We start from the raw sequence: 57,671 nt of genomic DNA, 5'->3' as shown, positions 1-57,671 counted from the left end.
ATGGTGCGCCGGGGCTATGCCTGGCATTTTAAAAAATATTCTTCAGATATGAGTTATGATACGTTGGAAAGGGAAGCAAGAGGAGAAAAAAGAGGCCTATGGCAGGATCCTAATCCAATTGCTCCATGGGATTTTAGATAAGATGAATTAATTTATTCGGTTATTAACCCTATTTCTTAGCTGAATATCTAAATATTTATTATTGAAATTTTTATTAGGAGTAAGTGCTGCTATGCTTTTTTTATCAGTTTTTCCTTTTCCGATAGGATATTATACTTGGTTAAGACTGGTAATTACGTTCTCTTCAGGGATGCTTTGTTTTTATCATTATAAAAATGATGATTACACAATGATGAGCATTTTGGGGATTGTCGCTTTATTGTTTAATCCAGTATATCCTGTTTATTTAGGTAAGAAAGGCATCTGGTTACCAATAGATCTTATTGTTGGCTGCATTTTTATTTATGAAGCTGTCAAATTTCCTATGGAAAAGAAATAAAATCAAAATTGAAATAAATCAATTTCTATGGCAGATTATTACAAAATTCTAGGTGTCTCCCGAAGCGCTTCAAAAAGTGAGATTGAAAGAGCATTCTATAAGATCAAGTCAAAATTTTCATCGGAAGATGTAGAAGATCCTTTTTTCAAAAATTATTATAGAAGAATTTTAGAAGCCTACAATATCTTATCTAATGAAAAACTAAGGTCTCAGTATGATAAAAATTTACCGGTAGAGAGATCAGAAAATTCCATTTCTGAGCGCAAACCAATTATCGAATATTTTAAAACAAATAATGAAAAAGTAGAGCCGGGAGGAAAAATTATTTTAAGCTGGCATACTTCTTTTGCAGATAAAATATCATTAAGACCTTTTGGCCAAGTAGGTTCTACTGGTTCTAAAATTATTTACTTCAAAGATTTGGATAATGAAAATCTACTTTTCACCCTTCAGGCAGTGAACACAAAATCGGGCCAAGAAGTGGTTAAGAATCTTCACGTAAAAAAGCATCTTGAAGAGGAAAAAAAGAAAGTAGATGATACCATAAAAAAACCTCCAACTGTTGAAAAATCAAAGGAGAATATTGAAATTCCCACTCCTGAGGTAAACGATAGGAGAACTTCCACACCATCCAAGCTTAAAAAGTACGGGATTCCAGGCGGTATTGGAATTTTATGCCTGGCAATATTTTTATTTTTCATAGGGAAATCAGGTTTTTGGAGATCTGATAATAATAAAATTTTAGAAGAAAGTATATCAAATTATCGGGAAAAGAAGGCGCAAAGAGAGTCAAATGATGTTGTAATTGAAAAGGAGGAAAAACTTTTTGTTGAAAAATCTGATAATCTTAATGGAAAGGTAATCAAGTATTATGATCCGGTGGAGGTCATGACAAAGCTTTTAGCGGAAATGGAAAGTAATTCCGTTCCCGGTTCAGTTGGATTTGAAGCAGATATGCGTCAGTTTTTTAATGGTTCATCAAATCCTTTGAATTGGAAAAGTTCAAAATCGGGAAAAAGTCAGGTGCTAAACTCTCAAATTAAGGTAGGAATTACGCAAAATGCTTTTAGTGAAGACCGTGATCCGGTTTTAGAAGTTCTATCATTAAAGAAAACGAGTGACAACGACTCACGTAAATTAAATAGTATATCGTTCCAGATAGGCGACTCAGGACCTCCATTTTGGGAACCTGATAATAAATGGAATGCTTTTGATAAAATATGGAGATCTAATGTAGACAAAATTTTAGTGACCGATGAATTAAATCGCAAGTATGAACTTTATTCCTTAAACCAGATACCCCCCGGTTTTTCGGCGGGATATCTCCAAACCAGTAATCATTTTGAAATCCCAGTAAGTTTTTTAAAAGAAATCTCTGAGGAAAACCCAACATCTATTCAGATTAAATTTTATTCCTCAATGAATGATTTAATGCGAGAAGGCTATTTGAGCCGGAATGAAAAAGAAGAACGAATATGGAATCTTTTAGAATTAGAAAACAATAGAGATTTTAATTTAATAAGCCAATTTTACGCCGATAACATAAAAAGATATTGGGATAATTATGAAGTAGGCGTTCAAAAGTTAAATGAATTATATCAATCAGCCTGGTCTAATACTTCATTTTCTGAAAATGAAATTCAGGATGTTGTCATGTTGGATGAAATAAATTTTGAGGTTATTACCAATTTTAAATATGTAAATAAAGAAGGCGATACCATTTCACAGTTAGGTTCAACCCACTATTCTTTTAATGAAGACGGATTAATTGATGAGGTATATGGTTTCGACTCAGATTATACTTATAAAAGTTTTAGAGATAGTGACTTTGATTCTATGACTGAGGAAATTAAAATAAGACGGCTATTAAAAACAGAAGATTTAAGAAACTTCAATAAAATCGCTTCTTACTATTCTGCAGATATGAAGCGGTACTGGTATGTCGAAGATCCCAGCTTCAAAAGAATTCATGATATCTATAAGGATGCCTGGGATGCCACTTCCTATTCTAAGAATATCATTCTTAATATTGAAAAATCAGGTTACAAAACATACGATGTTCATGTAAGATTTGAATTCTACAATGATAAAGAAAATCGAGCAGAAGCTAAAGAGAGTTTTACCCGATATGTCTTTAATAACAAGGGCTTTATTGAAGAAGTGTATGGATTGGATAAAATTTAGACTTTATTATTCAATTTTTTTTAATTACATATTATTATGACCAACCATTATGAAACCTTAGGTTTAAAAGCCACAGCATCCCAAGAAGATATTGAAGATGCTTACCAAAAACTTTCTAAAAAATTTCATCCAGATAATAATGATGGAGATGAATATTTGTCTGATTTGTTTAGGAATATAAAAGAAGCTTATGAAATTCTTTCTGATGAAAATAAAAAGAAAGAATACGATAATCGCAAGCATATTAAAAAAACAGAGCCGGTTGGAGAAAAGCCGAAAAGCGAAGCCCCGGAAATTTTATTGTTTAAATCAGATAAGGAAACCTTTATCGAGGGAGATACTATAGAACTCAAGTGGGAAACACAAAATGCAGATAAGGTTTTCATAAAGCCTTTTGGTGAGCTTAAAGCGAATGGCAGCAAAATATTTAAACTGAAAAATTTTAATAAACCAGAATTGAAAATAAGGCTTGATGCTTTTAATTCTATTTCTGATAAAAAAATATCCAGAACAGTTATACTTAAAAATGAGGTAGCCGAGGTAGATTTTTCCGAATTTGAAGAGGAAGATCAAGTAGAAGAATACAGGACTGAAGAAAATGAGCAATTACAGATTGAGAGGGAGCCTATTTATTCCAATTCTTTTACAGGGACTGCAGCTGTTGAAAATGATAATGCTATGGTTGCTAAATCGGAGGAAAGCTTTTTCTCTACCAGTGGGAGACTAAGAAGGAGTTCTTATTTGGGCAGAGCTATCCTACTTGGAATTCCAGCAGGTATTTCTGCGGTAATTATTCAGGAAACTTATGATGATACCGCTATCGGATTGAGCGCGATGGTGATGATTCTTTGTTCAATATTGATCTTTATCCAGTTTATAAAAAGACTTCATGATATTAATTTAAGCGGATGGTTTAGCCTGATCAATTTCATTCCGTATATAGGCGCATTATTTGGTTTAATAGTACTTTTTATTGATAGTTCAAGGGGTTCCAATAAGTACGGATCCGATCCTAAAAATAGAATTTAAAGCATCTTATTTTTTTGGTTTACGGGAAACCACATGTAAAGCTAGTCCAATGAGATTATTTTAGTATACCAATAAATTTTTAACCAATACTTTATATTGAATCATTAAAGAAATTTTTGAACGAATCACAGGATCCCAAAGCCTTTGAGAAAACAATGACAAAAGTTACTGAACTGCTTACACGAGAGGAAAAAATTGAATATATCGCGGTACAGAAAAAGCCGGCGGTCAATCTATCTCCAGATTCGATTGCTCTTACGAATAAACACATCATTTTTTGCAGGTCCAGGAGTTTTGGTTTCTCTATGGATTTCCAGGATTTTTTATGAAAAGAGGTAGCCGATTGCCATATGAACGAGGGAATTCTTGGAACAACTTTTACGGTGAAAACAACGAAAGGAGGACACATAGCGCATGATTACTTACCAAAGGCTCAGGTAAGAATGCTGTACAGATATGGCCAGGAAAAAGAAGAAGAAATGGCTGAGTATAGAAGACAGAGGGAACTGGATAATTCCAGGGCCAGTGCGGCGGAGGTATAGTGGTAAACACAAATAGCGAAAATAAAAGTTCAATGCCTAAAGAAGCACAGGACGATCCCATGGCAATTTGAAAAAATTAAAAATGATGCTGGCTGAAGACCTGATAAGCGAAGAGGAATTTAATAATAAGAAAGCTGAGATTTTAGCTAAACTATAATCATTTATGATAATCTCAAACTTAATTGCGCGAGGGTTATTAAGCTTTTCAAAAAGAAATTTGTTATGAAATCAAATTTAAAAGATGTAATGGTTAATCATTCTAATAAAACTTTATGTGAAATTTTAAGAACCAGAAATAAGTACACTCCTGAAGCTATCGATCTGGCTATAGAAGAATCCCTAAAGCGAGGATTATTAGCCGGTGTTGGCGAACTTGATGCAAAGTTTCCTATTGCAGAAGAAGTCAGTCCTCTCAAAAAGCCGAAAACTGAAGAGGAAAAGGGAATTTTAAAAAAGGCTTCTAAGGATTTCAACAGTAAGGAGGGGTATTTATATTTGATTGGATTAACTACAGGTAGTTATATTTTTTTTACAATGGGTTCTATACCTATTGTTCCTGTTGTTTTTATAGTTCTTGTTTTCTACTGCTCCTTTTATTACAATAAGTTGCTTGCCAATATTCTTATTTGGTTGGGGGCATTTCAAGTGGTAGCAATTTTTTTCGCTTTATGTACTTTAATTTTTAATTACTTATGATCATGAAAAAACTATTGACTATTTTAATTTTTTCAAGCATTTCATTCTTGAATGTCCAAGCCCAAATATTTCAAAAAAAAGAAGAAATTATTAAAGATCTAGAATCATATGAGTCAGGCGTAGCTGATGACGGATCAGAGTATATTTATTTCGATAAAGAGTTCAATACGAAATCCAGTGGTGAATATACGAGAAGAAAAGTTATCTATTTTGTGGAATTGGATGATGGAACAAAAATATGCAATATGTGGAAAATTCTAGAACCATCTTCCGAGACCAATTCTTTTGTTTCCTATTTCAAAGATAATTTTGTGGAAGTTGACTATATGCAGTGGAAGGATTATGAAACGGAAATTCTTTATGCTGTTAAAGTTGATGAAAAAGTATGCATAGTAACGGCGGTTTATAATAACACTAAATAATATCTTTATGAAATTCAACTTTAGTATTCTCATCTTATCTATGATGCTTTTTTCCACAGGCTCAATATCAATGCTTGGGGTAGAACTTTTTGATAGCAGGGAATCAGTAGAAGATTTGAACCTGCCAGTGGTTGCTAAGGAACCTGGAATAATAAAATATAGAACAAACAATGGAAATGACCTTTCCTTGACGTTTGAAAATGACAAGGTTGTTTATATGGAGAATGACTGGTTACATCAACCTGAAGGATCAAAACCGTTATTTTCTGATTTTACTTTTGGAAAAACATCCATTGGTGATATAAGAAAAAAATTTGGAAGCAACGGATTCTTATATTCAAATCGTAGTTTTTCCAGTACAGATACTCATTTAGTTACGTTTAATTGTTTTGAATTCGATACTGATAAGAATGAAGTTCTAGTTACCATAACCGGAGTTCCAATTGCTGAAAAAGATCAGGTAAATAAAAATAACATCTCGGAAAAATTGAAACTCCTAGCTATTATTATTGCCGACAAAAAGTACCTTGATAAAATTTGGGGCGAAGAGAAGGTCTTCGACGAAAACTATAAAAAGATAAATCCTAATTAAAATTTAGAAGTAAGATGATGAAAAATCTATTGGTTTTATTTATTCTATTCCTTTTCTTCAATAATAATTATGCGCAGACTTCCTACCAAACTTTTGAAAGAGCAGGATTCAAGGTGAAGTCTAATTGCACCTTCCGTAAAAACACCACATTTATCCAAATGGCCAGAGAAAAGGGTATGAACAATGTATTAGCGGCATATATCTGTGGGGAGAATACTGAAGATCCTCAAATAGGGGTGATCAAAAATATTAATATTTATGATGAATCATTTAACTATAAAGATCTCAGACCTTCAGAATATTCTGATTTTGAAGAAAGGTATTTAAAACAATACAGTAGCAATCTCAGTGCTGCCGGTATAACCTATTATAATATAACCTACCTGGGTGTCTCTGCAATAGAGTATTCTTTTTCTCAACAAGGATTACCCACAAAAGCTATTGTTTTTCTAAAGAATAAAAAGTCGTATTTACTTCAGTTAGGAACCAGGGCGGACCTTGATTCCAAATTTACTTTTTTTAAATCCGGCTTTGGAATACTGTAGAAAAGAATGAAAAAAGGTTGTAGCTTTTACTTGCCTGGAATGCCTTTAATTTTATTTTTTTTACTTACCGTTTCCTATACCGGTTATTCCCAGTCTATTTATTCACAAAACAAATACGGTGATAAACTCTTCTTTGTAAAGGACTATACTCTTCAAAAAGAGAATCGTTACGGAGAAAAATTGCTTTTCTGGGATGGCCGGGCCATTCATGAAGGAAACAGGTACGGAGATCAAATTTATTTTATAGAAGGTAATACAGTAAAAAGAAAGGATCGTTATGGTGAGAAAATTTACTTTTTCGATGAATATACAATTCGGGCTAAAGATCGCTACGGAGATAAATTATACTTTCTTGATGGAAAAGTTTTAAGATTAAAAAATCGCTATGGAGATCCTATCTACTTTTTTGAAGGTATTCCTGATAGATGGGTGTTAATTGCTGCGATACATTTTTTGTGAAATAGGAAATTAGCGACACATTACGTCGCGCTCCAGTTTTAAATTTGTTCTGTAAATAATTAAATATGAGAAAACTTGAAATTATTCTTACAGAGGAACAATACCGGCATATACAGGAAGAGATTAAATACTCTAACCGGGTGCATTTATCCGAAGGTGTTTTTGGCGGTTATGAACTGCGATTGAATGTTTCAATTCCCGATGTCTTTCCGGCTACTTTGAATTTGCACACGGAAAAGTTATTTGAATTGGGAGAGGTGAACTGGAAAATTTTTTAAATTGGGTTATGAAAAATCAACTAATCTGCCTTCCCGAAAACGACCAGCATAAGCGATTTATACTTGCTAAAAAAGGAAAGAAAAACCTTCTTGTTATTGGTCTCAATCCCAGTACTGCCAATGAAAAAGCGCTGGATTCCACTTCTAAAAATATAAATCAGATAGCTTTGAATAATGGTTTTGACGGCTGGCTGCTGGTCAATCTTTATCCTCAAAGAAGTTCAAAGCCTGTTGATTTAGATATAACCGAAGACAAAACATTATTCTGGCAAAATATTCATTGGATCAAACATATTCTGGACAGAGATCAATTCCAGATTCATGAAGCCTGGCTTTGCTGGGGTGATGGAGTGGATACTATGGGACGATACTACCTTAAGCAGGCTGCAGGATATCTATACCGGGAATTAAAAGATTTTAAATTCTCATATAACGTCATAGGCACTACCCGCAGCGGGAATCCCTGCCATCCATCCCCACAATCTGTAAACTGTCATATTGGGCCGGTTGATAAAGTGAAATTTGAGAAGTTTGATTTTCAGAATTATGTGAAGTCGGTAAAACTGGAGCCGGAAATTAAATTGAATGGGCTTGAATTTAAGTAATAGTTTTAACTCTTTTATTCGTTTCTTCTTTCACTTCTTTAAGAAAATTTTTAGATTTACTACCGCTGACGCCAAATCCTGAACCACCCTACCTTTCAGATTGAACGTGAGCATCCAAATTACTACAAACCTATCTACATAAATGACCCAACAAACCCACAATAAATTAGTTTCTTTCATCTGGTCTATTGCCGATGACTGCCTGCGCGATGTTTACGTCCGCGGGAAATACCGCGACGTGATCCTGCCAATGGTGGTACTACGCCGACTTGATGCCCTGCTCGAACCTACCAAAGACGCCGTGATGGAAGAGCTGGCTTTTCAACGTGACGAAGCCGGCTTTACCGAGTGGGATGAAAGCGGACTCCGCGATGCATCCGGCTATGTTTTCTATAACATTAGTAAATGGACGCTTCAGAAGTTACACGACACTGCGACCAATTCGCAGCAGATCCTACAGGCGAATTTTGAAGATTATCTCAATGGCTTCAGCCCCAACGTAAAGGAGATCATTGATAAGTTTAAGCTGAAGAGCCAGATCCGTCACATGGCCGGCAAAGATGTTTTGCTGGATGTTCTGGAGAAATTTACCTCTCCTTACATCAATCTCACGCCTTTTGAAAAGGAAGATCCCGAAGGCCGAAAAATGCCTGCACTCTCAAACCTGGGAATGGGCTATGTCTTTGAGGAGCTTATCAGGAAATTTAACGAAGAGAACAACGAAGAAGCCGGGGAGCATTTTACTCCGCGGGAGGTAATCGATTTGATGACGCACCTGGTATTTGATCCCATAAAAGATCAGCTGCCGCCGGTGATGACCATTTACGATCCTGCCTGCGGGAGCGGCGGCATGCTTACCGAAGCTCAGAATTTCATCAAAGATGAGGAAGGCCTCATCAGGGCGACCGGCGATGTCTATCTCTACGGCAAGGAGATCAACGACGAGACCTACGCCATCTGTAAGAGTGATATGATGATCAAGGGCAACGACCCCGGGAACATCCGCGTGGGTTCTACCTTGTCTACAGATGAATTCGCGGGCATCAGCTTCGATTTTATGCTCTCCAATCCGCCTTACGGGAAATCCTGGAGCAGCGAACAAAAATATATTAAGGACGGCAAGGATGTGATCGATCCGCGCTTTAAGATCACGTTAAAGAATTACTGGGGCGTGGAGGAAGATGCCGATGCCATTCCGCGGTCTTCAGACGGTCAGTTGCTGTTCCTTATGGAGATGGTCAACAAGATGAAGCCCGCGCACCAAAGCCCTTCCGGTTCCAGGATCGCTTCGGTTCACAACGGTTCCAGTTTGTTTACGGGCGATGCCGGCGGCGGCGAGAGCAACATTAGGCGCTACATCATTGAAAATGACCTTTTGGAGGCCATCATCCAGCTGCCCAACAACCTGTTCTACAACACCGGGATCACCACCTATATCTGGCTGCTGAGCAATCATAAAGCCGAAAACCGTAAAGGCAAGGTGCAGCTTATCGATGGCGGACAATTATTTAGAAAGCTGCGGAAAAACCTCGGAAACAAGAACTGTGAATTCGCGCCCGAGCATATTGACGAGATCGTAAAGGTGTATGCTGAAATGCAGGCGGTAAGCCGAAGCATAGATAAGGAAACCAAGGCCGAAGTTCCCGGAATAGCCGCCCAGGTTTTCGATAATGAGGATTTTGGATATTACAAGGTGACCATAGAACGCCCGAAGCGCCTTAAAGCTCAGTTTACTGCGGAAAAAATTGCGGAACTGAGATATGACAAACAGCTGAAGGAACCAATGCAGTGGGCTTGGGAAACTTTTGGAGAAGAAGTTTATACCAGGCTGAAGGAACACGAAAAGGAGATTTTGGCTTATGCTGAAGAAAACGACCTGAACCTGAGCAGCAAGAACCGGAAGAAACTGCTTAGCCCCAAAACCTGGAAAAAACAGAAGGAAATATTTGAAATGGCTGAAAAACTGCACCAGGCGATTGGTGAAAAAGAGTATTTAGATTTCAACATTTTTAAGAAGGAAGTTGAAGGGAAGCTGAAGGAATGGAAGCTGAAACCCGGCGCTTCCGAAAAGAATGCCATTTACAATGCTGTAAGCTGGTATGATGCCGAAGCCGAAAAGGTGATCAAAAAGAAGGAAAAACTGAGTGGTGAAAAACTCAGCAGCCTCCTCGCCCATCTGAGTTGTACTGAAGAACAGCTGCCCGACTTTGGCTACTTCCCAACCGGAAAGGCCGGCGAACCTGCCAGCCGCGGCTGGTATGTCATTTTTGAAACCGAAACCGACCTGCGCGATTACGAGAATGTGCCTCTAAAAGAGCAAATTCACAGCTACTTTTTGGAAGAAGTAAAACCGCACGTGCCCGAAGCCTGGCTCAACCTCGATGCCACCAAGATTGGTTATGAAATAAGCTTCAATAAATACTTTTACCGCCACACGCCTCTGCGTTCCTTGGATACCGTTGCCAAAGAGATCCTGGAGCTGGAAGAGAAGAATGAAGGCCTAATAATGGATATTTTAAACCTGGCCTAGATGGAAGCAGTTAAAGAAAAAGTACGGCTACAAAGATATCCTGCCTATAAAGATTCCGGAGTGGAATGGCTGGGAGAGATTCCGGAGCATTGGAAACTGTTGAGAGGAAATTACGTCTTCGACATAATCAATGATCGATCTCCCAAAGGTGAAGAAGATTTGTTATCTGTTTCTGAACACGACGGGGTTAAACTTCGTTCAGAGTCTAATGTCAATATGTTTATGGCCGAATCTTATGTTGGCTATAAAATGTGTCAAAAAGGTGACTTAGTCATTAATAGTCTTTGGGCTTGGAGCAGAGGATTGGGAATTTCAAAATACAATGGAATCGTCAGTACCGCTTACAGTGTGTACAGGCCAGACCATAGTAATTATGATAAAGATTATCTAAATTACCTTTTACGTATTGAAAAATATGTTGCTCAATATGTAATTGCTTCTAAAGGAATTTGGATTTCAAGACTTCAACTTTCCGATTGGTCTTTTTTACGTCTGCCGATTCTTTCGCCACCAAAACAAGAACAAACCGCCATTGCCACTTTCCTGAATGAAAAATGCTGCAAGATCGACACCGCCATCGCGCAAAAGGAAAAATTGATCCAGCTGCTCAAAGAGCGCAAGCAGATCATCATCCAGAATGCCGTGACCAAAGGTTTAGATCCTGACGTCAAGATGAAAGACTCCGGTGTGGAATGGATCGGGGAGATCCCGGAGCATTGGGAGGTGAATAAGCTAAAAAAGTTTATTACAGGACTGGAATCTGGGGTAAGCGTTAATGCTTCTGAATCAGAAACAGCCAGTCTTGATGAAATTGGAGTATTAAAGACAAGTTGTGTCTATGGATATGCTTTTAAAGCTTCGGAAAATAAAAAAGTATTTCAATCAGATCTAAGTCGTGTAAAATGTCCTGTTAGAAAAGGTGCCATAATTATTAGCCGAATGAATGCACCTGATTTAGTTGGAGCTTCCGGTTTAGTTAAAGATGATTTCCCTAATCTGTTTTTACCTGATAGACTTTGGCAAACGGTTTATAGTAAAACCATTGATTTTGATGCAAAATGGTTAAGTCAAAATTTAATAAGTATAGGTTTTAGAGGCTGCGTTACTGCCATAGCTACAGGTTCAAGTCCAAGTATGAAAAATATTTCAAAAGGAGATCTCCTAAACTTGTCAATAGCCACACCACCAATAGAAGAACAACGAGCAATTACTAAGCACATTGAAGAAAAATCTAAAAGAATTAAACATTCAATAAGCCTTAACCTACAGCAAATTGAAAGATTAAAAGAATATAAGAGCAGTTTAATAGACGCGGCGGTGACGGGGAAGATAAAAGTCCCGAACTATGATTTAAAATGATGACTTGGAAAACTATGATTAAAAGGGTGGCATAAATGATTAAGAATGAATATAAATATTCTGAATTAACAGGCAAAATCATAGGTGCCGCAATGGAAGTACATAAGCATTTGGGCAATGGTTTTCAGGAGGTGATCTATCAACGTGCCCTAAGTATTGAACTCAATATGCAGGACCTGGCACACGAGCGGGAAAAAGAAATGGATCTCTCTTATAAAGGCTTCCCTATAGGTCAGCGACGAGTTGACTTTTTTGTAGATGAAAAAATAATGGTAGAAATAAAGGCGGTAAAAGAATTGGAAGATGTTCACCTGGCACAAGCCATCAATTATTTGGAAGCCTACGGAATGGAAATCGGCCTATTAATAAATTTCGGAAACACCTCGCTGCAATTCAAACGAGTTATGAAACCAAAGAATCACAGTCGCTCACAAAATCAAAATAAATCATAGTTCCAGAATATGCAGCAAATCGAAAATTTAAAGGAATATAAGAGCAGTTTAATAGACGCGGCGGTGACGGGGAAGATAAAAGTCCCGAACTATGATTTAAAATGATGACTTGGAAAACTATGATTAAAAGGGTGGCATAAATGATTAAGAATGAATATAAATATTCTGAATTAACAGGCAAAATAATAGGTGCCGCAATGGAAGTGCATAAGCATTTGGGTAATGGTTTTCAGGAGGTGATCTATCAACGTGCCCTAAGTATTGAACTCAATATGCAGGACCTGGCACACGAGCGGGAAAAAGAAATGGATCTCTCTTATAAAGGCTTCCCTATAGGTCAGCGACGAGTTGACTTCTTTGTAGATGAAAAAATAATGGTAGAAATAAAGGCGGTAAAAGAATTGGAAGATGTTCACCTGGCACAAGCCATCAATTATTTGGAAGCCTACGGAATGGAAATCGGCCTATTAATAAATTTTGGAAATACATCGCTGCAATTCAAACGAGTTATGAAACCAAAGAATCAAAGTCAATCCCAAAATCAAAAAAAATCATAGTTCCAGAATATGCAGCAAATCGAAAAATTAAAGGAATATAAGAGCAGTTTAATAGACGCGGCGGTGACGGGGAAGGTAAAGGTGAGTTAAAAAATAGACATTAAAAAATGAGTCAATTATTATATACAGTTAAAGAAGTTTTCTCGGATGAAGAGTATCTTAAGGATCATGGAAAAGAATACTACAACATTCCATTGTATCAAAGAGGTTACAAGTGGGAAGAGAAACATGTCACGAAACTTTTGGACGACATAGACAATTTCCAAATAGGAGACAAAAAATTTTATTGCCTTCAAAATATTACGATTGTACCTCAAGACAACTTTTTTAATATTGTTGATGGTCAGCAACGCTTGACCACATTAACAATATTATTAGCTTACCTACAGGAAAAAAAATTAGTAAATGATAAGATTAGATTTCCCAACAATTCTATCCGAAAAGAAACCAATAGGTTTTTGAATGAAGTAATTACTAAGGAAGGAAAAACCTTTCCTGAAGCAGATTGGGAGGAATTTATAAAGAATTCAGGAAGTTTTGATCACCAAGACATATATCATATTTTTCATATTCACAAGGCTATAGAGGACTGGTTTGAAACCAAAGAAAATCACCTTTCCTTCTCTCAAAGTAAATTCAAATCAAAGCTTCTTGAAAGTGTAAAACTAATCATCAACCAGATCGATGACTCAACAAAAAGTGAGGAAAAGATCTTTGGTAACTTAAACTCAAAACGAGTGCCTCTTGATGGTGCAGATCTCGTACGGGCTATGCTTATCACAAGAGTTGCTCATGAAGAAGGAAAACGGGAAGCCGACATTAAAAACATTGTGAGAGTTAATGAAAGAAGAGTTAAAATAGGTTGGGAACTTGATCAGATTAATAATTGGTGGTCTCAGGATAAAATAAAAAACTATTTTACCCGATTCTTTGGTATAACTTCAGAAAATATTGGTGTAGGGAAAAAGCTATTTGACGAAGAAAAATATCCTATAAATATTCTCTACTTGCTGTTTGCAGAAAAGAGAAAGGAGGAAAAACTTTCGTTAGAACTAGTAGAAAAGCATAATAATGATGCCTTAGGGTTATATAAAGAATTAATAAAACTTCATAGTACTTTACAAGACTGGTATCAGGACCGACAGATTTATCATCTCCTAGGATTTTTATTTGCTCATAAAACAAAAAAAGATTTCAATTTTGGAAAATTATGGGCTCTTTGGTCTTCGAGCGTCACACGACGTGACTTCATAAAAAAATTAAAAGAAAAAATTAAGGATAATTTTCTTGTTGATGGAGAAATTATAGACTTTAATGATCAAGACACTAACTGGTATGAAGAAGAACCAACCAAACTAGTCCAGGCTTTAGTACTAATGGATATTATTCATTCCATTAAGGAAAATCAATCATTCTTGCCCGCATCAGCCTTTACAAAAGCATCTAATGACATTGAACACATTTTTCCTCAGAATCCACAAAAGGTCGAGGATAAGAAAGCTTATATCACTTTTTTAAATCAACATGGAGGGTGTAAAATAAACTCTGTCTGAAGGAAATTTTAAATTAATTTTATTCAGACAGACTTATGACAACAGAAGAACAACAACAATTAGAGAAGAAGGCCCTGGAGCAGTTTATGTCGGGCAAGAGTCTTTTCGGTAAGGGCGGTGCTTTTGCGCCTATGCTTAAGAGTTTTATTGAAAAAGCTCTTGAAGCAGAAATGGATTCACATCTTAATGAACAAGAGCGCTCTAATGGCAATAAGCGCAATGGCAAAGGAAAAAAGAGGATAAAGAGTGGCTATGGATCCTTTGAAATTGATACCCCGCAGGATCGTCAAAGCAGTTTTGAACCCGATCTGGTAAAGAAACGCCAGACTATTTTAGCAGATAATCTCTCTGAGAAGATAATAGGCCTCTACGGCCTTGGAATGAGCTATCGTGACATCTCTTCTCACATTAAGGAAATGTATGACACAGACATCTCCCATACGGTTTTAAGCCAGATTACTGACAGGATCATTCCTGATGTAAAAGCATGGCAGAGCCGTCCCCTGGATTCCCTTTATTGCATTGTATGGCTCGATGCCATGCATTACAAAGTGAAGGTAGATGGAAAGATAGAACACAAGGCCCTCTACAACATTCTAGGCATCAACAAAGAGGGATATAAAGAAGTTCTGGGAATGTATATTTCTGAGAGCGAAGGTGCCAACTTCTGGCTTCAGGTGTTGACAGATTTACAAAACCGTGGGCTGGAAGACATCTTGATTGCCTGTACTGATAATCTCAAAGGTTTTACCAATGCTATTCTCAGTGTGTTTCCAAAGACGCAGGTACAACTTTGTATCGTTCATCAAATAAGAAACTCTCTTAAATATATCGCTTCTAAAGACCAGAAGGAATTTATGAAGGACCTTAAAAAGGTCTATCGCGCTGTAAATAAAGAAGTAGCTGAAGATGAACTGCTGGGCCTGGAAGAAAAATGGGGACAGAAGTATCCCGTAGTAATTGAGAGCTGGCAACGCAACTGGGAAGAACTCTCACAGTATTTTCAGTTCACTGAGCCTATCAGAAAGATCATTTATACCACTAATGCCGTTGAGGGCTTCCATCGCCAGATTCGTAAGGTTACAAAGACCAAGGGAGCCTTCACTAATGATATGTCCCTTCTAAAGCTGGTTTATCTGGCTACCAGGAATATCGAAAAGAAATGGACAGCTCCTCTCCATAATTGGAGTCTTACCATTCAGCAATTTTATATTAAATTTGGTAATAGGATACCATTGACCATAAATATCAGTGCCTCTGGAATTAGTAAAAGAGAAATTGAAAGATCAGACAGAGTTTAATTTACAGACCCTCAACATGTAGTTAAAGGTGATAAAAGTTTTGACTTGAGCACTTTTCACGAAAATTATACCAGGGAAGAATATATTCAAAAGATGGATTCTTTTATCGAAACACAAATTTCAGAATTTAAAATAAATTCCATAGGAAATCTTGTCTTACTATATGCCTCCCTCAATAGGAGCATTAGCAATAATACCTACTCAATAAAAAGAGCTAGAATTATTCAATACTTTAATAAAGGCCATTTTATACAACCTCACACATTTCAAGTTTTTGTAAGGTACTTTAATAATACCGAAAACGAAAATAGGGATCTTGAACATTGGACAAAAAATGATATTGAAGCTAATGCATTACGAATCTCACTTGAAATTAAAAAATTCCTAACTCCTAAAACAACATGAGTAGAAAGAGATCAATGCAGGAAAATTCAATTGAAGAAATTATTGAAAAATACAATCTTATTGTACCAGAGATTCAGCGAGAATATGTATGGGGATCTAATCCAAATAATATACTCGAAACATTTGTTAAGGACATAAAAGAAGGATACTCCGGAGATGTGAAATCAAAAAAGTCTTCAGATGAAGAGTTGAAAATTTTGAACCGGTTATTGGAGAACGCCCCTGACCATACTAAGGATTCGGTAAAACAAATGATAAACGAATTGGGAAGTTCCTCCCGGCCTATGAACATTGGATTTCTTTATTCTTATCGACCAGACTACTATGTTTATAATGATAATAATGAAGATCTTTATCTAATTGACGGTCAGCAGAGATTTACTTCTCTATTTCTCATCTTATTTTATTTATCCTTAAAAGAAGATAGGAAAAATGACTTTAAGGAAATGTTTCGATTTGATGCAGCCTCTGAACAAATGTCTTTTGATTACCGGGTAAGATCACTAACACATAACTTTTTTATTGACTTAATCTCAAAAACGGAGACAACAGATGACTTAATTAACCTTTCTCAAAAAAATTGGTTCTTATCAAACTATAGAAATGATACTACAGTAAAGTCTATAGTAGGTAATGACGAGGAGACAAGTGAATCACTAATGACGGGAACTTTTCCTATCCTTCACAAGTACTTTAAGGATGAAAAGGAAAAATACTATGATTATGTCAAAAACAAAATCAAATTTTGGCATTTTAAAACGGAGGAAACAACTCAAGGTGAAGAGCTCTACATCACAATGAATTCAAGAGGTCAGCAATTAGCTGACAATGAAAATATTAGAGCTAAGCTTTTTGAGCTTGAAAAAGTCAAGAGAAAGCAATTAGACTGGAGTGAAAAGTGGGAACAATGGCAGGATTTCTTTTGGATAAATAGAGATAAAAAATTTAATAGAACATCAGCCGATAAGGGTTTCAACGAGTTCCTTAGGTGGATTTCAATTATTGAAATGATAATTGATGAGAAAGGTCTGGATGATAAATTGGCAGAAAAAACCTCCCTCAAAGAGTTATTAAAAGTAGATGGAAATATACAGTTGTCAATTCAATATCTGGAAATAGAAAAAATTGAAAGTTATTTTCATACAATTAAATTCCTTTTCGAAGAATTTTCCTCTGAATTAGATTCTATAAAAAATAAGTATAATTCTTATAACAACTTTACTTTACTTGATAAGAAATGGCTTTCCCCAAGGGAAATTAGTCTTAATCAAAATCAATTATTCCGGTTGCTGCCCGTAATTCACTATGTCCACCTCCGAATAGTGCAGGAAAAGACAATCGATAAACTGTCACTTTTTAGACTCATTCGCTTTTTCTATAATTTGAGACTGAACGAAACAGTATCTAAAACACCTGATATTCAAATAATAAACGCTATTAATCTAGTCACTCTCTTAGGCAATAACAACGACATCACTTCCTTACTGACAACAGAAGGCATTTCTAAATCCCTTCTGAATGATGAGGAGAAAAACAAGTTGACCTATTATAAAGAGATAAGTGATAGAGAAGATCTGGAAAACCTTTTTTGGGAAGCAGAAGATATGCAGATAAATAAAGGTGAAATTTCTCATTTGATAATGTTGAGCGAAAAAATTGCTAGTTCAATTGAAAAAGATTTTTCCTCTCTCCTTTTTGGATTAGTGCTAAAATCATATAAAGAACTAATCAATAATGAAGAAAAAATTTGGGGAAATTTCCTCAATACCACGATTTATACAGCTTCTAATGATCGGATTCAATTTCAAGGCCGTTGGCATGTGAATATTTCTTTTTTAACTCACGTGCTTGAGCGATTCTTAAACCCTAAAGTAAGTCTCGATAAATTTTACGCAATAAAACAAAAAGAATTTCTTAGTAATTATCGAACTGTTGATGAGTTGCTTGAGGAGACAGATTCAAAAAAGCAGTTGTACATTTATTTCATATTAGAAACTAGAATAGTGAACAAGTGGTTCTGGAATGGGAACTTTAACTTTGGAAACTATCAAAATGCTGAGGAGAAAACTGTAAGGAGTATTTTTAAAACCAACAAAATTTATCAAAAATACAACCATCAATGGCGATACAGCTTTGGATATAATAGAGATAATGGAATATGGTCACAGCATAGTCAAGAATTCAAAACTACCCACTTAGAGAAACTTTTACAATGGGGAAAATCTAAACCTACTATGGTAAAACTGGAAGAACAAAATTAAAGGATCTCAGCTAGTTTTTAGTCCTCAAATAAAATTCTAATTCATATGCCAACCCAAACCAACGAACAAGCACTAGAAGCCGCAATTCAGGAAAAACTTTCGGGGTTCACCCTGGAAGAGATCAAAGAGAAAGATCCTGCCGCCAATGTAGCGGAGGAGTCGGAGCAGTATCGCTCCGGCAACGGTTACTATATTGGAGATCCCTCTGATTTTAATGCTCGTTACGCGGTTGACACCCGCAGGTTCTGGACCTTTTTACAGGAGACCCAAAACGAGGAACTGGAAAAGCTGCAAAGGCATGGCGACTGGAAATTAAAGATCCTGGAGCGGCTGGACAGGCTCATTAAAAAGTACGGGGTTCTTCGCCTGTTAAAGAAAGGTTTGGATGTAGATGACGCGCATTTCACGTTGTTCTATCAGCCACCCCTGGCCAGCAGCAGTCCGCGGGTAAAGAAGCTTTTCGAAAGCAACGAATTCAGCGCCACCAGGCAGCTTAGGTATTCCTTAGAGAATCCGCGGGAAGAGATCGATATGGTGCTCTTCATTAACGGACTTCCCATTGCCACCCTGGAATTAAAAAACCATTGGACAGGACAGAATGCGAAGGTTCATGGGCAGAACCAGTACAAGTTCAAAAGAGATCCAAAGCAGCCGTTGTTAAACTTCGGGCGTTGCCTGGTGCACTTCACAGCAGATACCGATGAAGTGTATATGACCACCAAGCTCAGCGGAGGAAGCACATATTTCTTACCCTTCAATAAAGGCAATAATCACGGCAAAGGAAATCCGCCAAACCCCTTCGGTCATAAGACCGCTTATCTATGGGAAGAGGTGCTAACCCGGCACAGTCTGGCCAACATCATTCAGCATTTTGTAAGGCTGGATGGAAAAGCAAAAGATCCGCTTAACAAGCGAACTTTGTTCTTTCCGCGTTACCACCAGATGGACGTGGTGCGAAAAATCGTCAGCCATGCCTCTCAAAATGGCGTCGGCCATAAATATTTGATCCAGCATTCCGCAGGCTCGGGGAAATCCAATTCCATCACATGGGCTGCATTTCAGCTGATAGAAACTTATCCGGAGAAAGAAGGGCTTCCGGGAAGCAAAAGCGTGGAGCAACCTTTGTTTGATTCCGTCATTGTGGTAACAGACCGGCGCCTGCTGGATAAGCAGATCCGGGAGAACATCAAAGAGTTTTCCGAAGTAAAAAATATCGTTGCCCCCGCCTATTCTTCTAAGGAATTAAGAGACAGCCTGGAAAGCGGGAAGAAAGTGATCATTACCACCATTCAGAAATTTCCGTTCATCGTGGATGGCATTGCAGACCTGGCAGATAAACGCTTTGCGGTAATTATTGATGAGGCACACAGTTCCCAGAGCGGCTCGGCTCACGACAATATGAACCGGGCGATGGGACAGCAACAGGAAGAGGAGGAAGAAGATGCGCAGGACAAGATCCTGAAGGCAATGCAGTCCCGTAAGATGCGAGGCAATGCTTCTTATATGGCATTTACCGCTACGCCCAAGAACACTACCCTGGAGAAGTTTGGGGTAAAACAGGAAGATGGTTCTTTTAAGCCTTTCCATCTGTATTCGATGAAACAGGCTATAGAAGAAGGCTTTATCCTGGATGTGCTGGCGAATTACACCACCTACAAAAGCTATTACGAGCTGGAAAAATCCATCGAGGAAAATCCCCTTTTTGACACCGCAAAAGCGCAGAAGAAATTAAAAGCCTATGTAGAAAAGGACCAGCGCACGATCAATACCAAGGCCGAGATCATGATCGATCATTTCATCCCGAATATCTATAACACCAAAAAGTTGAAGGGGAAGGCCAAGGGAATGGTGGTGACGCAGAGTATTGAGTCGGCCATCCGCTACTATAAAGCCATAAAGAGAATCTTGAAAGATAAGGGAGATCCTTTTGGAGTACTGGTATCCTTTTCAGGAAAGAAGACAGTAGACGGGATAGAATATACTGAGGAGACCATTAATGATCTGCCGGCACATTTGGACACTGCAAAAAGTTCAGATCCGGGCTACATCAGCGACAAACTCGCCCGCTACTTTGATATGCCGGAATATAAGCTCCTGGTGGTGGCCAATAAATACCTCACCGGATTCGATCAGCCAAAGTTGACAGCTATGTATGTCGACAAAAAGCTGCAGGGCGTATTGGCGGTTCAGGCATTGAGCAGATTGAACAGAAGCACCAATTCTTTAGGCAAGAAAACCGAGGATCTTTTTATCCTGGACTTCTTCAACAGCACCGATGACATCAAAAATTCTTTTGATCCTTTCTACACCGCCACCTCTTTGAGCCAGGCAACCGACATCAACGTGCTGCACGAATTAAAAGATTCCTTGGGAGACACCGGAGTGTATGAATGGAGCGAGGCGCTTGATTTCACCACAAAATATTTGAATAAAGTAGATGCTCAGGAACTAAGTTACATCATTGATGTTCCGGCAGAACGTTTTAATGAAGGTCTGGGCCTGGAAGATGAGGACAAAGCCGATTTCAAGATCAAGGCAAAACAATTTGTAAAGATCTATGGACAGGTCGCTTCCATTATGCCTTATGAGGTAATGGACTGGGAGATCCTGTTCTGGTTCCTCAAATTCCTGATCCCTAAACTGGTCGTAAAAGATCCCGAAGCAGATAAACTTGACGAACTTTTAGAATCGGTGGATCTCTCCACCTACGGCCTGGAGCGGGTGAAACTGAATGAGAGGATAGGACTGGACGATTCAGAAACCGAGGTCGATCCCCAGAACCCAAATCCACGTGGAGCACATGGTCCGGAAAAAGAAGAAGATCCGCTGGAGCTGATCATCAAGAGTTTCAACGAAAGATGGTTTCAGGGCTGGGAAGCCACTCCCGATGAACAACGGGTGAAATTCGTGCAGTTAAGCAAACACATCCAACAACATCCGGATTTTCAAACCAAAGTCGCCGATAACCAGGATCAGCAAAACAGCGACCTCGCACTGCGAAAGATTCTCGAAGAGGTAATGAGGAAACAGCGCAAGAACGAACTCGATCTATACCGCCTCTTCGCCAAAGACGAAGCTTTTAATCAGGCATTTTTCGATACGATGAAGCGGATGGTGAGTGGAAATCAGCAACAAAACCTCTAAGAATGAAAATTTCCGATGATGAAATAAAAAAGGCTTTAAAAATCAGGAATGCGGTTCAGCATTACCTGGAAATGGCCAAGAAGGTAAATATTAGGTCTACGGATGTTTTTCCTTATTTAGTAAGAAAAGGCATTTTTGAAGCAGATAAAAACAATGGGCTCTTTTTTAGAAGGTTTTTAAAAAAGCTATATAAAGCCAACATGTTACACTCTTTGATTCCTCAATGCACGTATGTGCCGGGAATTAACGGAGAAATCTTTGGCGAATGGTATTTTAATTCTCACATCCCGAAGATAAAAGAGGATATCGAAGAAGGCGATGTTCAGAAAAATTTAAATGCAGGTGAACTTAAAGATATAAGTTTCGAAGATGCAAAAGAAAATTTATTTAAACTGATAGAGGGAAAAAACCCGATAACAGGAAAGTTAATAGATCAAACCGAAGATCCCATTCTTTTTGAAATTAGTCAATCCTTAAAGGTTTTCATTGAAAATGAACCGGATGAGGATAGAGCTTTTTCTAATGCAGAAGTTAGAATTGCAAGTACTGAAGATGAAGAAATTAATAAATCTCCTAATTCTAAGATTTCTGACCTAAAACAAAAGAAAAGTAAACCGGCATATTCTATCGATAAAATTAGAAAATCCTATGAAAACGCTTATAAACCTTGGAGTTCAGAGGAAGAAAATCTTTTAATTCAATTGTATAATCAAGATTTCACAATAAAGGAAATAGCTCAAAAATTGAAGAGACAGAATGGGGCTATAAAATCCAGATTGAGAAAATTAGGTTTGATTAAATGAAGCCTGTATTATCTTTATTATGCTAAAAAATTATTTACTTTCCTTAGAAACCTCTCTAAAATACTCATAGATCATAACCATAGCGAGAGTATCCAATTCGCAATACCTTAAGAGGCTATCTTTTATCGCATTTCTTTCTATTTCAGGCACATCGTTAAACTGTAATTTTTGATACGCGAAGAGGGCGGCTCCTCCATCCTTGATTTCAGTAAGATTTTCGGAAACTTTTTCCAGCTGTTCATTATCCCAGCCATCAAAGACCGAGGGCAAAGCCTTATAAGGACTTACGGGTTTTCCGTTTTGGAATTTCAGAAATACATGATCATCCAAAAAATTCCTTCTGGTGAGATTCAAATTGGCTATTGGCTGCTGGTATTTTTCCTGCAGGTATTCGCTTGAATGCAGGACCGCGGGGAGAATTGCTTTGATGGAGTTGGAGCCACCGGTTATAGGATCGTAATAATAGTTTACCACTGTCTTCTGAAGATCGATCATATCCCTTTTTCCACGCCAAGTCTTCGCATTTTTACCGGTATTGTGACTTATGCTTTCTATAAATTCAAGCAACTCCTGTTTATCAGGTTCCTCGAAATTAAGTAACTGATTATAGATCACATTTACAATAGTATTCTCATGATTATGATACCTGAAAATACTGCCGTCATTCCGTGATAGAGAATCCTTTAAAGCCCTGATGAAATCAAAATTTGGAAAAGCTCCAATTTCGGTATTCAGATATTCGCTGAAGTGTTTTACTGTTCCATCTTCATAAACGATGTGATGGCTAAATTGAAATGCCAGCTGCTCATACGGATGCATTCCTTTTACAAAAGGGATAGCTACCGCGGTGGTTTCAAAATCGATAAAATTAAGCGGGAATTTCCAGGATGCAAGTTCTTTCTTTAAGTTATCGACATCAAAGTATGGAGATTCATCCTGCTGTTGATGTTTTTCAATCTGTAGCCACTGTCGCTCAGTGCGGTGGAGTTTTCCCGCTTCCGGCCGAATGTTGATGTCATTTTGAGTAAGTTCATCCATGAAATAACGCCCCTCTTCAATGGTTTTCTTCGCCGGATTATACCAGACATCATATACTTTGGGCTGATCAATTCTTTCTTTTGTTACATGGAGCTGTTCCTGCCAGCATTCATGGAATCCGCTTTTGAGTCCGTTGGAATGATCTTCAGTAATAAACTCACAGCCTTTACAATGCGGGCCAATTTCAGTAATGAGTTTAATGTCATTCCGGTAATGTTTTCGAAAATGATCAACGGTTTCCTCAAAGCTACGGTTTTCATCCAGCGGATTAGTATTCAGAATTAAGTCTATTTCTTCGCGTACATTGATATCGCATAAAATGGGATCGCCCAGATCTGCTTTGGTAAAGCCTTCTTTTTTCTCAATGCCTGTTCTGAGATCAGAATCAGAAACAACTTTAAAGCATTGATGCAATCCATCTACCGTGGTGACCGCATCTTTATCGGCTAATCTCAGGTAAGAAGTGATATTCCATTCCGCATAGGATTGCTGAATCACATATTTTTGAAAAGCGAGGTCATACAGGTAAATATCCCAGCCACTGCCAAGTTTACCATTCGACTTTATGAAGGATTGATGACCTGTACTGCTAATAGATTTAGCTTTAACCTCTATTAATTTTACTTGATTTCCACGTTTTACCAGAATATCGACCCGAATGAATAGGCCATTGACCAAAAAGGCCGATTCAAAAATGGTTACATTTTCCTTCTTGAGCAGTTCTTTTGTTTTTTCAACTAATAAATCATAATTATAATCATCTCCAAGGATGGCAATTCCTTCCGGATGCTCCATTCGCGCTAATTCTTCAACCTGAAATCCACCCTGAGCCAGAGCTTCAAGAAAGGAGTCCGATTCACTCTTGTTCTCGTATTCAGATTTCCTGGTGTAGTAAAGCTTGGTAGGACAATCGAGTGCAAGCTTAAAACGGGATTTAGTTAAATATCTGGGTTTCAAAGGTTGGTCAATTAGTAAAACTTGTGTTTGAAAAAAGCTCTATATAGTAGGGAAGATAGAACATGAATAAATATAGAAAATGCTAATTTAAATGTAACGTTTAATTCTACTAAATTCTCCCCTTGATTGTAATTACTTAAATCCTACCGCTTTTCTGGATGACTGCTTCATTTGTTGTTCCTCTTTAAAATTATAGATATCAGCCAGAGTTAGGGGAGAAGAGGTTTGTTCCTCAATCCCTTCCTTTTCTAGGAGCCGATTTGCTTTTTCAGGTTCCAAAGCTTTGAATTCGTAACTGCTTTTTAGTCGTCCTTTTCGTTTTAAGGCAGGATCTATATTCCTGAGATCGGTATTAAAGGTTGCGATGATCTGGATGCCTAAAGATTCACCAAGAATACCATCGGTAATGTTCAGGATCATGGCCAGATTAGAATTTCGTTGATGATCCCTGGAGACTATGAGTTCTTCTGCGTCTTCAATTACAAGTATCGAATTAGAGTTCGCAATCAGGTACCTGGTCATGTAAACGTTATCCAGGTTTTGAGCTAACTGTCCGGGTAGAAAGATTATTTCCTTTTTTAATTTACCGCACAAATACCGGATGTAGGTGCTTTTACCCGTGCCGGGAATCCCATAAAGAAGGTGGAGGCCGCTTTGGTTTTCTTCTTTCAGAATAGAATACATCTTTTTGTGAAAAGCTTCGAAATCTTCATTATATAATTGGTCTAATTTCAACGAAAGCCTTTTAAAGTCGATCTTTCGGTTTTGAAAGTCACCATTACTCATCGTAATAAGGTTGATCTGGGCCACATCTGGTTTTTCCTTTTTGAACTTTTTCCCAAAGTCTTCAATTCTTTTCGTGGAATTAGATTCTGAATAACAGAAAATCCTCATGTATGAAAATTCAATTTGTATAAGAATTTCATTCCGGAGGATGAAAATGTGTTCTCCAACCTCTTCCTTGCTCAATTTGTTAATTTCATAATGATGAGCGATTATTTCATCCTTAAATTCTTCAGGAAATTTTTGTATCAATTCTTTAAAATTAAGTCCGGAATAATAAATAGAACTTGGGATTTTTTCAAAGTAGCTTAGGTAAATTTGAATCGGCCAAATATTGCCGCTCAAAAGCGAATAGTCTTTTAATTTTAGTTGTGGCATATTTTGTTTCTTTTTTAAACCGCCGAGTTCAGACAAAGATCCCTTGCCCTACCTAGGGAGCTATCTTCCCTCAGCGGTTATATTTGTTTTCAAATGTATTTTGATAAAGCGCCAGGGGCTGTCGCTTAATACTGGTCTATGGAATTTTCCAGTTGTTTTTTTATCTCTTGCTGAAGTGTTTTTGGTTGCAGAACCTTCACCTGGTCTCCGTAAGAAAGAATTTCCATCCTGAAATCATACGTGGGCCGAATAAAATAACTGAACCGTATCTCCTTTTCATTCTTCTCCACCAGCTTCTGACTCGAATGCAGCGGCAGTGATTCTACATAGCGACCTTCACGGGGCGTGAAACTCAACACAACTTCAACGGGCTCTTCTTCGGTACCATTGATGATCCCAAAGCTATCTTTGAATTCCGCTTGTACGTCATAGGAAATCGGTGTAAAGTGTACCTGAGTGAGGGCAAGATTTTCGATCCTGTCCAATGAAAAATTCTTTATGATCTCGTCTTTTTCGTCCTTGGCAATAAGGTACCAGCGGTTTCTGGCCTCTTTTAGTGAAATAGGATGCACCCTTCTTTTACTAAGCGAGCCGTCCCAGAATTTCAGATATTCAAATTCCACCACCCAGGAATTCTGGACCGCGAAGAGAAGTCCGGACATATGTTTGGTCCCTAAAGCCTTGCGTTGCTCAAAGATCAGGCTGTTACCCATACCTTTAGAAAGGCGGATGGCATTCAGCAGATCGTAATTTTCGCGTAATCGCTGGGTGCTTTCGTCTTCTACATCGTCCCTGATGAAATATACGTTCCGGCTTTTATCAGAAGCGATCTCAATTCCATAGATAGAAGCGATATCAAGAATATCCCTTTGGAAAGTACGTTGGGAGGTAAGCAGTTTTTCTTCCACCGAATCGGGATCGATGGCGATCTCATCCTGAAGTTCTTCAAAGCTCATGGCTTTTTTCTGAAGAATGGAAATGATCTTAAAATGACGTTTGATGGTTTGGCGTACAGACATAATGCTTAATTACAAATGGATGAAAAAAATGAAGAAACCTGATTGCTGAAAATATCTACAGGAATTCGGTGACCACAATTTGAGTCGATATCGATATGAAGGTCGCTCTGCTGAATATGATCTGCTAAAAATTTCAATGTTTCTGAAGGATCAACCACCTCATCCCGGCCACCGATAAAAATATTCTTAGAAGCTAAACCTTTGGTATAAAAACTCTCACATTTAACCGCTTCATATTTCTGTAAAGGCGGATTAAACAGAAGCGCAGGGCGACCAATATTTTCTGAAATGATATACGCATTCAAGGCTCCCATACTGCTTCCAATCACCACATTGAATTCAGTATCGGTAAAATCCTTTAAAATTTCTGCTGCCTGGATATGCTTATTTTCATACTGTATATCCGGAGCAAAGACACTGCCGTAGTCTTCAAGGATCTTTCTTTTATTGCTACTCAGTTTGCTTTGGAGCCCGTGCAGGTATAAAATATTCATACTGTTAATTTAAATGTTCAGGACAAATAAACAAAGTAAAGGCGCCAAAATATGTCGTTGTTTAAAAATCAGCTTAATAGAATTTCCTATATAGTCTTTTACGTACTTCCTTAATTCTTTGTAATTTTAACCTAAGCCTCTCACTATCAATTTATTTAATTCTATTTTAGCTATGGCGAGATTCTCTAAAAGCCAGCGATATGCCAATGCTTCAGAATAAAAAAAGACTGCTGCCTTTTGTTAGCTTTTTCATCATTCTGGTGATAAGCATTACCGCTTATTTCCTGTTTCAGGATCCCTCTTCAAAAGAAGATTATATTCAGCCGGAGGTAACAATTACTATGCCCGTGGATCCGCGTTATGACACCTCGGGCCTTGATGATTCCGAAGAAAATCGCATGATCAAATACGGTTATGAACTTTTTACCCATACGCCGCGGTATATAGGTCCCGAAAATGGTGATCGGCAAATGGTCTATTCGGGCAATAATCTCGCCTGCAACAACTGTCATTTAAAAGCCGGAACCAAAGCCTATTCGGGAATGCTCATTGGCGTGATCAACCGATTTCCGCAGTATCGCGGGCGGGAAGATAAAATGGGGACTATAGAAGAGCGAATTAACGGCTGTATGGAACGCAGTATGAATGGCCGGGTTCTTCCTGTTAACGGGAAAGAGATGCAGGCTTTTGTGAGTTATCTAAAATGGCTTAACCGTTTTGCGCCCGAAGACGGAAAGGTAGAAGGCACCGGTTATACTGAAATTGAGATCCCGGAGCGGCCGGTGGACCTTGAAAAAGGAAAGAAATTATTTGCCGCTAACTGCGTGGTCTGTCATGGTGAAGATGGCCAGGGGCAAAGGCTGAAGGGAACTCCCGGTTACCTGTATCCTCCGCTTTGGGGCGACGATTCTTACAATATTGGCGCGGGTATGGCGCGGGTGATCACCGCGGCTCAATTCATCAAAACAAATATGCCTTTTGGAGTGACCTATGAAAATCCGCTGCTTAGCGATGAGGAGTGTTATGATCTTGCCGGATATATCAACCAGCATTCGCGACCGCAGAAGCCTCATTCCGAAGATGATTTTCCCGATCTTCGGAAAAAACCTGTCTCCACACCTTACCCGCCTTATGCCGATAATTTTTCGGTACATCAGCACCAGGTGGGACCTTTCCAGCCTATCATGGAGTATTACGAAAAAAAGTACGGAATCAAGAAAAATAAATAGTTTAAATAATTGGTTTTAAACGACTTAAGTTGTTTAAATTGTTTAAATTTAAGGTCGTCCCAGGTAATTTATACGGAAATAATTGTTTCACTTAACTAATAGAGTAACATGAAGACCAAACAACTGAATTCCAGAAGGGACTTTTTAGGAACCCTCGCCCTCGGTGCAGCAATGGGAAGTATCAGCCCCATTATGGCCGGACCAATCGCTCAACAGCTAAATTTTTCAGGATCAACCAATTTAAGCGATCCGGAAAAATGGATGGATAAGATCAAAGGAACACATCGTGCGGTATTTGACGGTTCAACTGCCTATCACAGTTTTCCGGTGATCTGGAACTGGGCCTTTTATCTCACCAACAACCAAACAGGAGTACCAGATGATGATATTACCGCCATGACGGTGCTCAGGCATGATGCCATTCCCCTGGCCCTTGAAGACCGGATCTGGGAAAAATACAAGCTTGGTGAGTTCTTTAAGGTTGATGACAATATCACCAAAAAACCTTCTTTGAGAAATACGGTTTATGAACCTCAGGATGGCGATTTCCCGCTTCCCGGTATCGACGGAATTAAGAAATTACAGGATCGCGGAGCGATGTTCTGTGCCTGTGATCTTGCACTGAAGGTAAATAGCTCTTTCGCGGCTAAAAAAATGAATATGGATCCTAAGGAAGCCTATAATGATTGGGTGAGCGGGGTTTTACCCGGGATCCAGGTCGTTCCCTCGGGAGTATGGGCATTAGGAAGGGCTCAGCAGCATGACTGCGCCTATATCTATGCCGGAGGTTAATAGTATAAAATTTAAAAATTTAAAGAATGAAAAAGTATCTTATTTTGATACTGGTTTGTTTGCTGTCGCTCGGAAGTTTCGCGCAGGAAAAACCGGTAAAGATCGTCTTTGATGTGACCAGCAACGATGCGAAGGTCCACCAGTCGGCGGTAAGACATGTGAAATCGATGGCTGAGGCTTATCCCAATTCGCAATTTGAACTGGTAGTCTACAGCAGCGGACTCGATATGCTTCTAAATGACAAATCCTCGGTGGCGAGTGATATACGCAATATGGCCGAAAAGGATAATATTTCGGTGGTCGTGTGCCAACAAAGCCTGAAAAAGCATGATCTTACTGAAGCAGCTTTGATTCCCGGGGTTAAAACAGTCCCCGACGGAATTCTCGAAATCGCGAATAAGCAACAGCAGGGGTGGAGTTATATTAAAGAAAATTGACAATTGAAAATGGACAATGGATAATTGATTCGATAATTTGAAAATTTGGAAATTTGAAGATGGGATTCAGGGAACAATGAGCAATTATCAATAACCAGGCTTTGAGGTAAAGAAGTGAAAGAGGGAAAGAGATAAAGAGGTAAAGGTCCCTGTATCATGGCTCCCGTTTCCTATTTCAATATTGAAGATTAAAAATTCATTGTTCATTATTCGTCCTTCGTAACTCGTACTTCTAATTTCCATCCAGGCTTTTCTTCATCTTAGCATTTCCCAGGCGGAATTTAGTTTTTAATTTCTGCCGGCTACTTTTTTCGCTGTTCTTGTCCTGGATGATCTGGATATAGAATTTTGAACCGGCCTCATCGAAAGAGGTCTTTTCGGGTAATTCAAGTCCGCTGATGCTTTTCAGGTTATGCCAGGGCAGGGAGAGCCAGATATTCACATATTCGCCAATTCGTAACTCACCCTGCACAAAAACCTGCAGGGCACTGGACTGGATCTGGGTTCTGGGAATGATGATCTTGCCGTCTTTTACTTTAAAAGTCTGTTTTATGGGCCTGAATTCAAGATGTTCAAAGCGTTCATTTTTCATAAGCGGCGTATTTTCAGTAACGGGTTTGAAGTTGTAGAGCGCAAGCTCCTCCAGGTCCAGTTGCAGCGTTCCATTCAGGGAATTCATGTCCAGACTTCCGTCGTTGTTCATAACTCCGCTGGCATCGAGAACAAAATTCAGAGTACCATCAATTTTATCGGCTTTGCGTAACTCCTCACTGCCAAAATAATTAAGATCTTTTACCAGTTTTTGGAGGTCAATATCTTCCGCATTCATATTTACAGTTACCGGCAGATCATTGGTCGTTTGTACCCCCGCTTCCAGCGAGAGGTCTATGCGACCACCAAGATACTGCAGTTGGGTATCTTCGATCTTAAACTCCCCGTTGTTCTTATAACCTATTTGCGATCCGAAATTGGAAACAGCGATATTGCCAAATATCAGCGAATCGATCTCCACGTTCACCGAAGGGTAATAAGAGGTGTGGATATTATCAAGGACCTCTTTCAGGTTCTCTAATTTGAAATCTTTAGTGGTCGTGGTATCCCTCTTCTTATTCGAAGATTTCAGGAATGTTTTAATGTCTTTATTATTAAGGTACGCCGATTTTATCGTAAAGTATGAAATATGGGAATCGGCTGCCTGGTCGTTATTGATGAAACTTGAAAAATTATTGATCGCGCCTGTAATATCCAGCGAACTCTTTCCCGGCAGATCAATATCCAGGCGGTCGAGATTGGCGAGGTCATTTTTGATCTTTAAGTGAAGGCTGTCCACCGGCACCAGCAGGTCTGCCGCTTTGATATCGACGATCGAGCGCCCAAGCATGAGTTCGCCCTCGAAATCGGAATTTAATATGTTCAGGTCTTTAGCTTCCCCCTGGTAACTAGCGGTAAATTCGAAATCACCCGATTGGAAGACGAAGTTCACCGTTCTTAAAAAGTCATTCAAATCTCTGTTCTTTCCCTTCATTTCTGCGGAAAAATCAAAATCAAAAGGATTTTCTCCTATAGTCTCGTCGGTGTTTATTGCAGTAAGCGTCCCGTTGATCCTGGCTTTGGAATCGCCATATTCAAAATCGAGATCATCCAGTTTCAGTACATTATCGTTTTCGAAATAAACGCTGCCACCGATGTTTTTGGTGATAAGATCCCGAAATTTCAGCGAATCTACGGCAAGACTGAATTTGGGATGGAATTTATAAATGTCGTTGAAAACCGAGTTTAGATCGGCTTCTTTTTCTTCTTTTACTTTCTGTTGAGGCTTATCGTTATCAATGGCATCGATGGTTTCCATCCATTCATCCATATCAACATAAGCCGCATCTAATTTTATACTTAGGCTACCGTTGCTTTTTATGTCATCAACCAGAAATCCCGGAAAGTCCTTGATCTCGCCGGTCAGGGAAAACGGATGATGGCCACCGACTTCAATCTCGAACCTGTCAATATTGACGTTTGAATGATTCACGGCAACCTTCAGTGAATCAAATTCTATCAATGATTGCGCATTCGAATAATAAAACTGGGCATCGGTAAGCCGTAGATCCCCTTCAATATTGTTCAGAACCTCTTCCAGCTTTTGAATATTCCCGGCTATTTTTCCGCTGAATACATATTCGCCGGCATTGATATTCATCAAAGAGATCTTAAAGAGATCCTGAAAGATGCTAATGGGCCCAGATGACCTCGTTTCGAAATAAAGATAAACAGGCTCCTTATTTTCCCGGTCCTGTTCCGGAACACGAAGCGTACCATCCAGCTGAGTAACCGCTTCCTTATACCTGAAATTGAAATGATCAAAAAGCAAAGTTTCCGGATTGCTTAACCGCATCTCAGCAGCAATATCCTTAAAAGTAAGTCCGTTATATTCCAGGCTATTCAAATCCAGTTTGATCTGCGGTCGGAATTTGGTATAGACCGCCTTAAAAATCTCATGTAAGGTTGTGAGATTGCTGGTTTTCTTTTCGTTTTTCGGAACAGAGGCAGTTGCGGCAGCGATAAGCTCGTTGAGGTTCAGGTCTTGCGAATCCAGTTTCAACGAAGCCTGGGCCGGATCTTCAGGATCATTTGAGAGCAGGGAAGCGACATTGGTAAGCGTTCCGGAAAGTTCCAGGTCGTGGCCATCCGGAAGGTTCACCTTTAAGCTATTCAGAATGGATATCTCTTTGTTGAGGCTGAGATCGGCTATTTCCAGAGGAAGCTGAAGCTGATTTCTTTTCAGGATCACCCTGGTATTCCTTAAAGTGAACCTTCCCGTTGCCGAATTTAAAAGGTTTTCCGATTCAGAAATATCGCCGTTTATATTGGCCGCAAAATTGAAATTACCACCCTCAAAACTGAAATTATTGTTCTGCATCACTTCGGCCAGCGTCTCATTGGGGCCGTACATTTTTAGGTGGGCATTCACAAAATTTGAGGCGGTATCTGACGACTGAAAATAAGATTCCCGGGCCGAAATTTTAATGTCTTTCAAATCGGCAGCAAAATCATCGAACATGATTTTAATATCCTTTTTTGAAGCTTGGTGCCTGGGCTTATTTTCTCCTTTGTTGAGGTCATTGGTCAGGTATCCATCAAATTTTACGTGGTCTAACCAGGTGCTGTCATTTATGGCCATTCTGTTGGCCTGGGTTGAAAAGGTACCATGAATAAAGGGAACAGCGCCATACAGGAATTTTCCTTTTAGCCTCAGGCTGGTAGTAATTGGTTCGGAAATTTGGTAGGTTGAAATCTTTTCAGAGAGCTGTTGTGGCAGGATCTTTTTGATCGCGCGGAAATCGGTTTCGGGATTCTCAAAAGAAAGCTGGTAGGTAGTATGGCCGCTGAAGTCGAAATCGGCATTTGCCTTAAATTTCTGGTCGTCGACCTTCAGGATAAACTCTGAAAGAACCAGGCTGTTGTTTTTTTTGTCCAGGACAAATTTAGGATCTCCACTAACCACAGCCCCGTTGATATAAGCTCCTTTTTTGGTATTGAAACCGAGATCATTCACCAGAACTTTAAAATTTAACCTTCCGTAAGATCTGTTTTCGTTAGAGAAGATAGTGCCTTCCACTTCCTGAGCTTCCAGGTTAAAATACTTATTGAGAACTGTATCTTTTGAAATGAATTTTATATCGTGCAAGCTGAATTCGGTTTTTTCAGGATGCAGCCAGGGAGGCAGTTGTATTCCAACCTGCGGATCTTCCTGCGATTTCTTTTTAAGCTGAATATATTGTTCCGGTGTTTTGGTGGTTTTTACTTCGGAAAATATTTCGGCTTTCTGAATTAGGATTTTCTTAAACTGAATATCGCCTTTCAGCAAATCCTGCGCACCAATGCTTACCCAGGCCCTGTCGATAGAAATCGAAGAACTTTTATCAAGGATGGTATCGAAATCTATTTGTCGAACATCGTTGATGGTAAAGCCAATATTTGGAAATCCGCTTAAGAAATTTGCATCCACTCTTCCTATTTCCAGGCTGCCGTTATGGTTGGTTTTATACCATTCCTGGAGTCCGTCGATAATCAGGTTCCTGTTAGCCCAGCCAATTACAAAAAGAGCCAATGGCACCAGGAAAAGTATGCCCACCGCAATGCTTATGCGCTTCAGCCATTTATGAGTAGTTTTTTTATTTTTGGGAGCAGCTGATTTCACGCGGTAATATATTTAAATAATGTGGAAATTTATCAATTTGAAAATGTACTAATGTATCAATTTGAGAATTTGGAAATTTGAAAATTTGGGGATGGCTTTGGCTTAATCAATTCAAGCTTCAAAAATTCGTACTTTATTTTTCGTAATTCGTACTTCCGGAGCGTCATTGCGATGCGCTTTAGGCGCAGAAGCAATCTCTTGTTGGATAGTTGTATTGTTTGATTGTTGGAGATTAGATGATGAGAAAATGAGAAAATGCACCAATGTGTAAATTAATCATTTTGAAGATTTGTCAATTTGGAAATTTGGGAATGGTTTTTTGTTTTAGGCTCTAAGCTCTTCCATGTTCCAAACTCTCAAAAATTTACTTAATTCGTATTTATAACTTCATAATTCGAGTGAGGTTAAAAAAGTCATAAATTAGAAATCAGATTCTTTTTTTTGCGTAAATTCATATTGTCATTCAGGGTGCTACATTAAGTTGGGCTGAGAATAAACCTGTTGATTATCTGGATAATCCCAGATTTAGAGTATGACATCAAAGGGAACGGTTAATGTGAAATATTCATTTTTGTTCCCTTTGTTTTTATATAGCTTTAAGTCTTAAGCAATAAGCCTTTGATCATTCAATGTACAGGATTCAGGATTCTAAATTCTTACTTCCCACTACCTACTGCGAAAACCAACTTTCAAATTCGATGCCCCGTTCTTATCAGAAATACAAATTAGGTTAGATAAGAAGTAATGGGCGGAGTTATTTACAATGCCAATAATCTAAAGCCGACTGCCGTATGGACAGACTTAAAGATCTTCCGGGAATCAAAACAGAGTAATACCTATAAAAAAATCCCCGCGGAAAACTGCGGGGATTTCTCTTTCGTTCAGTCCTTAATTATCTGGCTTTTCGGTTCATCCGGTCTTTGGCCAGATTATTCAGTTTTTCATCGGCTATTTTTTCTTCATTCAAAGTTTCCGCCAGTTTATCGGCGATATCATCGTAGCCTAATTCTTCAGCGAATTGCACCAGGGTACCGTAACCGGCAATTTCGTAATGCTCAACACGCTGCGCCTCGGCGATAAGTCCGGCATCCTTAACATCGGGATCGGTATCCTTTTCAATAAATTCTTCCCCCTCGCGAATGATACCACTCATGGCCTTACATTCTTCGCCTTTGGGATCGATATCCAGCTCTTTGCACACTTCACGCAAGCGTTCAATATGATTACGGGTTTCCTTAAGGTGATCTTCAAAGGCTTTTCTAAGGTCGCCATTATGCGCCGAAGAAGCCATTTTAGGGATTGCGTTGACTAACTGGCCTTCCGCATTGTATAGATCTTTTAACTGATGTTCGAATAAATCTTCTAAATTTCTCATCACGACATTTTTTAAATTCAACTTCAATTTCCTTTTCAATATAAGATACAGGAAGGGGAATCGCCGTTAAATGAAAAATAAACTAATTATAAGATTGTTTAAAAAAAGCGGAATTTATGGCCACCAATGTTAAAGGAAAATTTTCATGGTACTTTGGCAGGAAAGGTCAAATTCCTGTAAAGCAGCTATTAAAAATAGATTTTTAAATCTTTCAGGGACAGCTCTTCTACTGAAACTCTTTTAGAACCAAAACGGGAAGTTTCGGATCAAAATCTATATCGTCAAGCCTTGTTTTATGAAAAAGCCTGGAAAAGAAACCCTGTTTTCGCTGATAAAGGGCGAGAATTTCGCTTTCGCGGCTTTGGAGAAATAGATGAACCCCTACGGTCGGGGAGGTTTGAGTTAAGGTGTGAAAGCTGAAATTGATATCTTCTAAAAGTCTGGCCAGATCGGCTTTATTCTCTTCCTGTTCGGAAGTCAGAGGTTTATCCTCACTGTTTATATAAAGAACCCTAACTGAAGCCTTTAGATTATTAGCCAGTTCCAGAAGTGCTTCCAGTTCTTTTTGCTTAAAAGGTATTCTGAAATTTGAAGGAAACACGATCTCGGTCCCTGAAGAGGCGTTTAGGTCTTTTTCTTCGGGAATAATAAAAACAGGGCATTGCTCGACCTCTTCGGTGATACTGGAGATCTTGCTGTCATAAGACGCACTGATGCGAGACGATTCGCCGGCAGCGCCTAGAATTACGAGATCGATACCCAATTTTTCTATTTGTTCCTGTATGCCTTCTATTAAATTTCCCTGGTAAGAAATGGTTTCAAAGCTATGCCTCGCATTTTCCTGTCTGAAACTTAAGCCCTTCATGATCCTGTCAAGACCCTTTTCAGAAATTTCCCTGGCCGAATCCTGAGATTCCTCATTTCGGTTCAGCGGAAGACTTTCTCCCAGAAATCCAGGTGAAGAATATACGTTCAGCAGGTAAAAAGTGCAGGGATGTTTATGGTAAAGCTGCATGGCAACGATCAAAGCGTGCCATACGTGTTTTGAAAAATTCGTGGGAATCAGGATCTTTTTTTCCATAATTTTAGGAGATTTTCGACCTAAAGATACTAAAGACAGACTTTAATTTGGGTATAAGATTTTCCTGTTTTTTTATTGCTTATTTTTTATAAAAAAGAATCTCATTTTTTCACCTTTTAATGAAAAACATTTTGTATCTTTAATCATGTCATTACAGGGTGCTATATTAAGTTGAGCTGAGAACAAACCTGCAGATCATTTGGATAATACCAGATGAGATAATGACAATCAAAGGGAACAGAAGATGTGAAATATTCATTTTTGGTTCCCTTTGTCCTTTTATAGTCTGACCTGAAAATTTGAGGGCTCCCTGATCCCCCCCCAAACCCGCCTGTTTTAAATAATTTTGTTTGATGTATATTTTAGCTGGGAAGCATATAAATCTACAAATGAGTCAATTAGATTTTTTATTGCGTTAAACACTTCTTAATTCTTCCTTTATATTTGGAATATATAAGTGTAGGGATTGGCAGATTATTGCCAATGTTTAGGTTAAACCTAACCAGTAAAAAGGAGGAAATCAGGTAGGCTTTCCTCCTTTTTTAACCAAAAAACTATGGATCTATTAATTATATATTCTGTTATAGGCTTGCTGCTATGGGCTGCTTTTCTCTTTTTGGGAATAAAAATGTGCCTCAGTAACCGCACTATTTCAGAAATTCTCTTTTTCATCTTCAAGGGAGAGAAAAGATCCGGTAATCGCTATCTTTAATAAGCCCAGCTTTCTTAAATTTTTTAACATCTGTTTTTGATTCGTTAAAGTGCTTATAACTATCAATTATGGAGTTTATTATGGTTACCTTAAAGAAAAAGTAACCTATGAGCGATTTGCAGCTGACTATACTTGCCATTGCCTGCCTTATCACAGCTGCCGCCGTAATAATCTTCTTCTACAGGTTTACCCAAAAGTGAGTTATTCCTGCTCGGATCTTCAACATTATATAAAAGGTTAATACCATCAAATTGAACATCGCAGCCCTGAAATTACTAACAAGTAACATGAATTACGAGCTGCCACCCCAGGATCTCAGGATAAGAAAAAGCAGAATTCCCGCTATTCCTAAAAGCAGAATTAAGATCACCCAGGTACAGCAAAATGTTCTAAGTCCGGTTTAATTCAGGAACCTGCTTCTGCCAGTGCTTCCAGCTTTTCTATGGCCATGCGAACCTCATTTTTTTGGGAGAGCAGCATTTCCCTGATTTCACCCCTGTTAATATGGCTTAGCAGCTCCTCATAGAATAAAAGGGCCTTTCCTTCCCGGTGCTGGCTCCATTCCAGCAAGGATTTTCCCGAAATATCTTTGGCTAAAGGCCAGCTGCCGTGCCTGCTTTCATCCTTCAACGGATCATCGGTATTTGATTCGTGAAGATCCAGCTTCTCCATTTCGGCATTTATAGTTTGATTAAAACGGCCCTTCAGCACTTCCTGATCAAGAAAAAAATCCTTTAGATCACCTTCCGAAAGGTTTTCGGAAACACGGGCGTAATCCCGCTGATCTACCGCGTTGGCGAATTTTAACCTGGAAAGAAGTGTCTCAACATCGTCTAAATTCATGAGCTTTTTTTTCAATTTTTTAAAGGTAAGCACTTAAAGATCCTTCCTCAGTTAATTGGATTCTAAAAAATGTTGGGCTTATGCTAAAAAACAAAGCATCCTTTTTTCCGGCCTTTTCCCTGTTTTTTCTGAGATAATGATTTTATCATAATGATCCTCAGTATTTTAATAAAATTTCAACAAAGCTTTACTAGTGATTTAACTAATAAGAATCCTGATCATTTTTACTTTTAAAAAACCCAAAAAATCAACTGTTATGAAAAATTTGAAAGATTTATTCGAAACCCAATTAAAAGATCTTTACAGCGTAGAATCCCAGTTAGTGGAAGCGCTGCCAAAAATGGTCAAAAAATCACACCATCCGGGACTGCAAAAAGCTTTTGAAGAGCATTTGCAGGAAACCCAGAAACATAAGGAAAAGCTGGAGAAGATCTGTAGTGAACTTGGAATAAAACCCGAAGGAAAAGAATCCCTGGCAATGAAAGCCATGATTGCAGAAGCCGAACAATTTGTTGAAAAAGCGGCTAATGATAATGTTCGGGATGCCGGGATCATTGCTCATGCCCAGCATGTGGAACATTATGAGATCTCAGGTTATGGTGCGCTTATTGAATATGCCAAAGATCTGGGCCATGATGCCATAGCCGACAGATTGTTACGAACCCTTGACCAGGAACGCTCGGCAGACGATGAACTGAAGCAACTGGCGAAAAGCAGGATCAATCAGGAAGCTCAATAAAAGTTTTCCCTATTTCAGAATCTTTATTTTTATACTGAAATTATTGAAAAAGCCTGTCTGATATTTTTGGGCAGGCTTTTTTATTGCTGGATTTTTTATTTTCATGAAAAAAATTTAGGAAAATTCTCAATTTAATGGTGATTAAGTTTCGTTAAATACCTGTTTCCCTAATCTATTTCAAAAATAAATTTTCTCAAAGACCTGTACTTCCTTCAAAAAAAGCCTTAAAAAAGACTTGAAAATAGATTCTTTGAAATTTTACAGGGCTTCTTTTGAAGATACTGTAATTGCGTAAAATTTCCTATAAATGGCTGTTTTTAAATGCTTCAAAAAGGCTTAGTTTTATCAATTAATTTTAAAAAAGGCATCTGTTTTAGTATGGAAAACAAACGGCATTTTGTAATAGATTTCGACAGCACATTTACCCAGGTGGAAGCTCTGGATGTTCTGGGAGAAATTTCTCTGGCCAACAATCCGAAAAAAGAACAAAAACTACAGCAACTAAAAGATCTTACCGATCGCGGGATGACCGGAACACTGCCGTTTCGCGATTCGCTTCAGCAAAGGCTGGATATTTTGGAAGCCCACAAAAATGATCTTCCAGAACTTGTGGAAAGACTGAAAAAAAGAGTTTCAGTTTCCTTTGTGCGCAACGAGGTATTTTTTGAGGAATATAAAGACAGGATCTATATTATTTCCAATGGGTTTAAAGAATTTATTGTTCCCATCGTTAGTGAATTCGGAGTAAAAAAGGAAAATGTCTTTGCCAATACCTTTGAATTTGATGAAGACGGAAATATTGTGGGTTTCGATCATGATAATGTGTTGTCTTCAAATAATGGCAAAGTAGAACAGCTTAAAAGCCTGGAACTTAAAGGCGATGTTTACGTGATTGGGGACGGATATACCGATTATGAGATAAAAGCAGCCGGACTTGCCAATAAATTTTATGCCTTTACCGAGAATGTGGAACGCGACAACATCCTCGAAAAGGCCGATCATATCACACCCAGTTTAGACGAATTCCTATATCTTCATAAAATGAACAAAGCGATTTCTTATCCTAAAAACCGAATTAAAGTATTACTGCTCGAAAATGTACATTCTGATGCAGTTAACATCATGAAAAATGAAGGTTACAATGTGACCACCATTTCCGGCGCCCTTGATGAAGACGAGTTGTGTGAGAAAATAAAAGATGTTTCGGTGATTGGGATCCGTTCCAAAACCCAACTTACCGCAAAGGTTTTGGAAAATGCCAACCGCCTTATCGCGGTGGGCGCTTTTTGTATTGGTACCAACCAGATCGACCTGGAAGCCTGTTTGAAAAAAGGAGTCGCCGTATTTAACGCGCCATTCAGCAACACACGTTCGGTAGTGGAACTCGCTATTGGAGAAATTATTCTGCTGATGAGAAACCTGCCCGATCGCATCGCTGAAATGCATAAGGGGGAGTGGAACAAATCATCTAAAGGAAGTTATGAGGTGAGGGGCAAGAAACTGGGGATTGTGGGCTATGGAAATATTGGCGCACAACTTTCCGTAGTTGCCGAAGCCATCGGATTTGATGTCTATTATTATGATCTTGTGGAAAAACTTGCTTTAGGGAATGCGACCAAATGCAATAGCTTACAGGAACTTTTTGAAACTGTTGATATCGTTACCCTGCATGTGGATGGACGTCCTTCCAATAAAAATATGATTGGGGACAGGGAATTCAGCTGGATGAAAAAAGGCTCCATTTTTCTCAATCTCGCCCGTGGACAGGTAGTTGACGTGGAAGCGCTTAAAAAACATATGGAAGCCGGTAGGATCACCGGGGCAGGAGTAGATGTTTTTCCGAAGGAACCAAAAACGAACCAGGAAGAGTTTGAATCTCCCCTGCGAGGCTTGCCAAATTTAATTCTAACGCCGCATATTGGCGGAAGCACCGAGGAAGCCCAGGAAAATATTGGAAATTTCGTACCCGGAAAGATCATCAATTATATCAATACCGGGGGAACCACAAACAGTGTGAATTTCCCTAATTTACAGCTGCCAACGCTGGAGAACGCGCACAGGCTGATCCATATTCACCTTAACAAGCCCGGCATTATCGCCCATATCAACAGGATACTTGCGGCACATGATATCAATATCGTGGGGCAGTATCTTAAAACCAATGAAACTATTGGATATGTGATCACCGATATCGACAAAGCCTACGACAATGAGGTGATCAGTGACCTGAAAGGGATTGAAGGAACGATAAAATTCAGGGTGCTATATTAGTCATTAGTCTTTTGACTTTAGACTCTGAAAAAATTATAAACCGGCCAAAAACTTAAATTATGAAAATACCAGCCGAATTCCAGATAAAGGAGTTATTGCATCAGCAAACCTATCTTTCTAATGGTGAGCTTATCAAATGGGAAGGAAAAACCGATGAGGTTTTTTCCACGATCTCTTCTTCTGAAGATTATAAACCTACCAAACTGGGAACGGTTCCGCACATGGATAAGGAAACCGCGCTGGAAGTCCTGAAGTCCGCCTGTGATGCCTATGCCAAAGGTCAGGGCGACTGGCCAACCATGAAAGTAGCCGACAGGATTGCGTGTATGGAAGCTTTTGTTTCTAAAATGAAGGAACAACGGGAGCTGGTCGTGAAATATATCATGTGGGAAATTGGCAAATCTTTACCCGATTCCCGCAAGGAATTTGACCGAACGGTTGAATATATAATCGATACCATTGAAGATTACAAGCAATTGGATCACGACAGCGCGAAATTTCATAAAAAGGAAGGGGTTTATGCCCATATTCGCCGTGGACCACTTGGAGTGGTGTTGTGTCTTGGCCCATACAACTATCCGCTGAATGAAACTTTTGCTTTGCTGATACCGGCGCTGATGATGGGAAATACCGTGGTTTTTAAACCCGCCAAACACGGGGTTCTTTTACTGTCTCCCTTGCTGGAGGCTTTCCGAAGTTCTTTTCCAAAAGGAGTGGTGAATGTGATCTACGGAAGAGGTAGAGAGGTGGCCGCACCAATTATGCAAACCGGCAGGATAGATGTGCTGGCACTTATTGGAAACAGTAAATCGGCGATAGCATTACAGGATCAGCATCCCTATAAAAACAGATTGCGTCTTGTTCTCGGCCTGGAGGCTAAGAATCCGGGGATCATTTTACCCGATGCCGACCTTGATCTCACTGTAGAGGAATGTATCTCGGGAACCCTTTCTTTCAATGGCCAGCGATGTACGGCGCTAAAAATGCTATATGTACATGATGATATCAGGGAAGAATTTTTGAAGCGTTTTGCCAAACGCGTAGATGAATTAAAATTCGGAAATCCCTGGGAAGACGGAGTAATGCTTACTCCGCTTCCCGAACCCGGAAAACCTGCCTATATCCAAGAACTTATAGATGACGCTAAATTTAAAGGTGCCCAGATCATTAATGAACGGGGAGGAGAAACTACCGATAATTATATTTTTCCCGCTGTTCTGTTCCCGGTTACCGATGATATGCGGGTTTATGAGGAAGAACAGTTTGGTCCGGTAATTCCTGTAAAGCCTTTTAATTCTATTGAAGACCTGCTCGATGAAATTGCCGATTCAAATTATGGTCAGCAGGTAAGCCTTTTCGGAAACGATATCAAAGAACTTGCTCCACTTATCGATACGCTGGTGAACCTGGTTTGTAGGGTAAACCTTAACAGCTCCTGTCAGCGGGGTCCCGATGTTTTTCCTTTTACCGGAAGGAAAGATTCTGCCGTGGGAACTTTAAGCGTACATGACGCGCTTCGTTCTTTCTCGATTCGGACTTTTGTGGCAAGCAAGGATAAAGCCTATAATAATGAGATCCTTCGGAAACTTCTCGATAGCAAAAGCTCCAATTTTGTGAGTACTGATTATATTCTTTAGGAGTGAAGGAGTGAAGCAGTGAACGAGTTAAAGAGGTAAGGGGATTATTTTTTCGCCGTCATTGCGATCCTTCGCCTAAGGCGGAAGAGAAGCAATCTTTGGTTGGTTAAAGAGTGACGCAGTAAAGGAGTGACGCAGGGAAGAAGTGAACGAGTTAAGGAGGCAAAGAAAAAGAAAGAGAATGCTTTGGTCGTTTTATTTCCCTGCATTGCGGCACACTGGCTTTAAGGGACGGAAAACCATAAAAAAAAACCCGCGCAGCCTGCACGGGGTTTTGTAATAAAAAATAAGAATAATCAATAATTAGATCTTGATCAATCCCCTGTTTGTAAGCATTGGAGTGATATCAGGTTCATGACCCCTGAAATTGAGGAACATTTCGGCGTAATCTTCGGTGTTTCCTTTTGAAAGGATCATTTTTCTGAAGCGGTCCCCGTTTTCGCGAGTAAGTCCGCCGTGTTCCTCGAACCAGGTATAGGCATCATCATTCAGCATTTCTGTCCATAAATAAGCGTAATATCCCGCGGCATAACCATTTCCCCATATATGAAGGAAATAGCTGGAGCGGTAACGTGGTGGAACAACTTCCAGTGCTAAATTGGTTCTTTTCAGCGCTTCTTTTTCAAATTCATCTACATTTTTAATAGAATCTGAAGCGGCAATGGTATGCCATTGCATATCAAGTGAAGCTGCAGCCAATAGTTCGGTTAGGGAATATCCCTGGTTAAAAGTGGAAGATTTCTTAATCTTATCAACTAGTTCCTGCGGCATGAGCTCGCCGGTTTTGTAATGTTTCGCGTAATTCTTGAAAACCTTCGGATATGTGGCCCAATGCTCATTGAACTGTGAAGGGAACTCTACAAAATCTCGTGCAGTGTTGGTCCCGGAAAGAGAAGGATATTGCTGACTGGCAAAAAGGCCGTGTAAAGCATGTCCAAATTCATGGAACAAAGTGGAAACGTCATCAAAACTGATCAATGCGGGCTGCCCCGGTGCGGGCTTGGTAAAATTGGTAACATTGTAAACCACCGGTTTGGTATCGAGTAATTTTGACTGACCAACGATATTGTCCATCCAGGCACCACCCGATTTATTATCTCTTTTAAAATAATCGGTGTAAAAAAGTCCGATGGAAGAACTGTCGGCATCAAAAACCTCATAGACTTTTACATCTTCCTGATATACCGGAAGGTCGGTACGTTCTTTAAAACTAATTCCGTATAGTTCATGAGCAGCATAGAAAACGCCATTTTTAACCACATTATCCAGTTCGAAATAAGGTTTTACCTGGCTTTCGTCGAGATCATATTTTGCTTTGCGCACTTTTTCAGAATAATAGTTCCAGTCCCAGGGTTGCAATTCAAAATTTTCCCCTTCCTTACTGATCATCTTACGAATTTCTTCGGCTTCGGCTTTCACTTTTTTTCTTGCGGCAGGAACGAGTTTACTCAAAAATTCCTTTACATTTTCAGGATTTTTGGCCATTTGATTCTGAAGTTTCCATTCCGCAAAGTTTTTGAAACCTAATAATTTTGCCTGGTCGGCCCTAATTTCTGCAAGTCTGGCAACAATTTTACGCGTGTCTGTGCTGTCACCATGTTCGGCACGATTCCATGAATTTTCAAAAAGAGCCTTTCGGGTTTCCCTGTTTTTAAGGGATTGAAGGGCGGGTTGCTGGGTGGTATTTTGTAGCGTTAATAGAAATTTCTGCTTATAGCCATTGTCTTCAGCATTTTCTCTTGCGGCCTGTACTTCATTTTCAGGAAGTCCTGCGAGTTTTGTCAGGTCATCTACCAGAAAAGCACTTTCTTTAGTCGCTGCCAGTAAGCGGTTGGTGAATTGCGCACTTAATTTCGCTTCTTCCTCATTCAACTTTTTAAGCGCTGTTTTATCGTCTTCGTTGAGATTTGCCCCTGCAAGCTGAAAACGCTGATAATAATATTCAACCAGGCGCTTGGATTCTTTATCCAGTTGAAGGCTGTCAAGTTTCTCATAAAGACTTTTTACCCTTTGAAATAATTTGTCATTCAAAAAGATCTTATCCTGGTGGGCAGCGAGTTTTGGAGCTTCTTCTTCCTGTATTTCCTGAAGAGTTGGATTGGTATTGGCACTGGCCAGTAAATTGAAGATTCCGGAAACCCGATTAAGGGTCTGGCCACTTTTTTCCATTGCCACCAGGGTATTTTCAAAAGTCGCCGGTTCCGGATTATTAGCGATTTTTTCAATTTCTTCCATTTGTTCTTCCATTCCTTTTTCCATGGCAGGCTGGAAATCGCTGTCTTCAATTGCGTCAAAATTGGCGGTGCCATAAGGAAGTTCACTGGCTTGCAAAAGCGGATTGTTTTCATTGGAAGCAGTCTTTTTTGCCTCCTGTTTCTCCCCATCATTGCAGGCACCAACGATAAGTGCCAGCGCAATGGCCGGAGCTAAAATTATTCGTTTCATAAAAAATTATATTGATTTCTGAAAAGATTTTTTCTTTTTCTGTGTTGTGTAAGACCACAGAAAAACAGCTATAAATTTAAGTGGAATTTCTGACTTTTCCTTTTTCGGATTTAATTCAGCTTTTATTCAAAGGAAAACGAGGGCTAAGTTATTTAAAATGAATTCGATAATTAACGATTTCTTAGTGCTATAGTTAAATAGAATTAATGATCTGAAGGAAAAACTTTTATAGTTTTATCATAAATAAGCTAAGAAAGAGGAAAGGGTCAATTCTGAAATGATAGTCACGGCCCTTTTTTTATGCTTTTATCTCAACTGAAATGGTCTTTATTTTTTCCCTGATCCTTGAATTTTTGCAGTCGCTTTTTTGAAATATTTTTTCCTTAACCAGAAGGAAACACGCACCAGTAGGATCAATGCGGGAACTTCTACCAGCGGACCAATGACACCGGTGAAAGCCTGCCCCGAATTGAGTCCGAATACCGCGATGGCAACGGCGATTGCCAGTTCAAAATTATTTCCGGCAGCGGTAAATGCCACCGAAGCGGTTTTATCGTATTCGGCTCCCATGGCCCTGGAAAAGAAAAATCCGATTAAAAACATCAGGCTGAAATAGATAAGCAGGGGTACGGCGATTAACAAAATATCCATAGGAATTTCAACGATCAATTCTCCTTTTAGAGAGAACATCATTACAATGGTGAAAAGGAGTGCAATGAGGGTAATGGGCGATATCTTCGGAATAAAATTTTGCTTATACCAGTCTTCTCCTTTCAGATTTACCAGGATCCATCGGCTCCCTATTCCCATTAAAAAAGGTATTCCTAAATAAATCGCTACGCTTTCGGCAATGGTTCCGATTGAAATATTTACGATCGCGCCCTCAAAACCAAAATACGGAGGCAGGATGGTAATGAAAATCCACGCCTAAAAGCTATAGGCGAAAACCTGGAAAATACTGTTCAAAGCCACCAGGCCGGCTCCATATTCGCTGCTGCCTTCCGCCAGGTCATTCCACCAGGACCATGGCAATACAACGGGCAAGGCCTATAAGGATTAATCCGACCATATATTCAGGATGATCTCTTAAAAAGATAACAGCCAGCAGAAACATTAAGATCGGGCCAATGATCCAGTTGAGCAGGAGTGAGGTGAACAGGATCTTTTTATTTCTAAAAACTTTAGGCAGAAGAGAATAATTGACCTTTGCCAGTGGTGGATACATCATCAGGATAAGGCCGATAGCGATAGGAATATTAGTGGTTCCGCGGTTAAATGAGTTTATCGCATCAGGGAATGAAGGGAAAAAATAGCCAATTCCAACCCCTGCTGCCATAGCGATAAAGATCCAGAACGTAAGATTTCGATCCAGGAAGTTTAATCTTCTAGTTTTCACCAGAGCCGATTTTGGAAAATACATAATATAATTCAGTGGCTATCTGCAGATTCGTTTCCTGGTATTTTTCGGCCTGCCGTGAAGTATGATCAAAAGCTTTGGGGTCTTCGAAAGACATGGGTATTCTTTCCTGAGCACCCCGAATAAAAGGGCATTCGCTTTCTGCCCCAGAGCAGGTCATCACCGCGGCAAATCCAGATTGCGGATTAAAAGGATCGTCGAATTTCTTGGAAAATCCTATGACGGGATGCTCATTTTCGGCATATTTCACCGCGTAAACAGGATTCTTTGCTTCTGATATCTTGTACACTATAAACCCTGAATTTCTTAAAATTTCGGCAACCGTCGGAAAAAGAGCGGTGCTTTCAGTGCCTCCCGAATAACAAACAACGCTTTTTATTCCGAAATAAAAAGCAAGGCTTTGCGCCCATACCTGAGAAAAATGACTTCTTCTCGAATTGTGAGTGCAAATGAAATTAAGACGCACTTCTTGCTTATTTTCAACTTTTAAGCTGATAAAATCTATAAGTGGTCGTAAAATTTCTTTGCGTTCAGCAGGAATGTTTGCCGGTTGCAGATTCTTAATAATATTTTCCAACTGCGGAAAAAGAGATTGGCTGGTACTCATCGAATGCATTTAAATTTATTAGCAACAGTTTCCATTAGGTATACAACAGGTAGTTGCGCCTAATTGAGACAATTTTACCCGTGGTTTTTCAGTGGGAATACCACATTTGTCCTTTGCCAGGCAGTCGGTTTGGGTATGGACCAGCAGAAACCGGCGGCCGTCAAAATGCAGTTGATACTTCAGGATACTTTCACCCTGATATTCTACTTCGATCTCGGCATCGGGTAACTGCAGCTTTTCCTGAGCAAGTTCAATGATGTGAGTAAGTTTTTTTGGGCGCAGGCGGTGATGATGATCTCCGGCTGAAAACAGCTGAAAGGAGATCTTATTTTCATGGCGAAGGCTGCCTCCACAGTCAATAAAATCCTTCTGAATTTTTCCTATTTCTGTTATATGAAAATGTTTCGGTACCAGGCTGCCATCGGGCAACTGAAAGAGAATTTCATCAAGTTTCTGAAGGTAAGAGCTAAATTCTGATAATTTCATGATGACTTTTTTATTGCATTATTGCGATTGATGTAAGTAAAAATTTTTAGCAGCAATCGCTCTTCGGAATTTCCTTATACTGCTCAAAGAGTCCGACAAATAACTTCCCGGCCTTTTTCCAGTTTTCGGGATGAATACAATAATTTACCGAGACCCCTTCGATCGTGCCCTGTACCAGGCCGGCGTCCTTTAATTCTTTCAGGTGCTGACTGATCGTCGCCTGTGCCAGGCCGAGTTTGTCAACAAGATGCCCATTGATGCACTGGCTGGCTTTGAGAAGATGCTGAATGATGGCTACTCTTGCGGGGTGGGCCAGGGCTTTCGCCATTCGGGCGAATTCGTTCTGTTGATCGGTAAATAAGTCTGTTTTAGTAACTCCCATTGCTTAATAAATATATTGCAATATTACGATTAAAATTGATAAATTTTGAAACTACAGGTGGTTTTTTACTTTATAAAAGCATTCTTTTTCCTCCTTTCGCGGCTGATTCATTTATTTTTTCAACGATGATCACATCTTTAAGACCTTCTTCACTGGGAACCATTACTGGTTTGCCATTGAGGATCGCCAGGGCATCATCATCCATCTGAACCGCCTGCTGCATCTTTTGCATGGGCCTTAATATTTTTCCGTCGCTGGTTTTCCCCTGTACTCCGGAATACGATTGCATGGGATCGAGATAATACCAGCCGTTTTCGCAGGTCACTTCTAGCCTGTTAATGTTTTCTCCGAAACTTGTCTTACAATGGGCAGTAATACCGTTCGGAAATTCCAGTGTAAATTTGGTAGTTTCATCAACTTCATCAAACATATTTGGACGGGTGGTAGACTGTGTAGCCGACAAAGCGACGGGTTCCAGGTTTGTGGAATAGCGAGCGCCGTTGATGCAGTATACGCCCATATCATAGATCGCGCCACCTCCCATTTCTTTTTCAAGACGCCAGGGTGTGAGATTGCTGCCACCATAAAAACCTGCATCGGCCGTGAGTTTTTGAATGGAACCATAGGGTTTGGTTTTCGCCCATTCCATAATTTGTTTTGTATTCTTCTCGTGCTGCATACGATAGCCTATGGAAAGCTTCCTATTGTTCTTATTACAGGCCTCGATGATCTCGCGGCAACCTCTGGAAGTGCGTGCCATGGGTTTTTCACACCAAATATGTTTGCCGGCGTTTGCAGCGATGACGGCATATTTGGGATGCAGACTATTTGGAGTCACCACGTAGACGACGTCAATTTCCTCATTATTGGCAAGCTGGTGCATATTTTCATAATTATACACATTGCGGTCTTTGATGCCATATTTCTTCTGCCAGAGAGGAATTTTCTCAGGGCTGCCCGTTATGATCCCTCTTAATTCACAATTTTCAGTTTGCTGAAGTGCCGGCGCGAGGAGGCCGGTACTGTAATTTCCAAGTCCGAGCAAGGCCACTCCGAGTTTTTCTGAAGATCTTCTGAATTTGTAATACGGAAAGGGCAGGAGGGAGGCTGTAAGGAAAAGCCCCGATTTCTTTAAAAATGTCCTTCTATTATCCATAATGGCTGGTTTTTCAGAAAATTACAAATTATAAAATTTTAAAAGCTTTAATAAGAAAACTTTTCTCGATTCTGGAACCCAATTGTTAATAAAAAGTTCTTAAAAACAGTTAATTATCATTTCTTCAACACAGGATTAACGCTCTATTAGCAGCATTTATCCTGCATTGTATGTAATTTCATACAAAACTACTATGGCGATGCGCATCGATAAATTTTTGTACTTCTTAATGGCCGGAATTGGATTCTTACTGGCAGGTTGTAACCCAAATCCGAAGATCACAGATTCCATGGTGGATAGTTCCGCCAGGGTGCGTAACCCCATTATAAAAACTGAAGCAAAACTATATCGTCCCGAAATAAAATATCATTTGGATTCTTTAGAAAGTGCCGCGGCAATAGACAGCCTTTTCAGTTCCTATTCTCAGGATGAATTAGAGAACATTCTTGCTCTCAATCGTATTGATAAAAACCGGCTGAGAATAGGTCAAAAACTGATAATTCCCGATTGCGCGGCATCTAATTTCAATAGTTACAGCCCATTTCCACAATATTTGCCGGAAATTGCGTGTGTACCAAAAAGTGTACTTATAGCACAGCGAATCCAGGCTTTCGCATTGTACGAGAATGGATATCTTCTTAGGTGGGGACCCGTGAGTACCGGCAAAGGATCCACTCAAACTCCCAGCGGCCTGAATTATGGGAATTATAAGGCAAAGCGTAAGATCAGTACCATAGATCCTTCCTGGATCATGCCTTATTATTTCAATTTTATGAATAAGGAAGGTATTGGCACCCATGAATATTCTCTTCCCGGCTATCCGGCCAGTCACGGTTGCGTGAGGATGAGACAGGCCGATGCAAAATTCATTTATGACTGGGCAGAAATGTGGCAGCTTGAAGAAGGCAGAATTCAAAAGAATGGGACCCCATTTATAGTATTTGGAAAATATGATTTTTCAGCCGATAAACCCTGGTATGATCTTGCCAGTGATATGAAAGCTAATGATCTGAATGATACCGAGATCGATTCCCTTCGGGAATATCTCAACAGCTATCAGAATGATCCGCGAAATTTTCCAAATCCTGAACCGGGCGAAAGCCTGTTGGCAAGTTCAGCAAATGATACTATTTCTGTAAATTAGCAGAAAAACCCTCTCTCATGAAAAATCACTTCCGAATTGTTTTAAGTTTTTTTGCTCTACTTATTGTACAGGGCATCACTGCCCAAGAAACTTCTGTAATGATACGGGCAAAGGCTAAAGATGCCAAATTTATCGGTTCTTCCATCGGCGGAGCAAAGATCATTGTTAGAAATAACCTGACCGGGGAAATTCTGGACCAGGGAATTACAAGCGGCGGCACCGGAAATACTGACAGGATCATGAAAGAAGACTGGAAAAGGCATGTAACCCTTTCCGATGAAAACACTGCCGGTTTTCTTGCTCATTTAGATATCAGGGAACCTCTATTTGTAACAGTTGAAGCTTATGCGCCCTTTAATAAAAAACAGGCAACCATAAAGAGTAGCACACAGTTTTGGGTGATTCCGGGGAAAGATATTTTGGGAGACGGCATAGTGCTGGAAATTCCGGGATTTGTGGTAGATATTCTTTCGCCTCAAACCCATGAAGTAATTTCTGCTGAAGAAAAAATAGAGATAAAGGCCAATATTGTCATGATGTGTGGTTGTCCGGTAACAGATGGAGGGATTTGGGATGCTTCAGAATATGAGATCAAGGCCCGAATTACCGGTGAAGACGGGAAAACTTCTGAAGTTGCCTTAAAACAAACTGAAAAATCCAGCACTTTTTCCGCAGAAACCAAACTGGCTCCCGGACTTTACGAAGTAATGGTATATGCTTTTGATCCCAGCACGGGAAATACCGGGCTTGATAAGACCAACATTATTGTAAGAGGAAATTAACCGTCCAGCAGACCTAAAGCTTCAATAGTTTTGAGCACACCGTTCTCGTTATTATCGAACTCGGTAATATGTTTGCTCACGTCTTTGATGTCGCGGTGTGCATTTTTCATCGCGTAACTGTGGGTGGCGACCTTCATCATTTCAAGATCATTCAAATAATCGCCAAATACGAGGGTTTCATCGGGAGAAATTCCCAGTTCCTGCTGCACGCCTTTAATGGCGTTTCCTTTATTGGCATCAAGCGCGGTAATATCAATATAGACTTTTGCCGCCACCGCAACTTTGTACCTGTCGGTATAATTCACAAAATGCGGATAGGTATTATCTTCCACTCCATTAAAATTGCACAAGGTCACCTTCAAAATAGTGTCGTTAACATTGGTAAGATCCTTAACAATTTTAAGTCTTTCATAAAATTGCGAAACCTCAGCTATAAATTCCTTATCATCGCTTTCCACATAAGCCGATTCCTTTCCGCATAAAACCAGGTTGGTATGCTCCAGTTTTCGTCCCATTTTGATAAAACCCATGGCCGCTTCTCGTTCCAGCGGATTCACATAAAGCTCTTTTCCTTTATGATAAACATAGGTCCCATTTTCTGCAAAGAACATCGTACGATCTTTTATCCTTTCTACAGTCATCTCGAGATTGTAAAACTGTCGGCCACTGGCGATAGAAAAAAGAATGCCGTTATCGGTAAGTTTTTTCTCTGCTTCCCAAAAGCCGGGAGGCAGTTGATGCTTATCGTTTAAAAGAGTGCCGTCCATATCGGTCACAATCAGCTTGATCATAGGTGTTTTTTTGAAGCCCCAAAAATAAGGCAATAACAGCGGAATAGGTTTAAAAGACTGTTATTTTTTGAAAGCCACTGAAGAGCATCGAAAAAAATAAATTTTCTATGGATAAGATTTTCCTATATAAACCTTGCTTAAGAAGCTTCTTTTAAATAATCTTACAAAGTAGCACTCTGGAAAAGAATGGCATCTACGAGACCGCTGAAGATACTCATGATTATCGCCAGCCATACCGAAGACCAGAACCCGTGGATTTTAAAATCGGAACTTATTTTATCTGCGATTTCAATAATAATGGCATAGGCGATCACACGAGTAACAAAACCAATTCCTAAAAAGTAAAATATTCCGAGGGTAGCAAAATTTAGGATAGCGGTAAGGAGCCAGCTTAATAAAAAGCTGAGAATTCCTATAATAAAAGCCACTATAACAGCCGATTTGAAGCCTTTAAGTTCAACGCTGGAGAGAAGCCTGGCCATAATTAGAAGCACTATGGCGTCTACCAGTATGTGGGCAATCCATTGTAACATAATAGAAGGTTTAAAAGTTAGTCTCCTACTAAGATAACTAAAATGAAGTTAAATTATTCATTTTCATCTTTCTGGAGCCTTGGAGCTAAGGTAGTTGGTTCTTTATGAATGGCTACCTCCCAGAGGGCTTTAAAATTAGCGAGTTTTTCTCGTTGCTTCAGGCGGTTATCGGTGGTATAAGCATGTTGGTTGGCCACAAAGCCATTATAATTAAGACCAAGATGAGAAGCTATGTAAAGCGCTCTGGGAAGGTGAAATCGTTGAGTCACTACAATGGCATTTTTTACTCCAAAGAGTTTACCTGCCCGGTACATGCTGTCATAGGTATCTAAACCGGCATGATCGGCAGTGATATCGCTGCCGGGAATACCCCTTTCTTCAAGATAATTCACCATGGCTGCTACCTCATTGTAATCGTCGCTGCGATGGTCCCCGGTGACCAGGAAATTTTTTACTTTTCCTGCTTCGTAGAGTCTGATCGCAGTATCTACCCGATCCTTAAGAATAGGAGAAAGTCGGCCATTGGCGTGAACACTGGCCCCCAAAATTATCACTGTATTAGCTGAAGGAACTTCCGTTATATCATTGTAAATCAAAGGAGCCGTCTGCCGCACAAAAATCGTTTCCACCGCGAGAACAGCGAAAATAACCAGCACCAGACCTATTACAAAAGAGAGGATAAATTTTTTTAGCCTTTTCATAGTAATTATGCCGATTTACAGCCGAAGATAACCATAATAATTGGATGTATTAAGATAATTTATGCCATAACGCCGGGCGATGCTATGGCATTGTGTAAATTTGTAAATAAAAGGAATTTAGGTTTATGAGCAATCTTAGAGCTTTAAAATGGCGTTATGCAACTAAAAAATTCGATCGGGATAAAATGCTACCTGCTGAAAAGCTGGATGTTTTAAAACATACTTTCAACCTTACAGCCACTTCTTATGGCTTGCAGCCCCTTAAAATGATTGTTATTTCCAATAAAGCGATCCAAAAGAAATTGAAGGATTTTTCTTTTGGCCAAAAACAGATAGATACCGCTTCTCATGTGCTGGTGATTTGTATTGAAAAGGAAGTAGGCGAGCAGTTCATCAAAGATTATTTCAATCGCGTAAAACATGTGAGGGAGACTCCCGAAGAAATTCTGGGACCTTTTCAGGATTTTCTGGTAAATGATTTTAAGGCAAAGGCCAAGGAAGAGATCGAAGCCTGGGCGGTGAATCAGGCTTATCTGGCACTGGGAACCCTGCTAACCGTTTGCGCTACCGAAGAGATAGATGCATGCCCAATGGAAGGTTTTGAACCGGAGAAATATGACGAGTTTTTAAAACTTGATGAGAAAAATCTCCAATCGGTATTAGTGCTCCCCGTGGGTTACAGGGCTAAAGACGATATGTTCTCCAGCATGAAAAAAGTACGAAGGCCTTTGGAAGAAGTTATTATTGAAATTGATTAATAGGTAACGTAATCGGTTATTTCCAGGCCGTAGCCAATCATTCCCACACGTTTTTTTTGCCGACTGTTAGACAGCAGGCGAATTTTATGTATTTCCAGGTCGTGAAGTATCTGCGCCCCAATTCCAAAGTCTTTATTGTCCATTTGTACCGGAGGAGCTTTTAATTCTCCTTGTTTCTGATTCTCTTTCAATTGGGAAAGGCGATGCAAAAGGTTCTGAGATTGAGATTCAGGATTTATAAAAACAATAGCACCACGGCCTTCTTCATTGATCGCCCTGAACATACTGTCAAGCTTTTTATCGGCATCATTGGTGAGGGTTCCGAGAATATCATTATTAACCTGTGTAGAATTTACACGAACCAGAACTTCTTCATTAGGTTTCCAGTTTCCTTTGGTAAGTGCAATATGAATCTGGGAGTTTGTTGTTTGCCGGTAAGCACGAAGGCGAAATTCACCAAATCGTGTCTTCACTTCAAAATCTTCCTTTTTCTCGATCAGGGAGTCGTGTTGCATTCGGTAGGCAATAAGATCTTCTATCGAAACGATTTTGAGATCGAATTTCCTGGCTACTTCTATCAGTTGAGGGAGCCTTGCCATGGTTCCGTCTTCGTTCATGATCTCCACAATAACCCCGGCAGGAGCAAAACCGGCCAGTCTTGCGAAGTCTATGGCAGCTTCAGTATGCCCCGTTCTTCTAAGCACCCCGCCTTCTTTCGCTTTCAGCGGAAAAATATGGCCCGGGCGGTTAAGATCATAAGGTTTGGTTTCCGAATCTATAAGAGATTTTATGGTTTTAGCTCGATCAGCAGCAGAAATTCCCGTGGTAACACCTTTTCCCCGAAGATCTACAGAAATGGTAAAAGCAGTTTCCATGGGATCGGTATTGTTGCCTACCATCATTTCTAATTTCAGTTCATCGCAACGCGGCTCGGTAATTGGCGCACAAATGAGTCCGCGGCCATGAGTGGCCATGAAATTGATCATTTCGGGAGTCACTTTTTCAGCGGCAGCAAGAAAATCTCCTTCATTTTCCCGATCAACATCATCTACCACAATGATAACTTTTCCTTCACGGATATCATCAATGGCTTCCTGAATGCTGTCTAATTTAACCGAATATTGATTTTTTGTAGCCTGCGCCATGAATTTTTTTTGTGGCCGTAAAGATATTTATTCTGATTTATTTTTCCTGATAACTCCAAGCTTTTTAAAGAGCTTTTTAAAAGGAGCTATAAAATTGTCGAAGACAAAAAGTCCCTGGTCTGTAGTGGCCCGGTAAGTAAGAAAAATCCCCAGCGGAAGCATGATAAGAGTGGATAGCCAGGTAGCGATAAAAGGACTAATACTCCCGTCTTCTGCTGAATTTTTAGCGAAAATTCCGATAAAATGATAGGTAAGAAAGAGGAAAACAGCCACTACAATTGGTAAACCCATGCCTCCCTTACGGATAATTGCCCCCAAAGGTGCGCCAACAAAGAAAAGCACAATACAGGCAACGGCAAGTACATATTTTTCATGAAGGGCAATTTCGAACTTATTGATCTGTTTCGTACCGATCTTGAATTCCTGTTTTTTCATTCCCAGGTGTGCCTGAATCGAATTTAATGATCCCAGCGCGAGATTCGCCACCTGTGCAGCATCATAAGGAGTGAGCATATCTATAATGCTGTTTCCTACCTGTACGGTAGTATCTTTTGCATTAAAATGGCGATCCATAACTGGAACGGCGGTACGCCTGTACATATCCTGCCGGAACTTTTCCATATTGTTATTATAACTTACCGAAAAGGAATCAATACTTTTTCTTAGCTCATTGATCTTCAGCATTCCGGAAGCTGAATTATAACTTTCCTCATTTAGATCGACATTATTAAAATCTGAAAGATCTATATTGATAATATATTTATCAAAATAACTTTTTGCAAAGGGTTTTCGTTGACGTTTACTAAAATCACCTGGCTGTACCTCGTCGTAATAATTTCCTTCTTTCAAGATCAGTGAAAGCACGTCAGAATCGGTACTGCCAACAAGTTCTCCTTCCTTAGCCTTAATTACGGTATGGTTTCCTCCTCTGGGAGTTTTTTTATGGATAATGACATTTTTCAGGTAATGATCATTCTCGCCATATTTATCTTCTACTTTGATATTGAAATCGCCGAGATCGTTAAAAACGCCTTCGGTGATCGCCATTGCGGGTTTGAGCTGGGCGATATTCTTTCTAAGGTTTATAGATTTAAATTCAGCTTCAGGAATTACATTATTTGCAAAAAAGAAGGCGACGAGGCTAATGAAGAATATAAAAACGGTAAGTCCCCGCATCGCACGCTGCAGGGAGATACCTGATGATTTCATGGCTGCAAACTCATAGTTTTCGGCAAAACTACCAAAGGTCATGATGGAAGTAAGCAGGATGGTGAGCGGTAATACCAGGGGTACCAGTTTTGGTGAAAAATAAAGGAGGAATTTTAAAATTACCCCAATATCCAGGTCTTTCCCTGCCAATTCACCAATGTACAGCCAGATGGTCTGGAGCACAAAAATGAACATGAGTATGATGAAGACCGAAAAGAATGTTTTTAGGTAACTGGTTAGTATGTACCGGTCAAGTATTTTCAAATTAGTCTAAACGGTTGATGTAATAATTACTGTATCGATCCTCGTCAAAAGTAAAAAGATTTTTTGCAAGCGGTTGATCGGTTTTAAAGCTTTTTACAGTAATTGTTACTTTAGTGCCGTTTTCCTGGGTTTGGATAAGATTATAAATATTCTTTGTTTGTTTGTCTATTCCAAGCAGGATATTCTTGATCTCGGCATTGCTGTCTTTAGGAGTGAGTTTCACATACTGGATCTCCCTGCCGTTGACATTCTGGGTGATATCCATATCATAGTTATACCCGTCTTCATAAAAAGTGAACATTTTTGAAGGGGTAATGCTGTTGGTATCATCTTCAGAATAGTTTGAAATATTGATCTCTTCATCTTCTGGGATGATGGTATATATTTTTTTACCATCGAACATCTGCGTGGTTCCCATCAGGTTCAGAACATATTTGTCCCCATCGATGCTTACATCTCCACGCGTTTCCTGGTGCACATTTTCTTTGCTATTATCCAGGGCGTACTTAAATTCGATCACCATATTATCATACGATTTCACTTTTTTTGAAACTTCATTCAGAAGTTTCTCTGCCGGTTTCGAATTTTGTGCCTGCACATTAAAGGCCATGATCGCAGCCAGGATAAATACTAATTTTTTCATTGTGAGTTTTTAATTGTTTGGTTCTTCATTTAATAGCTGATCGAGCGCCGCAAGATCGCTTACTAAAACCTGCCGTGCCTTGCTTCCTTCAAAAGGGCCAACAATGCCTGCGGCTTCCAGTTGATCAATAATTCTACCTGCACGGTTATAGCCTAATTTCAGCTTTCTTTGAAGTAATGATGCAGAGCCCTGCTGGGCGGTGACGATCACTTCTGCGGCTTCGCGGAACAGTTTGTCCCGCTCGCTCACATCTATATCAACTCCTGTGCCACTTTCCTCACTTTCGTAGGCCGGAAGCTGATGCGCATCGGGATAGGCTTTTTGTGAACCAATAAATTCTGTGATCTTGTCAACTTCGGGAGTATCTACAAAGGCACACTGAAGCCTTCTAAGTTCGTTCCCCTGGGTGAAGAGCATATCACCCCGGCCAATTAGCTGATCGGCTCCCTGGTTATCCAGAATGGTGCGCGAGTCGATCTTTGAAGTTACGCGGAAAGCAATTCGTGCGGGGAAGTTGGCCTTGATAATACCGGTAATAACATTTACGGAAGGCCTTTGTGTGGCGATGATCAAATGAATTCCTATTGCCCTGGCGAGCTGTGCGAGTCGGGCGATGGGAGTTTCAACCTCTTTCCCGGCGGTCATGATCAGGTCGGCAAACTCATCAACCACCAAAACGATATAGGGCAAAAATTTGTGGCCGTCGTTCGGATTTAGTTTCCTGGCCTTGAATTTTGTGTTGTATTCTTTAATATTCCGGCACATGGCATCCTTCAGCAGTTCGTAGCGGTTGTCCATTTCGATACATAATGAATTCAGCGTATTGATCACCTTGGTATTATCGGTAATAATGGCCTCTTCGGTATCTGGAAGTTTCGCCAGGTAATGTCGTTCTATTTTGTTGAAAAGCGTGAGTTCCACCTTTTTTGGATCGACCAGTACAAACTTCACTTCAGCGGGATGTTTGCAATAAAGCAGGGAGGCCAGAATGGCGTTCAATCCAACCGATTTCCCC

At 39.6% G+C, this 57,671-nt stretch carries 53 protein-coding genes and 1 pseudogene (2 of these 54 cut by a window edge); 33 read left to right on the top strand and 21 right to left on the bottom strand.

All coding sequences use genetic code 11. From position 1 onward, the window contains the following. The 24 genes from C7S20_RS18420 to C7S20_RS18315 form a co-directional block, all read left to right on the top strand. Positions 1 to 141: the 3' end of a thermonuclease family protein gene (locus C7S20_RS18420; protein ID WP_107013830.1), read on the top strand. The gene continues 429 nt to the left of window position 1, outside the view; only the last 141 of its 570 coding nucleotides appear in the window; its start codon lies off the left edge, out of view; it ends in the stop codon at positions 139 to 141. A gap of 61 nt (positions 142 to 202) precedes the next feature. Next, positions 203 to 499, top strand: a complete 297-nt coding sequence (locus C7S20_RS18415) for a DUF6804 family protein (RefSeq protein WP_159039983.1) — start codon at positions 203 to 205, stop codon at positions 497 to 499. A 27-nt stretch (positions 500 to 526) separates the two neighbouring features. Next, positions 527 to 2,683, top strand: a complete 2,157-nt coding sequence (locus C7S20_RS18410) for a J domain-containing protein (protein WP_107013828.1) — start codon at positions 527 to 529, stop codon at positions 2,681 to 2,683. A 36-nt stretch (positions 2,684 to 2,719) separates the two neighbouring features. After that, positions 2,720 to 3,712, top strand: coding sequence for a DnaJ domain-containing protein (locus C7S20_RS18405; RefSeq protein WP_107013827.1), 993 nt, complete (start codon positions 2,720 to 2,722; stop codon positions 3,710 to 3,712). 155 nt (positions 3,713 to 3,867) lie between these two features. Further along, positions 3,868 to 4,041, top strand: a complete 174-nt coding sequence (locus C7S20_RS19835; RefSeq protein ID WP_227009050.1) for a PH domain-containing protein — start codon at positions 3,868 to 3,870, stop codon at positions 4,039 to 4,041. Between the two features lie 21 nt (positions 4,042 to 4,062). Continuing rightward, positions 4,063 to 4,254, top strand: coding sequence for a hypothetical protein (locus tag C7S20_RS19830; protein ID WP_227009049.1), 192 nt, complete (start codon positions 4,063 to 4,065; stop codon positions 4,252 to 4,254). 82 nt (positions 4,255 to 4,336) lie between these two features. After that, positions 4,337 to 4,411 carry a hypothetical protein gene (locus tag C7S20_RS19825; protein ID WP_227009168.1) on the top strand — a complete coding sequence of 25 codons (75 nt, stop codon included), beginning with the start codon at positions 4,337 to 4,339 and terminating at the stop codon, positions 4,409 to 4,411. 65 nt (positions 4,412 to 4,476) lie between these two features. Next, positions 4,477 to 4,950, top strand: coding sequence for a hypothetical protein (locus tag C7S20_RS18395; RefSeq protein WP_107013826.1), 474 nt, complete (start codon positions 4,477 to 4,479; stop codon positions 4,948 to 4,950). A 2-nt stretch (positions 4,951 to 4,952) separates the two neighbouring features. Further along, positions 4,953 to 5,372, top strand: coding sequence for a hypothetical protein (locus C7S20_RS18390; protein WP_159039982.1), 420 nt, complete (start codon positions 4,953 to 4,955; stop codon positions 5,370 to 5,372). A 7-nt stretch (positions 5,373 to 5,379) separates the two neighbouring features. Beyond that, entirely contained in the window at positions 5,380 to 5,964 is a 585-nt protein-coding gene (locus C7S20_RS18385) for a hypothetical protein (protein WP_159039981.1), read from the top strand. A gap of 14 nt (positions 5,965 to 5,978) precedes the next feature. Then, on the top strand, positions 5,979 to 6,509 hold the full coding sequence (locus tag C7S20_RS18380; RefSeq protein WP_159039980.1) for a hypothetical protein: 531 nt from the start codon (positions 5,979 to 5,981) through the stop codon (positions 6,507 to 6,509). A gap of 39 nt (positions 6,510 to 6,548) precedes the next feature. Continuing rightward, positions 6,549 to 6,968, top strand: coding sequence for a hypothetical protein (locus C7S20_RS18375; protein ID WP_159039979.1), 420 nt, complete (start codon positions 6,549 to 6,551; stop codon positions 6,966 to 6,968). A 65-nt stretch (positions 6,969 to 7,033) separates the two neighbouring features. Beyond that, positions 7,034 to 7,246, top strand: a complete 213-nt coding sequence (locus C7S20_RS18370; protein WP_107013821.1) for a hypothetical protein — start codon at positions 7,034 to 7,036, stop codon at positions 7,244 to 7,246. An 8-nt stretch (positions 7,247 to 7,254) separates the two neighbouring features. After that, entirely contained in the window at positions 7,255 to 7,851 is a 597-nt protein-coding gene (locus C7S20_RS18365) for a DUF1643 domain-containing protein (RefSeq protein ID WP_107013820.1), read from the top strand. Positions 7,852 to 7,993: 142 nt separating this feature from the next. Beyond that, entirely contained in the window at positions 7,994 to 10,381 is a 2,388-nt protein-coding gene (locus tag C7S20_RS18360) for a type I restriction-modification system subunit M (RefSeq protein ID WP_107013819.1), read from the top strand. Then, positions 10,382 to 11,740, top strand: a complete 1,359-nt coding sequence (locus tag C7S20_RS18355; protein WP_107013818.1) for a restriction endonuclease subunit S — start codon at positions 10,382 to 10,384, stop codon at positions 11,738 to 11,740. Positions 11,741 to 11,775: 35 nt separating this feature from the next. Beyond that, a complete protein-coding gene (locus tag C7S20_RS18350) occupies positions 11,776 to 12,192 on the top strand; it encodes a GxxExxY protein (RefSeq protein WP_107013817.1) in 417 nt (138 codons plus the stop codon). Between the two features lie 140 nt (positions 12,193 to 12,332). Next, a complete protein-coding gene (locus C7S20_RS18345) occupies positions 12,333 to 12,749 on the top strand; it encodes a GxxExxY protein (protein WP_107013816.1) in 417 nt (138 codons plus the stop codon). Between the two features lie 107 nt (positions 12,750 to 12,856). After that, positions 12,857 to 14,302 carry a DUF262 domain-containing protein gene (locus tag C7S20_RS18340; RefSeq protein WP_107013815.1) on the top strand — a complete coding sequence of 482 codons (1,446 nt, stop codon included), beginning with the start codon at positions 12,857 to 12,859 and terminating at the stop codon, positions 14,300 to 14,302. A gap of 35 nt (positions 14,303 to 14,337) precedes the next feature. After that, the gene (locus C7S20_RS18335; protein ID WP_107010720.1) at positions 14,338 to 15,603 is read left to right on the top strand and encodes an IS256 family transposase; all 1,266 of its coding nucleotides are present in this window, start codon (positions 14,338 to 14,340) and stop codon (positions 15,601 to 15,603) included. A gap of 45 nt (positions 15,604 to 15,648) precedes the next feature. Continuing rightward, the gene (locus tag C7S20_RS18330; RefSeq protein ID WP_107013814.1) at positions 15,649 to 16,008 is read left to right on the top strand and encodes a GmrSD restriction endonuclease domain-containing protein; all 360 of its coding nucleotides are present in this window, start codon (positions 15,649 to 15,651) and stop codon (positions 16,006 to 16,008) included. Beyond that, positions 16,005 to 18,269, top strand: a complete 2,265-nt coding sequence (locus C7S20_RS18325) for a DUF262 domain-containing protein (protein WP_107013813.1) — start codon at positions 16,005 to 16,007, stop codon at positions 18,267 to 18,269. The genes C7S20_RS18330 and C7S20_RS18325 overlap by 4 nt, the downstream gene beginning before the upstream one ends. 45 nt (positions 18,270 to 18,314) lie before the next feature. Then, complete coding sequence (locus C7S20_RS18320; RefSeq protein ID WP_107013812.1) at positions 18,315 to 21,413, top strand: type I restriction endonuclease subunit R; 3,099 nt, start codon at positions 18,315 to 18,317, stop codon at positions 21,411 to 21,413. 2 nt (positions 21,414 to 21,415) lie between these two features. Beyond that, positions 21,416 to 22,216 carry a hypothetical protein gene (locus tag C7S20_RS18315; protein ID WP_107013811.1) on the top strand — a complete coding sequence of 267 codons (801 nt, stop codon included), beginning with the start codon at positions 21,416 to 21,418 and terminating at the stop codon, positions 22,214 to 22,216. A 30-nt stretch (positions 22,217 to 22,246) separates the two neighbouring features. Here C7S20_RS18315 and C7S20_RS18310 read toward each other — a convergent pair whose 3' ends face one another. The 4 genes from C7S20_RS18310 to C7S20_RS18295 form a co-directional block, all read right to left on the bottom strand. Beyond that, positions 22,247 to 24,211, bottom strand: a complete 1,965-nt coding sequence (locus C7S20_RS18310) for a DUF2779 domain-containing protein (RefSeq protein ID WP_107013810.1) — start codon at positions 24,209 to 24,211, stop codon at positions 22,247 to 22,249. Between the two features lie 132 nt (positions 24,212 to 24,343). Then, positions 24,344 to 25,372 carry an AAA family ATPase gene (locus C7S20_RS18305; protein ID WP_107013809.1) on the bottom strand — a complete coding sequence of 343 codons (1,029 nt, stop codon included), beginning with the start codon at positions 25,370 to 25,372 and terminating at the stop codon, positions 24,344 to 24,346. A gap of 125 nt (positions 25,373 to 25,497) precedes the next feature. Then, entirely contained in the window at positions 25,498 to 26,391 is an 894-nt protein-coding gene (locus C7S20_RS18300; protein ID WP_107013808.1) for a helix-turn-helix transcriptional regulator, read from the bottom strand. 5 nt (positions 26,392 to 26,396) lie between these two features. After that, positions 26,397 to 26,885, bottom strand: coding sequence for a YqiA/YcfP family alpha/beta fold hydrolase (locus tag C7S20_RS18295; RefSeq protein WP_107013807.1), 489 nt, complete (start codon positions 26,883 to 26,885; stop codon positions 26,397 to 26,399). Between the two features lie 200 nt (positions 26,886 to 27,085). Between C7S20_RS18295 and C7S20_RS18290 the strand changes: the two genes are divergently transcribed. The 3 genes from C7S20_RS18290 to C7S20_RS18280 all read left to right on the top strand — a co-directional run bounded on the left by C7S20_RS18290 (position 27,086) and on the right by C7S20_RS18280 (position 29,343). Then, on the top strand, positions 27,086 to 28,114 hold the full coding sequence (locus C7S20_RS18290; protein WP_227009048.1) for a c-type cytochrome: 1,029 nt from the start codon (positions 27,086 to 27,088) through the stop codon (positions 28,112 to 28,114). A gap of 108 nt (positions 28,115 to 28,222) precedes the next feature. Continuing rightward, a complete protein-coding gene (locus C7S20_RS18285; protein WP_107013806.1) occupies positions 28,223 to 28,906 on the top strand; it encodes a twin-arginine translocation signal domain-containing protein in 684 nt (227 codons plus the stop codon). A gap of 26 nt (positions 28,907 to 28,932) precedes the next feature. Further along, positions 28,933 to 29,343, top strand: a complete 411-nt coding sequence (locus C7S20_RS18280) for a DsrE family protein (RefSeq protein ID WP_107013805.1) — start codon at positions 28,933 to 28,935, stop codon at positions 29,341 to 29,343. Between the two features lie 232 nt (positions 29,344 to 29,575). On the opposite strand, the gene C7S20_RS18275 is transcribed toward C7S20_RS18280, so the two are convergent. The 4 genes from C7S20_RS18275 to C7S20_RS18260 form a co-directional block, all read right to left on the bottom strand. Next, a complete protein-coding gene (locus C7S20_RS18275; protein WP_107013804.1) occupies positions 29,576 to 33,535 on the bottom strand; it encodes an AsmA-like C-terminal region-containing protein in 3,960 nt (1,319 codons plus the stop codon). Positions 33,536 to 34,427: 892 nt separating this feature from the next. Then, complete coding sequence (locus C7S20_RS18270) at positions 34,428 to 34,910, bottom strand: YciE/YciF ferroxidase family protein (protein ID WP_107014324.1); 483 nt, start codon at positions 34,908 to 34,910, stop codon at positions 34,428 to 34,430. 226 nt (positions 34,911 to 35,136) lie between these two features. Next, a complete protein-coding gene (locus tag C7S20_RS18265; protein WP_107013803.1) occupies positions 35,137 to 35,991 on the bottom strand; it encodes a universal stress protein in 855 nt (284 codons plus the stop codon). Positions 35,992 to 37,108: 1,117 nt separating this feature from the next. Beyond that, positions 37,109 to 37,546, bottom strand: a complete 438-nt coding sequence (locus C7S20_RS18260; RefSeq protein ID WP_159039978.1) for a hypothetical protein — start codon at positions 37,544 to 37,546, stop codon at positions 37,109 to 37,111. Between the two features lie 256 nt (positions 37,547 to 37,802). On the opposite strand from C7S20_RS18260, the gene C7S20_RS18255 reads away from it, so the two are divergent. The 3 genes from C7S20_RS18255 (at position 37,803) to C7S20_RS18245 (ending at position 42,193) form a co-directional block, all read left to right on the top strand. After that, positions 37,803 to 38,285, top strand: a complete 483-nt coding sequence (locus tag C7S20_RS18255) for a YciE/YciF ferroxidase family protein (protein WP_107013801.1) — start codon at positions 37,803 to 37,805, stop codon at positions 38,283 to 38,285. A 378-nt stretch (positions 38,286 to 38,663) separates the two neighbouring features. Further along, positions 38,664 to 40,556 (top strand): phosphoglycerate dehydrogenase, encoded by a 1,893-nt coding sequence (gene serA, locus C7S20_RS18250; RefSeq protein ID WP_107014323.1) that lies wholly within the window; start codon positions 38,664 to 38,666, stop codon positions 40,554 to 40,556. Positions 40,557 to 40,615: 59 nt separating this feature from the next. Beyond that, positions 40,616 to 42,193, top strand: a complete 1,578-nt coding sequence (locus C7S20_RS18245; protein ID WP_107013800.1) for an NADP-dependent glyceraldehyde-3-phosphate dehydrogenase — start codon at positions 40,616 to 40,618, stop codon at positions 42,191 to 42,193. Between the two features lie 303 nt (positions 42,194 to 42,496). On the opposite strand, the gene dcp is transcribed toward C7S20_RS18245, so the two are convergent. From dcp to C7S20_RS18215, 6 genes and pseudogenes are all read right to left on the bottom strand, one after another. Further along, positions 42,497 to 44,638: a peptidyl-dipeptidase Dcp gene (gene dcp / locus C7S20_RS18240; protein ID WP_107013799.1), complete on the bottom strand. Its 2,142-nt coding sequence runs from the start codon at positions 44,636 to 44,638 to the stop codon at positions 42,497 to 42,499. Positions 44,639 to 44,965: 327 nt separating this feature from the next. Next, a pseudogene (arsB, locus tag C7S20_RS18235) lies at positions 44,966 to 46,058 on the bottom strand (ACR3 family arsenite efflux transporter). After that, complete coding sequence (locus C7S20_RS18230; RefSeq protein ID WP_107013798.1) at positions 46,024 to 46,662, bottom strand: arsenate-mycothiol transferase ArsC; 639 nt, start codon at positions 46,660 to 46,662, stop codon at positions 46,024 to 46,026. The pseudogene arsB and the gene C7S20_RS18230 overlap by 35 nt, the downstream one beginning before the upstream one ends. A gap of 18 nt (positions 46,663 to 46,680) precedes the next feature. Next, positions 46,681 to 47,148 (bottom strand): DUF6428 family protein, encoded by a 468-nt coding sequence (locus C7S20_RS18225; RefSeq protein WP_107013797.1) that lies wholly within the window; start codon positions 47,146 to 47,148, stop codon positions 46,681 to 46,683. Positions 47,149 to 47,194: 46 nt separating this feature from the next. Beyond that, the gene (locus C7S20_RS18220) at positions 47,195 to 47,530 is read right to left on the bottom strand and encodes an ArsR/SmtB family transcription factor (RefSeq protein ID WP_107013796.1); all 336 of its coding nucleotides are present in this window, start codon (positions 47,528 to 47,530) and stop codon (positions 47,195 to 47,197) included. Between the two features lie 70 nt (positions 47,531 to 47,600). Continuing rightward, positions 47,601 to 48,686: a Gfo/Idh/MocA family protein gene (locus C7S20_RS18215; RefSeq protein ID WP_107013795.1), complete on the bottom strand. Its 1,086-nt coding sequence runs from the start codon at positions 48,684 to 48,686 to the stop codon at positions 47,601 to 47,603. 193 nt (positions 48,687 to 48,879) lie between these two features. Between C7S20_RS18215 and C7S20_RS18210 the strand changes: the two genes are divergently transcribed. Together C7S20_RS18210 and C7S20_RS18205 are read left to right on the top strand one after the other, a co-directional pair. Further along, positions 48,880 to 49,830, top strand: a complete 951-nt coding sequence (locus C7S20_RS18210) for a L,D-transpeptidase (RefSeq protein ID WP_107013794.1) — start codon at positions 48,880 to 48,882, stop codon at positions 49,828 to 49,830. A 17-nt stretch (positions 49,831 to 49,847) separates the two neighbouring features. Then, the gene (locus tag C7S20_RS18205; protein ID WP_107013793.1) at positions 49,848 to 50,612 is read left to right on the top strand and encodes a hypothetical protein; all 765 of its coding nucleotides are present in this window, start codon (positions 49,848 to 49,850) and stop codon (positions 50,610 to 50,612) included. Here C7S20_RS18205 and C7S20_RS18200 read toward each other — a convergent pair. From C7S20_RS18200 to C7S20_RS18190, 3 genes are all read right to left on the bottom strand, one after another. Next, a complete protein-coding gene (locus tag C7S20_RS18200; RefSeq protein ID WP_107013792.1) occupies positions 50,609 to 51,403 on the bottom strand; it encodes an HAD family hydrolase in 795 nt (264 codons plus the stop codon). The genes C7S20_RS18205 and C7S20_RS18200 overlap by 4 nt on opposite strands. Positions 51,404 to 51,564: 161 nt before the next feature. Further along, complete coding sequence (locus tag C7S20_RS18195) at positions 51,565 to 51,936, bottom strand: phage holin family protein (RefSeq protein WP_107013791.1); 372 nt, start codon at positions 51,934 to 51,936, stop codon at positions 51,565 to 51,567. A gap of 53 nt (positions 51,937 to 51,989) precedes the next feature. Continuing rightward, positions 51,990 to 52,637 carry a SanA/YdcF family protein gene (locus tag C7S20_RS18190; protein ID WP_107013790.1) on the bottom strand — a complete coding sequence of 216 codons (648 nt, stop codon included), beginning with the start codon at positions 52,635 to 52,637 and terminating at the stop codon, positions 51,990 to 51,992. Between the two features lie 125 nt (positions 52,638 to 52,762). Here C7S20_RS18190 and C7S20_RS18185 point away from each other — a divergent pair, with 125 nt between their 5' ends. Further along, a complete protein-coding gene (locus tag C7S20_RS18185; protein ID WP_107013789.1) occupies positions 52,763 to 53,395 on the top strand; it encodes an NAD(P)H-dependent oxidoreductase in 633 nt (210 codons plus the stop codon). Here the strand turns inward: C7S20_RS18185 and ribB are convergent. The 4 genes in view from ribB to C7S20_RS18165 are tightly spaced (at most 27 nt apart) and all read right to left on the bottom strand, a layout consistent with a single transcriptional unit that may run on beyond the window. Further along, positions 53,392 to 54,540: a 3,4-dihydroxy-2-butanone-4-phosphate synthase gene (gene ribB / locus C7S20_RS18180; RefSeq protein WP_107013788.1), complete on the bottom strand. Its 1,149-nt coding sequence runs from the start codon at positions 54,538 to 54,540 to the stop codon at positions 53,392 to 53,394. The genes C7S20_RS18185 and ribB overlap by 4 nt on opposite strands. Positions 54,541 to 54,567: 27 nt before the next feature. Then, positions 54,568 to 56,013, bottom strand: a complete 1,446-nt coding sequence (locus tag C7S20_RS18175) for an LptF/LptG family permease (RefSeq protein WP_107013787.1) — start codon at positions 56,011 to 56,013, stop codon at positions 54,568 to 54,570. A gap of 1 nt (position 56,014) precedes the next feature. Then, complete coding sequence (lolA1, locus tag C7S20_RS18170) at positions 56,015 to 56,656, bottom strand: outer membrane lipoprotein periplasmic chaperone LolA1 (protein WP_107013786.1); 642 nt, start codon at positions 56,654 to 56,656, stop codon at positions 56,015 to 56,017. Positions 56,657 to 56,665: 9 nt separating this feature from the next. Beyond that, a protein-coding gene (locus C7S20_RS18165; protein WP_107013785.1) for a DNA translocase FtsK crosses the window boundary here: on the bottom strand, positions 56,666 to 57,671 show its 3' portion. It continues 1,346 nt past the right edge of the window; only the last 1,006 of its 2,352 coding nucleotides appear in the window; the start codon falls outside the window, past its right edge; the stop codon is at positions 56,666 to 56,668.

The organism is Christiangramia fulva, from assembly GCF_003024155.1.
Taxonomy (GTDB): domain Bacteria; phylum Bacteroidota; class Bacteroidia; order Flavobacteriales; family Flavobacteriaceae; genus Christiangramia; species Christiangramia fulva.
The sequence above is the reverse complement of the archived record's forward strand: the minus strand, read 5'-3'. Positions and strand labels throughout refer to the sequence as shown.

Excerpts from the sequence above, each read along its gene's own strand:
- C7S20_RS18410 (WP_107013828.1), top strand. The coding sequence starts at position 527 with ATGGCAGATTATTACAAAATTCTAGGTGTCTCCCGAAGCGCTTCAAAA.
- C7S20_RS18405 (WP_107013827.1), top strand. The coding sequence starts at position 2,720 with ATGACCAACCATTATGAAACCTTAGGTTTAAAAGCCACAGCATCCCAA.
- C7S20_RS19835 (WP_227009050.1), top strand. The coding sequence starts at position 3,868 with ATGACAAAAGTTACTGAACTGCTTACACGAGAGGAAAAAATTGAATAT.
- C7S20_RS19830 (WP_227009049.1), top strand. The coding sequence starts at position 4,063 with ATGAACGAGGGAATTCTTGGAACAACTTTTACGGTGAAAACAACGAAA.
- C7S20_RS18395 (WP_107013826.1), top strand. The coding sequence starts at position 4,477 with ATGAAATCAAATTTAAAAGATGTAATGGTTAATCATTCTAATAAAACT.
- C7S20_RS18390 (WP_159039982.1), top strand. The coding sequence starts at position 4,953 with ATGAAAAAACTATTGACTATTTTAATTTTTTCAAGCATTTCATTCTTG.
- C7S20_RS18385 (WP_159039981.1), top strand. The coding sequence starts at position 5,380 with ATGAAATTCAACTTTAGTATTCTCATCTTATCTATGATGCTTTTTTCC.
- C7S20_RS18380 (WP_159039980.1), top strand. The coding sequence starts at position 5,979 with ATGATGAAAAATCTATTGGTTTTATTTATTCTATTCCTTTTCTTCAAT.
- C7S20_RS18375 (WP_159039979.1), top strand. The coding sequence starts at position 6,549 with ATGCCTTTAATTTTATTTTTTTTACTTACCGTTTCCTATACCGGTTAT.
- C7S20_RS18370 (WP_107013821.1), top strand. The coding sequence starts at position 7,034 with ATGAGAAAACTTGAAATTATTCTTACAGAGGAACAATACCGGCATATA.
- C7S20_RS18365 (WP_107013820.1), top strand. The coding sequence starts at position 7,255 with ATGAAAAATCAACTAATCTGCCTTCCCGAAAACGACCAGCATAAGCGA.
- C7S20_RS18360 (WP_107013819.1), top strand. The coding sequence starts at position 7,994 with ATGACCCAACAAACCCACAATAAATTAGTTTCTTTCATCTGGTCTATT.
- C7S20_RS18355 (WP_107013818.1), top strand. The coding sequence starts at position 10,382 with ATGGAAGCAGTTAAAGAAAAAGTACGGCTACAAAGATATCCTGCCTAT.
- C7S20_RS18350 (WP_107013817.1), top strand. The coding sequence starts at position 11,776 with ATGATTAAGAATGAATATAAATATTCTGAATTAACAGGCAAAATCATA.
- C7S20_RS18345 (WP_107013816.1), top strand. The coding sequence starts at position 12,333 with ATGATTAAGAATGAATATAAATATTCTGAATTAACAGGCAAAATAATA.
- C7S20_RS18340 (WP_107013815.1), top strand. The coding sequence starts at position 12,857 with ATGAGTCAATTATTATATACAGTTAAAGAAGTTTTCTCGGATGAAGAG.
- C7S20_RS18335 (WP_107010720.1), top strand. The coding sequence starts at position 14,338 with ATGACAACAGAAGAACAACAACAATTAGAGAAGAAGGCCCTGGAGCAG.
- C7S20_RS18325 (WP_107013813.1), top strand. The coding sequence starts at position 16,005 with ATGAGTAGAAAGAGATCAATGCAGGAAAATTCAATTGAAGAAATTATT.
- C7S20_RS18320 (WP_107013812.1), top strand. The coding sequence starts at position 18,315 with ATGCCAACCCAAACCAACGAACAAGCACTAGAAGCCGCAATTCAGGAA.
- C7S20_RS18315 (WP_107013811.1), top strand. The coding sequence starts at position 21,416 with ATGAAAATTTCCGATGATGAAATAAAAAAGGCTTTAAAAATCAGGAAT.
- C7S20_RS18305 (WP_107013809.1), bottom strand. The coding sequence starts at position 25,372 with ATGCCACAACTAAAATTAAAAGACTATTCGCTTTTGAGCGGCAATATT.
- C7S20_RS18300 (WP_107013808.1), bottom strand. The coding sequence starts at position 26,391 with ATGTCTGTACGCCAAACCATCAAACGTCATTTTAAGATCATTTCCATT.
- C7S20_RS18295 (WP_107013807.1), bottom strand. The coding sequence starts at position 26,885 with ATGAATATTTTATACCTGCACGGGCTCCAAAGCAAACTGAGTAGCAAT.
- C7S20_RS18290 (WP_227009048.1), top strand. The coding sequence starts at position 27,086 with ATGCCAATGCTTCAGAATAAAAAAAGACTGCTGCCTTTTGTTAGCTTT.
- C7S20_RS18285 (WP_107013806.1), top strand. The coding sequence starts at position 28,223 with ATGAAGACCAAACAACTGAATTCCAGAAGGGACTTTTTAGGAACCCTC.
- C7S20_RS18280 (WP_107013805.1), top strand. The coding sequence starts at position 28,933 with ATGAAAAAGTATCTTATTTTGATACTGGTTTGTTTGCTGTCGCTCGGA.
- C7S20_RS18270 (WP_107014324.1), bottom strand. The coding sequence starts at position 34,910 with ATGAGAAATTTAGAAGATTTATTCGAACATCAGTTAAAAGATCTATAC.
- C7S20_RS18265 (WP_107013803.1), bottom strand. The coding sequence starts at position 35,991 with ATGGAAAAAAAGATCCTGATTCCCACGAATTTTTCAAAACACGTATGG.
- C7S20_RS18260 (WP_159039978.1), bottom strand. The coding sequence starts at position 37,546 with ATGAATTTAGACGATGTTGAGACACTTCTTTCCAGGTTAAAATTCGCC.
- C7S20_RS18255 (WP_107013801.1), top strand. The coding sequence starts at position 37,803 with ATGAAAAATTTGAAAGATTTATTCGAAACCCAATTAAAAGATCTTTAC.
- serA (WP_107014323.1), top strand. The coding sequence starts at position 38,664 with ATGGAAAACAAACGGCATTTTGTAATAGATTTCGACAGCACATTTACC.
- C7S20_RS18245 (WP_107013800.1), top strand. The coding sequence starts at position 40,616 with ATGAAAATACCAGCCGAATTCCAGATAAAGGAGTTATTGCATCAGCAA.
- dcp (WP_107013799.1), bottom strand. The coding sequence starts at position 44,638 with ATGAAACGAATAATTTTAGCTCCGGCCATTGCGCTGGCACTTATCGTT.
- C7S20_RS18230 (WP_107013798.1), bottom strand. The coding sequence starts at position 46,662 with ATGAGTACCAGCCAATCTCTTTTTCCGCAGTTGGAAAATATTATTAAG.
- C7S20_RS18225 (WP_107013797.1), bottom strand. The coding sequence starts at position 47,148 with ATGAAATTATCAGAATTTAGCTCTTACCTTCAGAAACTTGATGAAATT.
- C7S20_RS18220 (WP_107013796.1), bottom strand. The coding sequence starts at position 47,530 with ATGGGAGTTACTAAAACAGACTTATTTACCGATCAACAGAACGAATTC.
- C7S20_RS18215 (WP_107013795.1), bottom strand. The coding sequence starts at position 48,686 with ATGGATAATAGAAGGACATTTTTAAAGAAATCGGGGCTTTTCCTTACA.
- C7S20_RS18210 (WP_107013794.1), top strand. The coding sequence starts at position 48,880 with ATGGCGATGCGCATCGATAAATTTTTGTACTTCTTAATGGCCGGAATT.
- C7S20_RS18205 (WP_107013793.1), top strand. The coding sequence starts at position 49,848 with ATGAAAAATCACTTCCGAATTGTTTTAAGTTTTTTTGCTCTACTTATT.
- C7S20_RS18200 (WP_107013792.1), bottom strand. The coding sequence starts at position 51,403 with ATGATCAAGCTGATTGTGACCGATATGGACGGCACTCTTTTAAACGAT.
- C7S20_RS18195 (WP_107013791.1), bottom strand. The coding sequence starts at position 51,936 with ATGTTACAATGGATTGCCCACATACTGGTAGACGCCATAGTGCTTCTA.
- C7S20_RS18190 (WP_107013790.1), bottom strand. The coding sequence starts at position 52,637 with ATGAAAAGGCTAAAAAAATTTATCCTCTCTTTTGTAATAGGTCTGGTG.
- C7S20_RS18185 (WP_107013789.1), top strand. The coding sequence starts at position 52,763 with ATGAGCAATCTTAGAGCTTTAAAATGGCGTTATGCAACTAAAAAATTC.
- ribB (WP_107013788.1), bottom strand. The coding sequence starts at position 54,540 with ATGGCGCAGGCTACAAAAAATCAATATTCGGTTAAATTAGACAGCATT.
- lolA1 (WP_107013786.1), bottom strand. The coding sequence starts at position 56,656 with ATGAAAAAATTAGTATTTATCCTGGCTGCGATCATGGCCTTTAATGTG.